This is a genomic window from Flavobacterium salmonis, from assembly GCF_903819435.1.
GTDB lineage: Bacteria > Bacteroidota > Bacteroidia > Flavobacteriales > Flavobacteriaceae > Flavobacterium > Flavobacterium chungangense.
In genome coordinates this window covers 1-57,671 of sequence record NZ_CAIJDP010000057.1, presented here as the reverse complement: position 1 = coordinate 57,671, position 57,671 = coordinate 1, and the positions used below count along the sequence as shown (strand labels likewise).

46 protein-coding genes and 2 riboswitches are annotated in these 57,671 nt (G+C 34.2%); of the genes, 34 read left to right on the top strand and 12 right to left on the bottom strand.

Annotated elements, in window-relative coordinates; all coding sequences use genetic code 11:
* The first annotated feature begins 124 nt into the window (after positions 1-124).
* The 11 genes from FLACHUCJ7_RS02830 to FLACHUCJ7_RS02785 all read left to right on the top strand — a co-directional run bounded on the left by FLACHUCJ7_RS02830 (position 125) and on the right by FLACHUCJ7_RS02785 (position 10,710).
* A complete protein-coding gene (locus tag FLACHUCJ7_RS02830; RefSeq protein WP_180907848.1) occupies positions 125-289 on the top strand; it encodes a hypothetical protein in 165 nt (54 codons plus the stop codon).
* Between the two features lie 44 nt (positions 290-333).
* On the top strand, positions 334-1,641 hold the full coding sequence (locus FLACHUCJ7_RS02825) for an O-acetylhomoserine aminocarboxypropyltransferase/cysteine synthase family protein (RefSeq protein WP_180907847.1): 1,308 nt from the start codon (positions 334-336) through the stop codon (positions 1,639-1,641).
* Between the two features lie 688 nt (positions 1,642-2,329).
* A complete protein-coding gene (locus FLACHUCJ7_RS02820; protein ID WP_180907846.1) occupies positions 2,330-2,530 on the top strand; it encodes a hypothetical protein in 201 nt (66 codons plus the stop codon).
* Positions 2,531-2,717: 187 nt separating this feature from the next.
* Positions 2,718-2,825, top strand: a riboswitch (SAM riboswitch).
* 78 nt (positions 2,826-2,903) lie between these two features.
* Complete coding sequence (locus FLACHUCJ7_RS25265) at positions 2,904-3,866, top strand: alpha/beta fold hydrolase (RefSeq protein WP_230408782.1); 963 nt, start codon at positions 2,904-2,906, stop codon at positions 3,864-3,866.
* Between the two features lie 21 nt (positions 3,867-3,887).
* Positions 3,888-6,302 carry a bifunctional aspartate kinase/homoserine dehydrogenase I gene (gene thrA / locus FLACHUCJ7_RS02815; protein ID WP_230408781.1) on the top strand — a complete coding sequence of 805 codons (2,415 nt, stop codon included), beginning with the start codon at positions 3,888-3,890 and terminating at the stop codon, positions 6,300-6,302.
* 55 nt (positions 6,303-6,357) lie between these two features.
* A complete protein-coding gene (locus FLACHUCJ7_RS02810) occupies positions 6,358-7,110 on the top strand; it encodes a hypothetical protein (protein WP_180907845.1) in 753 nt (250 codons plus the stop codon).
* A gap of 12 nt (positions 7,111-7,122) precedes the next feature.
* Positions 7,123-7,563, top strand: coding sequence for an OsmC family protein (locus FLACHUCJ7_RS02805; protein WP_180907844.1), 441 nt, complete (start codon positions 7,123-7,125; stop codon positions 7,561-7,563).
* A 116-nt stretch (positions 7,564-7,679) separates the two neighbouring features.
* Positions 7,680-8,852, top strand: coding sequence for a trans-sulfuration enzyme family protein (locus tag FLACHUCJ7_RS02800; protein WP_180907843.1), 1,173 nt, complete (start codon positions 7,680-7,682; stop codon positions 8,850-8,852).
* A 156-nt stretch (positions 8,853-9,008) separates the two neighbouring features.
* A complete protein-coding gene (locus FLACHUCJ7_RS02795) occupies positions 9,009-9,527 on the top strand; it encodes an RDD family protein (protein WP_180907842.1) in 519 nt (172 codons plus the stop codon).
* A gap of 21 nt (positions 9,528-9,548) precedes the next feature.
* Positions 9,549-10,064 (top strand): alpha/beta hydrolase, encoded by a 516-nt coding sequence (locus FLACHUCJ7_RS02790; RefSeq protein WP_180907841.1) that lies wholly within the window; start codon positions 9,549-9,551, stop codon positions 10,062-10,064.
* A gap of 235 nt (positions 10,065-10,299) precedes the next feature.
* On the top strand, positions 10,300-10,710 hold the full coding sequence (locus FLACHUCJ7_RS02785) for an RrF2 family transcriptional regulator (protein WP_031454305.1): 411 nt from the start codon (positions 10,300-10,302) through the stop codon (positions 10,708-10,710).
* A 79-nt stretch (positions 10,711-10,789) separates the two neighbouring features.
* On the opposite strand, the gene FLACHUCJ7_RS02780 is transcribed toward FLACHUCJ7_RS02785, so the two are convergent.
* Positions 10,790-11,572: a sulfite exporter TauE/SafE family protein gene (locus FLACHUCJ7_RS02780; RefSeq protein ID WP_078227135.1), complete on the bottom strand. Its 783-nt coding sequence runs from the start codon at positions 11,570-11,572 to the stop codon at positions 10,790-10,792.
* A gap of 309 nt (positions 11,573-11,881) precedes the next feature.
* Between FLACHUCJ7_RS02780 and FLACHUCJ7_RS02775 the strand changes: the two genes are divergently transcribed.
* From FLACHUCJ7_RS02775 to FLACHUCJ7_RS02690, 19 genes are all read left to right on the top strand, one after another.
* Entirely contained in the window at positions 11,882-12,784 is a 903-nt protein-coding gene (locus tag FLACHUCJ7_RS02775; protein ID WP_078227136.1) for a sulfite exporter TauE/SafE family protein, read from the top strand.
* 27 nt (positions 12,785-12,811) lie between these two features.
* Positions 12,812-13,522 carry a phosphoadenylyl-sulfate reductase gene (locus FLACHUCJ7_RS02770; RefSeq protein ID WP_078227137.1) on the top strand — a complete coding sequence of 237 codons (711 nt, stop codon included), beginning with the start codon at positions 12,812-12,814 and terminating at the stop codon, positions 13,520-13,522.
* Positions 13,523-13,665: 143 nt separating this feature from the next.
* A complete protein-coding gene (cysD, locus tag FLACHUCJ7_RS02765) occupies positions 13,666-14,565 on the top strand; it encodes a sulfate adenylyltransferase subunit CysD (RefSeq protein WP_078227138.1) in 900 nt (299 codons plus the stop codon).
* Positions 14,566-14,706: 141 nt separating this feature from the next.
* Positions 14,707-15,951, top strand: coding sequence for a sulfate adenylyltransferase subunit 1 (locus tag FLACHUCJ7_RS02760; protein WP_078227139.1), 1,245 nt, complete (start codon positions 14,707-14,709; stop codon positions 15,949-15,951).
* A 144-nt stretch (positions 15,952-16,095) separates the two neighbouring features.
* Complete coding sequence (locus tag FLACHUCJ7_RS02755) at positions 16,096-18,186, top strand: HEPN domain-containing protein (RefSeq protein WP_180907840.1); 2,091 nt, start codon at positions 16,096-16,098, stop codon at positions 18,184-18,186.
* Positions 18,179-18,955, top strand: coding sequence for a uroporphyrinogen-III C-methyltransferase (gene cobA, locus FLACHUCJ7_RS02750; RefSeq protein WP_180907839.1), 777 nt, complete (start codon positions 18,179-18,181; stop codon positions 18,953-18,955). The genes FLACHUCJ7_RS02755 and cobA overlap by 8 nt, the downstream gene beginning before the upstream one ends.
* A gap of 104 nt (positions 18,956-19,059) precedes the next feature.
* Positions 19,060-19,641 (top strand): precorrin-2 dehydrogenase/sirohydrochlorin ferrochelatase family protein, encoded by a 582-nt coding sequence (locus tag FLACHUCJ7_RS02745; RefSeq protein ID WP_180907838.1) that lies wholly within the window; start codon positions 19,060-19,062, stop codon positions 19,639-19,641.
* A 196-nt stretch (positions 19,642-19,837) separates the two neighbouring features.
* Complete coding sequence (locus tag FLACHUCJ7_RS02740) at positions 19,838-20,890, top strand: NAD(P)/FAD-dependent oxidoreductase (protein ID WP_078227143.1); 1,053 nt, start codon at positions 19,838-19,840, stop codon at positions 20,888-20,890.
* Positions 20,891-21,118: 228 nt separating this feature from the next.
* Positions 21,119-21,247, top strand: coding sequence for a hypothetical protein (locus tag FLACHUCJ7_RS25525; protein ID WP_262494090.1), 129 nt, complete (start codon positions 21,119-21,121; stop codon positions 21,245-21,247).
* A 214-nt stretch (positions 21,248-21,461) separates the two neighbouring features.
* Positions 21,462-21,575, top strand: a riboswitch (SAM riboswitch).
* A 279-nt stretch (positions 21,576-21,854) separates the two neighbouring features.
* Positions 21,855-22,859, top strand: coding sequence for a homocysteine S-methyltransferase family protein (locus FLACHUCJ7_RS02735; RefSeq protein ID WP_180907837.1), 1,005 nt, complete (start codon positions 21,855-21,857; stop codon positions 22,857-22,859).
* A gap of 5 nt (positions 22,860-22,864) precedes the next feature.
* The gene (locus FLACHUCJ7_RS02730; RefSeq protein ID WP_180907836.1) at positions 22,865-23,302 is read left to right on the top strand and encodes a hypothetical protein; all 438 of its coding nucleotides are present in this window, start codon (positions 22,865-22,867) and stop codon (positions 23,300-23,302) included.
* Positions 23,303-23,463: 161 nt separating this feature from the next.
* On the top strand, positions 23,464-23,907 hold the full coding sequence (locus tag FLACHUCJ7_RS02725; protein WP_180907835.1) for a hypothetical protein: 444 nt from the start codon (positions 23,464-23,466) through the stop codon (positions 23,905-23,907).
* 239 nt (positions 23,908-24,146) lie between these two features.
* The gene (gene metH / locus FLACHUCJ7_RS02720) at positions 24,147-26,822 is read left to right on the top strand and encodes a methionine synthase (protein WP_078227146.1); all 2,676 of its coding nucleotides are present in this window, start codon (positions 24,147-24,149) and stop codon (positions 26,820-26,822) included.
* Between the two features lie 91 nt (positions 26,823-26,913).
* Positions 26,914-27,870, top strand: a complete 957-nt coding sequence (metF, locus tag FLACHUCJ7_RS02715; protein WP_078227147.1) for a methylenetetrahydrofolate reductase [NAD(P)H] — start codon at positions 26,914-26,916, stop codon at positions 27,868-27,870.
* 263 nt (positions 27,871-28,133) lie between these two features.
* Positions 28,134-28,787 (top strand): class I SAM-dependent methyltransferase, encoded by a 654-nt coding sequence (locus tag FLACHUCJ7_RS02710; protein WP_078227148.1) that lies wholly within the window; start codon positions 28,134-28,136, stop codon positions 28,785-28,787.
* A gap of 87 nt (positions 28,788-28,874) precedes the next feature.
* Positions 28,875-30,098, top strand: coding sequence for a dicarboxylate/amino acid:cation symporter (locus FLACHUCJ7_RS02705; protein WP_180907834.1), 1,224 nt, complete (start codon positions 28,875-28,877; stop codon positions 30,096-30,098).
* A gap of 237 nt (positions 30,099-30,335) precedes the next feature.
* A complete protein-coding gene (locus FLACHUCJ7_RS02700; RefSeq protein WP_180907833.1) occupies positions 30,336-33,347 on the top strand; it encodes a T9SS type B sorting domain-containing protein in 3,012 nt (1,003 codons plus the stop codon).
* A gap of 59 nt (positions 33,348-33,406) precedes the next feature.
* Positions 33,407-34,810, top strand: coding sequence for a pyridoxal phosphate-dependent decarboxylase family protein (locus FLACHUCJ7_RS02695; protein ID WP_180907832.1), 1,404 nt, complete (start codon positions 33,407-33,409; stop codon positions 34,808-34,810).
* Between the two features lie 378 nt (positions 34,811-35,188).
* On the top strand, positions 35,189-36,043 hold the full coding sequence (locus FLACHUCJ7_RS02690) for an alpha/beta hydrolase (protein WP_078227152.1): 855 nt from the start codon (positions 35,189-35,191) through the stop codon (positions 36,041-36,043).
* 126 nt (positions 36,044-36,169) lie between these two features.
* Here FLACHUCJ7_RS02690 and FLACHUCJ7_RS02685 read toward each other — a convergent pair whose 3' ends face one another.
* The 10 genes from FLACHUCJ7_RS02685 to FLACHUCJ7_RS02640 form a co-directional block, all read right to left on the bottom strand.
* On the bottom strand, positions 36,170-38,608 hold the full coding sequence (locus FLACHUCJ7_RS02685; protein WP_180907831.1) for a TonB-dependent receptor: 2,439 nt from the start codon (positions 38,606-38,608) through the stop codon (positions 36,170-36,172).
* 285 nt (positions 38,609-38,893) lie between these two features.
* A complete protein-coding gene (locus tag FLACHUCJ7_RS02680; protein ID WP_180907830.1) occupies positions 38,894-39,316 on the bottom strand; it encodes a hypothetical protein in 423 nt (140 codons plus the stop codon).
* 14 nt (positions 39,317-39,330) lie between these two features.
* Positions 39,331-40,101 carry a PoNe immunity protein domain-containing protein gene (locus FLACHUCJ7_RS02675; RefSeq protein WP_180907829.1) on the bottom strand — a complete coding sequence of 257 codons (771 nt, stop codon included), beginning with the start codon at positions 40,099-40,101 and terminating at the stop codon, positions 39,331-39,333.
* Between the two features lie 329 nt (positions 40,102-40,430).
* Positions 40,431-40,961, bottom strand: a complete 531-nt coding sequence (locus FLACHUCJ7_RS02670) for a hypothetical protein (RefSeq protein ID WP_180907828.1) — start codon at positions 40,959-40,961, stop codon at positions 40,431-40,433.
* A gap of 142 nt (positions 40,962-41,103) precedes the next feature.
* A complete protein-coding gene (locus FLACHUCJ7_RS02665; RefSeq protein ID WP_180907827.1) occupies positions 41,104-41,634 on the bottom strand; it encodes a hypothetical protein in 531 nt (176 codons plus the stop codon).
* Positions 41,600-43,243 (bottom strand): hypothetical protein, encoded by a 1,644-nt coding sequence (locus FLACHUCJ7_RS02660; RefSeq protein ID WP_180907826.1) that lies wholly within the window; start codon positions 43,241-43,243, stop codon positions 41,600-41,602. The genes FLACHUCJ7_RS02665 and FLACHUCJ7_RS02660 overlap by 35 nt, the downstream gene beginning before the upstream one ends.
* Before the next feature lie 5 nt (positions 43,244-43,248).
* The gene (locus FLACHUCJ7_RS02655) at positions 43,249-44,787 is read right to left on the bottom strand and encodes a T9SS type A sorting domain-containing protein (protein ID WP_180907825.1); all 1,539 of its coding nucleotides are present in this window, start codon (positions 44,785-44,787) and stop codon (positions 43,249-43,251) included.
* A gap of 60 nt (positions 44,788-44,847) precedes the next feature.
* Positions 44,848-46,125: a hypothetical protein gene (locus FLACHUCJ7_RS02650; protein ID WP_180907824.1), complete on the bottom strand. Its 1,278-nt coding sequence runs from the start codon at positions 46,123-46,125 to the stop codon at positions 44,848-44,850.
* A 71-nt stretch (positions 46,126-46,196) separates the two neighbouring features.
* A complete protein-coding gene (locus tag FLACHUCJ7_RS02645; RefSeq protein ID WP_180907823.1) occupies positions 46,197-47,762 on the bottom strand; it encodes a transglutaminase domain-containing protein in 1,566 nt (521 codons plus the stop codon).
* A 42-nt stretch (positions 47,763-47,804) separates the two neighbouring features.
* Positions 47,805-49,634, bottom strand: coding sequence for an O-antigen ligase family protein (locus FLACHUCJ7_RS02640; RefSeq protein ID WP_180907822.1), 1,830 nt, complete (start codon positions 49,632-49,634; stop codon positions 47,805-47,807).
* 152 nt (positions 49,635-49,786) lie between these two features.
* On the opposite strand from FLACHUCJ7_RS02640, the gene FLACHUCJ7_RS02635 reads away from it, so the two are divergent.
* Positions 49,787-50,914, top strand: a complete 1,128-nt coding sequence (locus FLACHUCJ7_RS02635) for a helix-turn-helix domain-containing protein (RefSeq protein WP_180907821.1) — start codon at positions 49,787-49,789, stop codon at positions 50,912-50,914.
* Between the two features lie 83 nt (positions 50,915-50,997).
* A complete protein-coding gene (locus tag FLACHUCJ7_RS02630; RefSeq protein WP_180907820.1) occupies positions 50,998-51,762 on the top strand; it encodes a hypothetical protein in 765 nt (254 codons plus the stop codon).
* Positions 51,763-51,823: 61 nt separating this feature from the next.
* Here FLACHUCJ7_RS02630 and gldA read toward each other — a convergent pair whose 3' ends face one another.
* The gene (gene gldA / locus FLACHUCJ7_RS02625; RefSeq protein WP_031454327.1) at positions 51,824-52,720 is read right to left on the bottom strand and encodes a gliding motility-associated ABC transporter ATP-binding subunit GldA; all 897 of its coding nucleotides are present in this window, start codon (positions 52,718-52,720) and stop codon (positions 51,824-51,826) included.
* 651 nt (positions 52,721-53,371) lie between these two features.
* Here gldA and FLACHUCJ7_RS02620 point away from each other — a divergent pair.
* Positions 53,372-57,349, top strand: a complete 3,978-nt coding sequence (locus FLACHUCJ7_RS02620; protein WP_180907819.1) for a DUF5977 domain-containing protein — start codon at positions 53,372-53,374, stop codon at positions 57,347-57,349.
* A gap of 112 nt (positions 57,350-57,461) precedes the next feature.
* Positions 57,462-57,671 (top strand): DUF6443 domain-containing protein (locus tag FLACHUCJ7_RS02615; protein ID WP_180907818.1); only part of this gene is annotated, 210 nt, incomplete at its 3' end.

Sequence of the window (57,671 nt, the reverse complement as noted above, 5' to 3'; positions counted from 1 at the left end):
TGTGTATCCCTACTTATTGTTGCCGAAAGTAAAAGATAAAATCTTTGTTATAGTTTCTGACTATAGCCCTTTTGGCAGCCAACCGAAAGGGCTTTTTTTATTTCATTAATTAAAATTAAAAATCATGAAAATCATCTATATAATCTTAAAGTCAATTAACCCGAAAAATGTTTTCGGAGTAAATCAAAAATCAGATTTAAGTTTACAAAAAGGTAAATTATATGCTGATGAAACAAATTCATTGCTCGCAGACATGTATGCTGCCGAAAACGAAAATATTTTCATTTAATAATAAAAAAATAAAAATAGTAATCATCTAAAAACTAAGAAATTATGAGTACACAAAAATTTGCAACAAACGCCTTACACGCAGGACACGACGTAACTAAAAATGGAGGTACGAGAGCCGTACCAATTTATCAGACATCATCCTATGTTTTTAATAATTCAGATCATGCGGCCAATTTATTTAGTCTGGCTGAGTCAGGATTTATTTATACACGATTAAACAATCCTACGAATGACATTCTGGAACAGCGACTTGCGTCACTGGAAGGCGGTATAGCTGCAGTTGTTACGGCATCAGGGGCTTCGGCAATTTCGACAACATTACTGACTTTACTGAAAGCTGGTGACCATATTGTGGCTTCAAACAGTTTGTATGGGGGAACTTATAATCTTTTAAAAGTGACTCTGCCAAGATTAGGAATAACGACCACTTTTGTAGATCCGTCAAAAGCAGAAAACTTTACAAAAGCGGCAAAAGAAAATACAAGGGCTGTTTTTGTGGAATCACTTGGTAATCCAAAATTAGATGTATTGGATTTAAAAGCAATTGGAGCAGAAGCCAAAGCATTACAAGTACCTTTTATAGTAGATAATACAGTGGCAACGCCGTATTTGCTCAAACCAATTGAATTTGGAGCTAATATTGTAATTCATTCCTTGACTAAGTATATTTCAGGAAACGGAACTTCATTGGGTGGTGTTATTATCGATGCCGGTACTTTTGACTGGGCCAACGGAAAATTCCCTGAATTTACAGAACCTTCTGCAGGCTATCACGGTTTGGTTTACCATGAGGCTTTAGGGAATGCAGCTTTTATCGCAAAAGCAAGAATTGAAGGATTACGTGATTTTGGAGCAGCTTTGAGTCCGTTTAATGCGTTTCAAATCATTCAGGGATTGGAAACGTTACCAATCCGAATTAAAAAACACAGTGAAAATGCTCTGGCTTTAGCCCAATGGCTTGAGAAACAAGACCAGGTAGTCTGGGTAAATTATCCGGGATTAAAATCGAATAAATATTATGATTTAGCCCAGCAATATTTACCAGAAGGTCAAAGCGGGATTATTACTTTTGGATTACAGGGAGGTTACGAAGCAGCGAAACAAGTTGTTGATGAAACCAGGCTGTTTTCACTTTTGGCAAATATCGGAGATACAAAATCACTAATTATCCATCCTGCCAGTACAACACATCAGCAACTTACAGATCAGGAGCAACTGGAAACAGGGGTTTCTAAAGATCTGATTCGTCTTTCGGTTGGAATTGAACATATCGAAGATTTAATTGATGATTTGAAAACAGTTTTTGCAACGGTTGCCAAATCGCACAGCGAAGTCTTTGATAAAAATTAAAGTTTTTTTGTTTTTTGTTTGAAAAAATTGCCTCTGGTAATCGGATTGCCGGAGGTAATTTTTTTTTTGAATCAAATTTTTGGTCAAAAAAATCAAAATGAATTCATTAAGATTTGTTCTTTGAAAGACTGATTATGGAGAGCTAACAAAAATCATCAAAATAAAGTAAGTTTAATCTGTATTTCAAACGATGTAATTTTTGTAAGATATTTTTAAAATTAAAATATTGTTTTTTTATTGATTTTGTGCGTTTATATTTGGTAAATAAAAAAAACTTTCGCATATTTGTTAAACCCAAAAACTACTGAAGATATGTTTAATTCCTATAAAATGTTTTGCGCCATTTCGAAAGAAACCGTTGGGGTGTCTATTGCTTAAAAATTGTAAGAACAATATCAATATAGCAAAGCCTCCCAAAATATTTTGAGAGGCTTTTTTAATTTATACGACAAATGATAGAATTTTTTAAAATAACAAATAAATCACAGATGAACAAGTCCCTACAGATGAACAAGATGTTCAATGTCGTATCTATTCGCGTATGCGTCTGTTGATTCCAAAAGTATAGTAAGTTAAAACAACTTAAACCCTTTTGGCATCTGAAACCAAAAGGGTTTTTTGTTTTAAAGAACTTAACAAAAAAGAAAGAAATAATTACATATAAATAAACAAACTAAACACTAATATCATGAGCACTTTGAACTACTTAACAAAAACATTTTCTATATTAAAAAATACCAGGGCTAAAAGAAATAATCCGCCGCCAAAAAATGAATTGATACATCCAAGATTCGGAATTAATGAAACGGATAATAAAAGAGAAAAGAAAAATCCTGACTCTTTATTGTTTTTAATGTATTCTAAAGAAAATGAAACGCTTTTTATCTAAATTAAAAAGTTTTTCAAATAGGTAAGTACCTGCTTAAATTTACTGGGCAATTTCGTTCGGTAATTTTTTGCGTATAATAGTTTTTGTTTGTGATATAGTTAATAAACAAAAGAATCTCTTCAGATAAATTTGTTTGTTTAAGAAAATAGTAGTTAATTTGCACCGTTAAGTTCAGAAACGTATTGAAATGTTATAAAGAAAGGACGAGGGATTAGACCCGATGAATCCTTAGCAACCCTTCGGTAAAGCGAAGAAGGTGCTGCATTCTACCACGCTCAACGTGGAAAGATAACAAAAAGAGTTTTTCTAGTTTCGTTCTAGACTTTCTTTCTAATATTTCCATATACAAATCAAAAAAATAAAAGATTTGAAATTGGAAAGTATACCAAACCCTATCATATTACAAAATTTCACTACCGAAAGTGGTGCCTTATATAATTCATTACCCTTAAGTTTCGCACTTTTTGGTTTGCCATTACACAGTGCCCCAATTGTTTTGGTCAATCATGCTTTAACAGGAAATGCACAGGTTACAGGTGAAAATGGCTGGTGGAATGATTTAATTGGTGAAGGAAAAACAATTGACACTACTAAATATTCCGTTTTAGCATTTAATGTTCCGGGTAACGGAAGCGATTCTTTTAGTGTCGAAAATTATCCGGATTTCATGGCAAGAGATGTTGCCCGGATTTTTTTGAAGGGAATCGAAACTTTGCAAATTGAGGAGTTGTATGCGATTATAGGAGGTTCAGTAGGCGGAGGAATTGCCTGGGAAATGCTGGCATTAGCACCAAACATCACAAAACATTTAATTCCGATTGCAACCGACTGGAAATCCACAGACTGGATGATTGCCAATTGTTTTTTGCAGGAACAAATCCTGAACAATTCATCAAAACCAATTGAAGATGCCAGGATTCACGCCATGTTATGCTATCGTTCTCCGGAATCATTCAAAGAAAAATTTCAGCGCACGATTAATCAGGATCTTTTGATTTTTAATATAGAAAGCTGGCTGGCGCATCATGGCGAGAAGTTGCAAAAACGTTATCAGCTGTCATCCTATAAATTGATGAACCAATTGCTAAAAACCATAGATATTACAAGAAGTAGTGAAGATTTTGAAACGTTGCTTTCTAAAACAAGAGCAGCGATTCACATTATTGCAATCGATTCGGATTTGTTTTTTACACCAAAAGAAAATCTGGAGACTTATAATGAATTAAAAAAGTTCAAAGAAAATGTTTTTTACAGCGAAATAAATTCGGTTCACGGACATGACGCTTTTTTAATCGAGTACAAACAATTAGATAATTTACTTGCTGCTATTTTTTAGCAGAAATAATAAAAAGATACAATGAAAATATTAAAATTTGGTGGTAAATCATTATCAAACGGAGAAGGACTTAACAAGGTAGTCTCTATTATTGCTGAGAAAGTTAATGAGGGCGAAAAAATTGCTGTAGTAGTTTCTGCAAGAGGAAATGCTACAGATGAATTAGAATATATTTTAAAAATTGCTGCTAAAAACGGCGATTACAAACGATTATTAGAGAATTTCAAAACCTATCAGGTTTCAGATTATCCTCAGGTTGATTTGTCTGAAGAGTTTACTATTCTGGATAAACTTTATGAAGGAGTAAGCCTGATTGGTGATTACAGCAATAAAATTAAAGACCAGATTTTGTCTAAAGGTGAATTGCTTTCGGCGAAATTATTAACGGCTATTTTGATTGAAAAAGGAATTCCTGCCAATTTTACAGATTCAAGAGAATTGCTGAAAACGGATTCTAAATTTGGCGATGCACAGCCTTTGGAGCAGCTTTCTAAGAAAAATGTTGTCAATTATTTTAAAGAACACAATGGTTCAACGGTTAATGTTATAACTGGTTTTATTGGTTCAAATAACAATAACGATACCACAACTTTAGGCAGAAACGGCAGTAATTATACCGCTTCTTTAATTGCTAATTATTTGAATGCAGAAGAATTACAAAACTTTACACATGTTGACGGAATTTATACTGCAAATCCGGATTTGGTAGAAGATGCTAAAAAAATCGAATTTTTATCATTCAATGAAGCGAATGAATTGGCTAATTTCGGGGCTACAATTCTACATGCCAAAACAATTATTCCTTTATTGGAAAAAAATATTCCGCTTCGAATTTTAAATACTTTCAATCATGAAAATCGAGGTACTTTAATCACTTCTGATTCCGCTAAGGAAGGAATCAAAACGCTTTCGGTTCTTGAAAATGTTTCTCTTTTGAATCTTGAAGGACGTGGATTACTAGGAAAAGCCGGAGTGGATGCCCGAATTTTTAAAGTAATGGGAGATCACAATATCAGTGTAAGTATTATTTCGCAGGGTTCTTCAGAAAGAGGAATTGGACTTGTGGTTGCTACAGATAAAGCAACTACGGCAATGGTTGAACTGGAGAAAGAATTCGAAAACGACTTTTATTCTAAAGACGTAAACCAAATTACAGTAACAGATAATGTTTCAGTAATTTCGATTATTGGTCAGGATTTGAGTACTTTCCATAAACCATACACAGCACTAATCAAAAATAAAATTGTTCCGATATTATTTAACAACACCGTTACGGGTAAAAACGTGAGTTTGGTAGTTAAAAAATCGGAACTCAATAAAGCCTTAAACGTAATTCACGGAGAGATTTTTGGGGTTTCCAAGAAAATCAATATTGCGATTTTTGGACATGGATTGGTTGGCGGAACACTGATTAACCAAATTTTAGAATCAGCAGATGCTATCGAAAAACGTAAAGATATCAAGTTGAATGTTTTCGCAATTGCGAATTCTAAAAAATTGATTTTAAACAAAAACGGTGTCACATCTGATTGGAAAAATGAAATTCAAAACAGAGGACTTGATTATACGATTCAGGATATTATTGACTATGCAGACAAATACCATCTAGAGAACTTAATTGCAATTGATAACACGGCAAGTGCTGCTTTTGTTGAAAACTATATTAAACTCGCTGAAAGCAGTTTCGATTTGATTTCTTCAAATAAAGTTGCTAATACACTGAGCTATGGTTTTTATAAAGAACTAAGAAAAGTTCTGGCAGAAAATCAAAAGAATTATTTGTACGAAACCAATGTTGGTGCAGGTTTACCATTAATTGATACCATAAAATTATTACACCTTTCAGGCGAAAATATCACTAAAATAAAAGGCGTTTTCTCTGGCACCCTGAGTTATTTGTTCAATAATTTCTCCGCTAAAGATGTTCCGTTTAGTGAAATTTTACAAGAGGCAATTGATAATGGTTATACTGAACCAGACCCGCGTGAGGATTTATGCGGAAATGATGTAGGAAGAAAATTATTGATTTTGGCAAGAGAATTAGATTTACAGAATGAATTTGAAGAAATTTCCATTCAGAATTTAATTCCGGAGCATTTACGTGAAGGAAATGTTTCAGATTTCTTAACCAAACTAAAAGAATTCGACCCGATTTACGATAAAATTAAAGCAGAGCAAAAGCCAAATCATGTGTTACGATACATTGGTGAATTGTCTGGTGATTTGCAAAATGACAAAGGAAATCTGGAAGTAAAATTAGTTTCAGTACCTTCTGATACTGCACTTGGAGGATTAAAAGGTTCAGATTCTTTCTTCGAAATATACACAGAATCTTATGGAGACAGACCAATTGTAATTCAGGGAGCCGGAGCGGGTTCTGCTGTAACTGCGCGAGGAGTTTTTGGAGATATTTTGAGATTATCGGATAAAGGGTAAGAATTTTAGATTGCAGATTTTAGATTTTTGAATTCAGATTTAAAATACATAAAACATGAAAATTCACAAAATACTATTCTTGATTATTATTGTTCTTATACAGGGTTGTAAGAAAAATAATGAACCTAATCCCGCCCAAAGGATTAGAGATTTAGTGGGAAAATTTCCGCAGTTAATTGAGGGTAAAAATGTGAAGGAAAGAGGTTTTAAACATATAAGAACAGTTATTGATGGAGAAACAAAAGTTCAAATTCAACTTTATTCTCAAGGCGAAAGGATAAATAACAGCCATCAAATTATTGTTTTTGTAAATAAAAATAAAAAATCTGTTGCAATTCCACTTTTTAACAATAGACAAAGAGATTATTGGCAATTTGCGAATGACAAATTGATTAGTAATGTAGAGAAAGTAAATACAACTTTTGAGAAGGAATATAATGCTGCGATTTCTATTTTAAGAAAGGAAAATACATTTAAAGATGCTTTAGAAACAGATCTTTTAATAGAATTACTTAGGTCTGTATTGCATACGCAACGGATTAATAATGAAACGTTAGAAATGTGTAAGATAAAATATGCTGTTTCGGATATACCTGTAGAAAATGAGGACTCTGTTAGAGTAAGATTTGAAAAAAATTATGATGAAATAAAAGAGAATGTAAAAAATTATAACATTACTTATTATTGTTATGATACTCATTCTCATAGGATTTATAGCATTAATTATGATGAAAATAAGAAGGTGTATAAATTTAAAATATACCGACACGATTTTGGTGCTGAACCTATTAAGCCTATTTATTTATAAAACAAACAAAAAATGAAAATAACATTAGACAGAGTAAATGAAAATTTCCATTTTCAATTAAAAAATGAACGTGGACATATTGTAAATGTTGATGCACGACCAGAATTTGGAGGAGATGATATGGGGCCAAGTCCTATGGAATTAGTGTTAATGGGAGTGGCAGGCTGCAGCGGAATTGACATGATTTCAATCCTGAAAAAGCAACGCCAGGAAATTACTTCTTTTAAAGCTGAGGTTGAAGGCGAGCGTGTACAGGTAGGAGAAGCTAAACCCTTTAAAGATATTTATGTAGTTTTTTCTTTGGAAGGAAATATTAAAGAAGACAAAGCAGCAAAAGCAGCACAACTATCATTCGAAAAATATTGCTCGGTTTCTAAGACAGTGGAGCCAACAGCAACAATACATTACAAAGTAATTTTGAATGGCGTAGAATTAAATAAATTAGAAAATTAGTCAATTAGAAAATCAGATAATTTTTGATTGGCTATTATAATGAAAGGTATTTTGCGAAACTCTGTGTTCACTTTTGTGAATCTCTGCGAGATAACTTTTTTTAAACAAAAAACAAAATGAACGAACAAGAATTTGGTTTTGAAACACAAGCCATAAGAACACATTTAGAAAAGTCACAATTTCAGGAACATTCAACTCCTTTGTATTTATCATCAAGTTTTGTATTTGAAGATGCAGAGGACATGAGAGCTTCTTTTACTGAAGAAAAAGTACGTAATATTTACTCTCGTTTCAGCAATCCGAACACCACAGAGTTTGTAGATAAGGTCTGTGCTATGGAAGGTGCTGAGGCCGGATATGCCTTTGCAACCGGAATGGCTGCAATTTATTCTACTTTTGCTGCTTTATTGGAATCTGGTGATCATATTGTTTCTGCAGGAAGTGTTTTTGGGTCTACACATGCATTGTTTATGACTTATTTTCCAAAATGGAATATTGAAACAACCTATTTTGATATCAACAAACCGGAAACGATCGAAAGTTTTATTAAGCCAAATACTAAAATTTTATACGCAGAAACACCTACAAATCCTGGTGTAGATGTAATTGATTTAGAGTTATTGGGCCAAATAGCCAAAAAACACAATTTAATTTTAATCATTGATAATTGTTTTGCAACACCATATATTCAGCAGCCTATTAAATACGGAGCACATATAGTAGTGCATTCTGCTACAAAATTAATGGATGGTCAGGGTCGTGTTTTGGGAGGTGTTGCTGTTGGTGATGCTGAATTAATTCGTAAAATATACTTGTTTTCAAGAAATACAGGTCCGGCAATGTCACCATTTAATGCATGGGTTTTATCAAAAAGTTTAGAGACTTTGGTTGTTCGTGTTGACAGACATTGCGAAAATGCTTTGAAAGTTGCTGAATTTTTAGAAAGCCATCCAAATGTAAACAGTGTGAAATATCCTTTCTTAAAATCGCATCCAAAATATGAGATTGCCAAAAAACAAATGCTTTTAGGCGGCAACATTATTGCATTTGAAATTAAAGGCGGAATTGAAGCAGGACGTAAATTTTTGGATAAAATTAAATTGTGTTCACTTTCAGCCAATATCGGAGACGTAAAAACGATTGTAACGCATCCGGCATCAACTACGCATAGTAAACTTTCTGTTGAAGAAAAATTAGCAGTTGGAATTACGGAAGGTTTAGTGCGTGTTTCTGTGGGTTTAGAAACAGTAAAAGATGTAATTGCTGATTTGGAACAGGCACTTTCTTAAAATAATTTTGGATTATACAAAATGACAATTTTTGACTGTAAACTTATACTGTTAAAAATTGTCATTTCCTTTTACTATTTGTTTGAACTAAAAATATATTTTTGTTTTGATTAAATCCATTTTATTAAATAACATATATTATTCAAGCCAATCAACATGAGTGATTCTACCTACATCCTTGATAACAAATTATTGGCTTCTAATGACAGTCGTTTTATAAATAATCTTGTAGATTCATCTCTTACATACGCTTTTTCCTTAGTGTTACAATATTATTTTTTTCCTTTTCTTATAGGTTTTTTTGACTCGTTTGATTTAACTGGTTTTGGAGTTTGGTATTATAATTTAAATGAATGGTACTGGTTGGGTATTAGTTGGACACTGACATTAGGTTATTATGTTTTAACAGAAGGTTTTTTGGGCAGGTCGCTTGGGAAATTTATTACAGGTACAATAGTGATAAATAAGAGTGGCAATAAACCAGGTTTTAGAATAATTTTGATAAGAACTTTAATTAGATTTATTCCTCTAGATATTCTTTCTTTTTTAGGAAATTCTGGAAGAGGTTGTCATGATTCGTTTTCAAATACTTATGTAGTGAAAAAAAAGGCATTAGATGAAAGTATAAAATTACATTATGAATTTGATTTAATTGGAATGCCGGAAATAGAGTAATGAAATTAATTTCTCTAAACTATGAAACCAAAATTACTCATTTTATCAGATTTATTTGGAGGGAAAAATCCCGAATGGGTACAATTATATACCGAAATATTACACTCTAAATTTGATGTCCAATATTATGATGTTCGGGAATTGGCAGATATCAGTTTAGAATGTGTTACCGAATCAGATATCCACAATCAATTTCTAAATGGAGGAATTGAAAAAGCAGTTGAGAATTTATTGAAGCTTGAAAAAGGTGAAATTACTGCTTTAGGTTTTAGCATAGGAGGAGCAATTGCATGGAAAGCTGCTCTAAAAGGTTTAAAAGTTTCTCATTTAATAGCGGTTTCATCAACGAGATTACGTTTTGAAACCCAGATTCCGTGTTGTAAAATAAAATTGTATTTTGGGCAAAAAGATTTAAATCTGCCAAATCCGGAGTGGTTTTCAGCTTTAAAAATTTCCAATCATTTTTTTGAAAATCAAGGCCATTCACTATATTTAGAAAAAGAGAATGCTTTTATTATTTGTAATATTTTTTTGTAATATTTTTAGCCAAAAAGTATATTTTGTTAGCAACTAAAATTAAAAAGGTGTCATAAATTCAATTTAATTGAAGTTCAGGAAGAGGATTGATAAAACTATACTAATTTGGTAGAATTAACTTTTGTCCTATTAGAAATCTCATTCAAAAAGCTTACTTTTGCTCCGAAATAACAGGAAGCTTTATGTTTAATTCATTGATAGCTTCTGAACTAAATTTACAATCTAAAATTTAAAAATGCTTTCAAAGAAAACAAAATACGGAATTAAAGCTTTAACTTATTTGGCCAGACGTGAAAATAATGAGCCTGTACAAATTGCTGAAATTGCCAAAAGCGAACATATTTCGATCAAATTCCTGGAAAGTATTTTATTGCTGCTAAGAAACTCTGGCTTTCTGGGAGCCAAAAAAGGTAAAGGCGGAGGATATTATCTAATCAAAGAACCAAAAGATATCAGTATGGCCAAAGTATACCGTATTTTGGAAGGACCCATTGCTCTATTGCCATGCGCCAGCCATAATTTTTACGAAAAATGCGATGATTGTGATGATGAATCAACCTGTGCCGCGAGACGTTTAATGACAGAAGTTCGTGACAATACACTCAAAATACTGGAAAGTAATTCTCTGGCAGATATTGCATTTTAATAGTACAGAATTAATTATAAAAAAATGACCATTTCATATAATAGTAATGAAATGGTCATTTTTTTATAATTATTTTAGTCTAAAAAATCAATTTATACCCGGCTAAAAAGAGCATTACTGCGATTGCATTTCTAAGAAACTGATCCGGAACTTTTCCGCTTAGCATGCTTCCTACAAAAATTCCCGGAAGAGATCCCAATAATAATTGTCCCAATAATATCAAATCCAGGTTTCCCATAGAGGCATGTCCAACGCCTGCAACTAAAGTTAATGGAACGGCGTGTGCAATTTCGGTTCCCACTAAACGGGGAGTTGGCAATAAAGGATAAAGAAAGAATAAAGTAACGGTTCCCAATGCACCGGCGCCAATAGATGTCAAAGTTACTGTTGCACCTAATAAAACACCAATTCCTATAGTTAGCATATTTTGAGTTGTGCTTTCGCTGTGAAATTTATCTCCGGCGTGTTTCTGAGAAAACTTTAATATCTTTTGTTTAAATATAATGGCTACAGAAGTGAAAAGCAATGCCCATCCTAAACTTTTTTTAATCACCTGATTAACAGTTTCGATATCTGTTTTAATATTATTTAGAATCCATAAAGTCAGTAAGGCTGCCGGAACACTGCCTAAGGTTAACCATCCGGTAATGGACCAGTTTATGTTGCTTTTTTTATTATGCACAAATACACCGCCCATTTTGGTAAAAGCTGCATAAAGCAAATCGGTACCCACGGCCTTTGTTGGCGGAATTCCAAAATATAATAAAATAGGAGTCATTAAAGAACCACCTCCAACACCTGTCAGGCCTACTACAAAACCAACAACTAAACCTGCAATAACTAAACCTATTTGAAAATCCATAAATAAAAGTTTGGCGCAAAAATAGAAACAATTTTACAATTATCCTATGGAAATGGTAGGCTTTAAAAGTGTATATTTGGAACTTGAAATAATTGTAATTGTAAGTATCTTAAAAACAGAGAAGTATGGTTTTAGATTTATTGAATTTATTTATTAATCTTTTAAAATTTCCTTAGAATTTGATTTTAAGAAGTTTAGAAGTTTAAAAAGTTTAAAAATTGTTTTGATATTTAGAAATAAGTAGTAATTTTGCTTATCAATCTACTAACCCGATAGGGTAATAGATTTTAGCAAGGAAACCCAGTAATTATGGAGAAAGAATTGAAAATTAATAGTGTTGATGTTACCTTTTATGCGTCAATAAAAGATAAATTATGGATAGGGATACCTGTTGTTTTATTAATAGGTTTGCTAAGTACGCTGATTTATAACCACCATGCTGAGTTTTCATGGGACGGATTTATTGGAGGATTTAATCAGGAGTTTTTAGTTTTTTTTGCTATTGGTGTTTTTGCACAATTGGTAGACGGTACTTTGGGAATGGGTTATGGAGCGACATCAACTTCATTTCTATTGGCTTACGGAATTCCTCCAGTAGTTAGCAGTACAGGAGTTCACGTAGCTGAGATGTTTACAACGGGAGCATCTGCAATATCGCATCATAAATTTGGAAATATCAATAAAAAACTGGTAAAAAATTTATTGATTCCAGGAGTATTAGGTTCTATTACGGGAGCTTATCTATTATCTGATGTTATTAATGGCGATGTTATTAAACCATTTATTGCGGTTTATATGATCGTTCTGGCACTTATTATTATCAGAAAAGCATTAAAAAAGAGTATTGTAAAAAAGAAAACTAAAAAATTAGGCGTTTTAGCTGTTTTTGGAGGTTTTATGGATTCTGTTGGAGGAGGAGGCTGGGGGCCGATTGTAACTTCAACATTATTAGGACGAGGAAGAAATCCAAGATATACGATTGGTTCTGTAAATGCAGCTGAGTTCGCAATTTCATTCGCAAGTGGTATTACCTTTATGCTTTTTGGAGGAATTCACGGTTGGCAGGTAATCATCGGGTTGATTTTAGGAGGGGTTATTTCTGCTCCATTGGCGGCTTATTTGGTTAATAAAATCAAAAGAAAACCAATGATGGTGGCAGTAGGAATTTTAATTATTTTATTGAGTTTAAAAACATTATCTAAATTATTGTAATAAATATTTAGGAAGGAAAGAAAGAATATGAGTGCGACAATTATACAATCACTGTTAGATAAAACGAAAGATTTTTCAATTGAAGAGACTTTTGCTTTTTTGGCTGAAGAATTTCCGGGAAAAGTAATTTTTTCGACTTCTTTTGGTCAGGAAGATCAGGTGATTACAGATTACATTGCCAAAAGCAATTTGGATATTACCATTTTTACATTAGATACCGGAAGGTTGTTTCAGGAAACGTATGATGTTTTTCATAAAACATTAAAAAAGTATAAGAAACCTATCGAGGTTTTCTTTCCTGAAGCCGCATCAGTTGAAAATTTGCTGAAAGAAAAAGGCCCGAATAGCTTCTACGATTCGGTTGAAAACAGAAAAGAATGCTGTTTTATTCGAAAAGTGGTTCCGTTGCGAAAAGCTTTGGCAGGAAATGCGGTTTGGATTACAGGTTTAAGAGCAGAACAATCCGAGAACAGACAAGATTTGAGTTTGTTTGAATATGATGGAGGTTTTGACATTATCAAATTCAATCCTTTATTAAAATGGACTTTGCAGGAAGTTGAAGATTATTTGAAGGAAAACAATGTACCTCAAAATGCATTACACAAAAAAGGCTTTGTAAGTATCGGTTGTGCCCCTTGTACCAGAGCCATTTTTCCCGGAGAAGATATCAGAGCCGGAAGATGGTATTGGGAGTCCAGTCATAAAGAATGTGGTTTGCATGGTGCGAAAAAAGAGTAGCAGAAAAAACAAGCTAAAAGCAACACGCTGATGGCAGACAATAGAATACAGATTATTAGAATAAAAGCAGAGATTTTTAGATCAGGCGAAAAAAACTTGAAACTAAAGTTTTCACAAATAAAATATCAAATAAAATATCAAAAATGAGTTCAGTGTTAAAAACAAATGCTTTAGAAAGTGAAGCGATATACATCTTTAGAGAAGTTGTTTCTCAGTTTGACAAACCGGTTTTACTTTTTTCAGGTGGAAAAGATTCTATTACATTAGTACGTTTGGCCCAAAAAGCATTTTTTCCTGCTAAGATTCCGTTTCCTTTATTACATGTTGATACGGGACACAATTTTCCTGAAACAATTGCTTTCAGAGATAAATTGGTAGAAGAATTAGGTTTAGAATTGATCGTTCGTAATGTTCAGGATGCTATTGATGAAGGAAAAGTGGTTGAAGAAACTGGAAAATATTCAAGCCGTAACAGCTTACAGACGACAACACTTTTGGATGCCATTGAAGAATTTAAATTTGATGCTTGTATTGGTGGTGCGCGTCGTGATGAAGAAAAAGCAAGAGCAAAAGAACGTATTTTCTCTGTTCGTGATGATTTCGGACAATGGGACGAAAAAAATCAAAGACCTGAGTTATTTGATATTTTGAATGGTAAAATCGAAAATGGACAAAACGTTCGTGTTTTCCCAATTTCAAACTGGACAGAATTAGATGTTTGGAGTTATATTGAAAAAGAACACATCGAAATTCCATCAATCTATTTTTCACATAAAAGAAAAGTTTTCTTAAGGGATGGTTTAATCTGGTCGCATTCTCCTTTTGTATATCAGGAAGAAGATGAGCAAATCGAAGAGCGAATTGTTCGTTTCAGAACCGTTGGAGATATGAGCTGTACAGCAGCTGTTGAATCTTATGCAGCAACTATTGCAGAGGTAGTGGGCGAAATCAGAGAGTCTACCATTTCAGAAAGAGGAGCCAGAATTGACGATAAACGTTCTGAAGCTGCAATGGAGAAAAGAAAACAACAAGGATACTTTTAATAATTATGAGTTATGAATTGTGAATTATGAATGCAATTCTAGACGAAATTTTAAAAGTGAAAATCAAGAAAACAAAAACATACAGATTATTAGTTTCAACAGAAAACCTGAAACTTTAAACCTGAAACAAAATATTACAGAATGGACGTTTTAAAAATAGCAACAGCAGGAAGTGTAGATGACGGAAAAAGTACTTTGATAGGAAGATTATTGTACGATACAAAATCATTGACTACAGATAAAATTGAAGCAATCGAAAAAAGCAGTAAACAAAAAGGATACGATTACCTTGATTTTTCTTTGGCTACTGACGGATTGGTAGCAGAAAGAGAGCAGGGAATCACAATTGACGTTGCTCATATTTATTTTTCGACGGCAAAGAAAAGTTACATTATTGCCGATACTCCGGGTCACGTAGAATATACAAGAAACATGGTTACAGGAGCTTCAACTTCTCAGGTTTCAATCATTTTAATTGATGCCAGAAAAGGGGTTATTGAGCAGACGTATCGTCACTTTTTTATCAATAATTTATTGAGAGTAAAAGAAGTAATCGTTGCCATCAACAAAATGGACTTAGTAGATTATTCAGAAGAAGTGTTCAATAAAATCAAAGCCGATTTTCAGGCATTAAATGCAAAAAGTACTTTCAAAGAACAAAACGTAAGTTATATTCCGTTGAGTGCTTTGACAGGAGATAATGTCGTGGATAAGTTAGGTAAAATGCCTTGGTACGAAGGGCAGACAATTTTGGAGCATTTAGAAGGATTACATTCTTCGGATGTTTTTGAAGCAGGAAAAGCACGTTTTCCAGTTCAGACAGTTATCCGTCCAAAAACAGAAGAATACCATGATTTTAGAGGATATGCCGGTAAATTATACGGAAACTCAATTAAAGTTGGGGATGCGGTAACGGTTTTGCCTTCTTTAACCGAATCAAAAGTGACAAACATTCATTTTTTCGATAAACAATTTGATGAAGCTGTTGCAGGTTCTTCAATTACAATCGAATTAGAAAATGATATTAATGTGACAAGAGGTGATATGATTGTAAAATCGTCAGAACTTCCAAAAATTGAAAAAGATATTGTAACTACAGTGTGTTGGATGGACAGCAAAAAATTAGTTCCGGGAGCTAAATATTTTGTACAGCACAATACGAACAGAGTTTTAGCTAAAATTGAGAGTGTTACCAATACAATTGCGACTGATTATTCAGGAACTACTCCGGCTTCACAATTATCAATTAATGAAATCGGTGAAGTAAGTATCAAATTAAGCAAAGCATTATATTTTGATTCTTATAATGAAAATAAATCAAACGGTGCTTTTATTTTAATTGATGCCGTAACCAACACAACAGCAGGAGTAGGATTTATTAGATAGGAAGCTTTCAGCTATGGGCTTTGAGCCTAGCGCTTTTGGACAATGGTAAAAACCTAGTTTTAGAGTAAATCTAAAAAAGATATAAGTTTATAATACAGATAACAGCCCACAGCTCATAGCCCAAGGCTCAAAGCTTAAAATAAAATGGAAAGTTTTAGAACAGAAATAGAAAATCCGATAGTTCAGAAAGAGATTATCGATTTAGAAAAAAAGATTCATTTATTCCGTGGAGGAAAAATTGATGATGAGCGTTTTCGTAGTCTTCGTTTAGCGCGTGGAATTTACGGTCAGCGTCAGGAAGGTGTACAAATGATTCGTATCAAATTGCCTTACGGTAAAGTAACCAGTGAGCAGTTAGTACGTATTACGAAAGTTTCTGATGAATATTCTACAGGACGTTTGCACATTACAACACGTCAGGATATTCAGATTCACTACGTAAGTCTAGACAGAACGCCTGAACTTTGGGCTAATTTGGCTAAGGACGATATTACATTAAGAGAAGCTTGTGGAAACACAGTTAGAAATATTACAGGAAGTGAATTGGCAGGTGTAGATGTAAACGAACCATTTGATGTGACGCCTTATGCTCATGGAATGTTTCAATACTTATTAAGAAACCCTATTTGTCAGGAAATGGGACGTAAATTCAAAATTTCGTTCTCATCATCTGATGAAGATACTGCTTTGAGTTATTTGCATGATTTAGGATTTATTCCAAAAATTGTAAATGGTGAAAAAGGTTTTAAAGTTGTTTTTGGTGGAGGTTTAGGTTCACAGCCTGCTCACGCTGAATTACTTTCAGAATTTATTCCGGTAAATCAAATCATCCCGACAGCAGAGGGAATCATCCGTATTTTTGACCGATATGGTGAGCGTGCCAAAAGGATGAAAGCCCGTATGAAATTCTTAATCAAAGAAATGGGAAGAGATGTTTTCCTTGATTTAGTTGAAAAAGAGAAAAAAGCAATCGCTTTTGAAACATATGAAATTGACACCACCGCTTTTGAAGGTCCAATTCCGGAACCTTTATTAGCAGTTCCGCAAGTTACAATCGATGATACAGCAGCTTATGAAGCCTGGAAAAAATCGAATGTAATCGCTCAAAAACAGGCAGGTTATTATGCAATCGGAATAAAAGTTTTATTAGGTGATTTTTACACAGATAAAGCGAGATTATTAGCAGATTTGATTAAAAATTACGGAGCCAATGAATTACGTTTTTCATTGCGTCAAAATATTGTGATTCGTCATATAAAAGAAGAGAACTTGCCTTTCTTTTATCAGGAATTAGCCAAATTAGATATGGTAGCTTTAGGTTACAATACTATTGGTGATATCACTGCGTGCCCAGGTACTGATACTTGTAATTTGGGGATTGCGAGCAGTACCGGAATTGCAGAAGAATTAGAAAAAGTAATCAAAGCAGAATATCCGCAATACAGCAATAACAGCGAAATTGAAATCAAAATCAGTGGTTGTATGAATGCCTGCGGACAGCATAATATGTCTGCAATAGGATTTCAGGGAATGTCTATCAACTCAGGAAAACTGGTAGCTCCGGCTTTACAGGTTTTATTAGGAGGCGGACGTTTAGGAAACGGAGAAGGACGTTTTGCTGATAAAGTAATTAAAATTCCAAGCCGTAGAGGACCGGACGCATTAAGAACTATTTTAAATGATTTTGATGCTAATGGAAACGGAGACAAATTCCTTAATTATTATGATGCCAAAGGAGAGAAATATTTCTATGAAATCTTAAAACCTTTTGCAGATGTAACCAATTTAACTGAAGCCGATTTTATTGACTGGGGTAATGCAGACAATTATGTAAAAGCGGTTGGAGTTGGAGAATGTGCCGGTGTTGTGATTGATTTAGTCGCTACTTTATTATTAGAAGCCAAAGATAAACTGACTTTCGCACAGGAATCTTTCGACGAAGGAAAATGGGCTGATGCAATCTATCACGCTTATGCAGGATTTGTTAACGGTGCAAAAGCATTGTTGCTTTCAGAAAACCAAAAAACAAACAACCATGCAGGAATCGTAGATTTATTTGATACTGTTTTTGTTGAAAGTGCTAAAATTGGATTGCCAACAACGTTCAAAGAATTGGTTTATCAAATCAATAAAAATGAGCCGACTGAAGCATTCGCAAAACAATATATTGAAGAAGGAATTGCATTTTTTGCGATAATAGAAAAATACAGAGCACAGGAATTAGCAAATGCATAATACTATAAAGCCAAAAGTAACTTTAGTTGGTGCAGGTCCCGGCGATCCGGAATTGCTTACACTGAAAGGTGCAAAAGCACTGGCTGAAGCGAATGTGGTTTTGTATGATGCCTTGGCAAATGATGAAATTTTAGGCCACGCTCCTAAAAATGCGATCAGAATTTTTGTTGGAAAAAGAATTGGAGATCATGTTTATTCGCAGGATCAGATCAATCAGTTGATTGTGGATAATGCGCTGACGTATGGAAATGTAGTTCGGTTAAAAGGTGGTGATCCATTTGTTTTCGGAAGAGGAAGCGAAGAAATAGAATTTGCAGAAAGTTTCGGAATCGAGACAGCTGTAATTCCTGGAATTTCATCAGTAGTAGCAGTCCCTGCAAGTAAGGGAATTTCGATTACAAAGAGAGGCGTTTCAGAAAGTTTCTGGGCGATTACAGGTACAACTTCGGATAGAAGATTGTCTTCTGATGTGGCTTTAGCAGCACAATCATCAGCAACAGTTGTGATTTTGATGGGAATGCACAAATTACCTCAAATTGTTGAATTGTTTCAGCAGGAAAAGAAAGGCGATTTGCCCGTAGCGATTATTCAAAACGGAACAACAGCAGAAGAAAAAGTGGGTGTAGGAACTGTAGATTCAATTATTGAAATTGTAAAACAACGAAATTTGAGCTCACCCGCAATTATTGTTTTGGGAGAAGTTGTTAAAGAAAGTCACAAGCTAAAAGGATTTTACGAAGAATTTTTGTCAAAAGAAATCTCGAGATAAGTTCCGTAGGAACGAAACATATTGTAGCGTCGGGTTTTAACCCGATGATAAAATAAAAATTGTAACGTCAGATTTTAGTATTTTCGGCGAAACAAAAAATTAAAATGGAACAAAACGAATTATATCCGATATTCTTAAAACTTCACAATCTGAATGTACTGATTGTGGGAGGAGGTAATGTTGGATTGGAAAAGCTTTCTTTTTTATTAAAGTCGAGTCCAAATGCCAACGTTGAGGTGGTTGCGCCCGACTTTCATTTAGAAATAAAAGTATTAGCTGAAAATCATCCTTCAATTAAATTGACGGAAGCAAAGTTCAAAAAGAAAATGCTCAAAAAGCGACACATGGTAATCGCCTGCACGGATGATTTAGCGGTGAATAAAAGGGTTTACGATTTGTCCAGAAAGCGTTATCTGATTTGCAATATTGCAGATACACCTGATTTATGTGATTATTATCTTGGTGGAATCGTAACAAAAGGAAATGTAAAAATTGCGATTTCGACCAACGGAAAATCACCAACAACAGCCAAAAGGCTAAGAGAATTTTTTGAAGAAGTAATTCCGGAAGATATCAATTCAATGGTCGAAAACCTAAACGAATACAGAAAAACGCTAAAGGGCGATTTTGAAGATAAAGTAAAGAAGATGAATGAAATAACGGCTTCTTTGAGAAATAAAGAATAACAAAAAAGTTCCGGAGGAACAACCGATTTTGTAGTGTCGTTTTTTTAACCAGATGTAAACGAATGAACGAAATTACCGGTTCGTTAAAAATAAAGAGTAAAAAGTTTCGCAAGGAAATGAATGATAAAAATCATTGAAATTAGAATAAATTATTCGTTTCTTTGTATTATTAAGAATGATTATAAACAACACCATAATGATTAAAACAGATATACTTATAATTGGAGCAGGACCAACAGGTTTATTTGCCGTTTTCGAGGCAGGATTATTAAAATTAAAATGCCATATCTTAGATGCTTTGCCTCAGCCGGGCGGACAACTTTCTGAATTGTACCCTAAAAAGCCAATTTATGACATTCCTGGTTTTCCGGAAGTGTTAGCGGGAGATTTAGTAGACGGATTAATGGAACAGATTAAACAATTTGAACCTGGTTTTACTTTAGGTGAGCGTGCAGAAACTATCGAAAAACAAGAAGACGGAAGTTTTATCGTAACGTCAAACAAAGGAAAAAAATTCCACGCACCGGTTATCGCAATTGCCGGAGGTTTGGGAAGTTTCGAACCCAGAAAACCTCTTATTGAAGATATCGAGTTTTATGAAGATAAAGGTGTAAAATACTTCATCAAAAATCCGGAGAAATTCAGAGATAAAAGAGTGGTTATTGCAGGAGGAGGAGATTCAGCATTAGACTGGAGTATCTTTTTAGCAAATGTAGCTTCAGAAGTAACTTTGATTCACCGTAGAAACGAATTTAGAGGAGCTTTAGATTCTGTAGAAAAAGTACAGGAATTAAAATCAGCAGGAAAAATCAAATTGATCACACCAGCTGAGGTAATCGGAATTAACGGTGCTGAGCACGTAGAATCTTTGGATATTGAGGAAAACGGAGCACACCGTAAAATCGAAACGGATTTCTTTATTCCACTTTTCGGATTAACGCCAAAATTAGGACCAATTGGAGACTGGGGACTTGAAATCGAGAAAAATGCGATTAAAGTAAACAACGCATTAGATTACCAAACCAACATTCCTGGAATCTTTGCCATTGGAGATATCAATACTTACCCTGGGAAATTAAAATTAATCCTTTGTGGTTTCCACGAAGCAACTTTAATGTGCCAGGCTGCATACGGAATTATCAACCCAGGTAAAAAATATGTATTGAAATATACAACAGTTTCTGGTGTTGACGGTTTTGACGGAACTCGTAAAGAAGCTCCAAAAGCGGTTGTGAAAGCAATAGTGTAGTCTGAGTTTCTAAGTTGCTGAGCAACTAAGGTTTTGACATTTTATATTGTAAAGCTCAAACTTTTTAAGTTTGGGCTTTTTTATTGATGTTAATTTAAACTTAGTCTGTAAAAAGTGAGGTAAATTTGCAGTATTAATTTTTTTCAGAAAGAGAAATTTTGATTTTAGCATTTTGAATTACCAATATAAAATACTAACTTTAAGAAAGTATTAAACAAATTATCTATTATGAACAATGATGAACAACTACTAGAAGAAAATTCCAAAGTCGGCAGTGAAATGAAAATGACAGATAATGAATTAACAGATCATCAGGAAGTCATGGATACATTTCTAAAATGGGACAGAAGTTTTTAAATGACCCCATTCTGATCACCTTAATAAGCCCGTAACGCTGGGTTTATAGACTAAGATTTTAAAATCGAAAGCTCAAACTGATACATAGTTTGAGCTTTTTTATTTTAGAAAATTTAAGCATAAAGCCTCAGAACCTTAGTGTTTTAGAATCTTAAAAAAAACTTGCAAGTCGAAAGGCTATTTTGTACCTTTGCGCCGTTCCTAATTTTATTGAAAGTTATCACGAAAGGCCGAGGGAAAGACCCAATGAAACCTTAGCAACCCTTTGCCATAAAGAAGGTGCTACATTCTACTTAATACAACAAAATGTATTCAAGATAGATAACGCAAAATACATTACGTATTTCTCAAAAAACTTTTCCTGACAACTTACAATATTTCGAGCGAATCATTGACGCATTTTTGCAGTCAAAATTCCCGCTTTCGCCTATATTTCTCCGCTTCACTGCGAGGATAACGGCTCAAGCGTAGTTTACTGAACTCCTGTGAAAATAGAAAATAGGTGAAGTAATCGGGGCTAATGAGCCGGCAATAGTGAACTTTTGAAATTAATAATGATTAAAAAACTTAGCATCTTAGAACCTTAGTAGCTAAAAGATAAAAAAATATGTCGATTACAATTCAGGAAGCAATCAAAAAAAATATCCTAATCCTTGACGGAGCAATGGGAACCATGTTACAACGCTACAACTTCTCAGAAGAAGATTTTCGTGGCGAGCGTTTCAAAGATTTTCTGCATCCGTTAAAAGGAAACAACGATTTATTATCCCTCACACAGCCACAGGCAATTCGTGACGTACACGCTGCATATTATGAAGCGGGAGCAGATATTGTAGAAACCAACACATTCTCCGGAACGACAATCGGTATGGCCGATTATTTCATGGAAGATCTGGTTTACGAACTTAACTACGAATCGGCTAAAATTGCGAGACAAGTAGCCGATGAGTTTACCGCTAAAAATCCGGATAAACCACGTTTTGTAGCAGGTTCAATAGGGCCGACAAACCGTACGGCAAGTATGTCACCAGACGTGAACGATCCGGGTTACAGAGCGGTAACTTTTGACGATTTACGAATCGCCTACAAACAACAAGTTGAGGCTTTAATGGACGGCGGATGCGATTTACTGTTGGTAGAAACCATTTTCGATACGTTAAATGCCAAAGCAGCACTTTTCGCCATCGAAGAAGTAAAAGACGAGCGTAATATCGATATTCCAATCATGGTTTCAGGAACGATTACAGATGCTTCAGGAAGAACGCTTTCCGGGCAAACGGTTGAAGCGTTTTTGATTTCAGTATCACATATTCCGTTATTGAGCGTTGGTTTCAATTGCGCATTAGGCGCCGATTTGTTGAAACCGTATTTAAAAACATTAGCGCATAACACAAGCTTTAATGTTTCGGCGCATCCAAATGCAGGATTGCCAAATGCGTTTGGACAATACGATGAAACGCCAGAGCAGACTCAGGCTTTCATTAAAGAATATTTAGAGGATAATTTAATCAATATCATTGGAGGCTGCTGTGGAACAACTCCGGATCATATTCGATTAATGGCTGAAGTTGCGAAGGATTATAAACCGCGTGTAGCGCCAACATTTGCTTAGCAAATATGATAGAATGGAACGATGCGAAAGGAAATTATTTAGGAGCAGCAGGTTTTATAATAGCAATAATTATAATAATTTTTTTTAGTCGTAAGGATGACAGTAAATCTGAAGAGAACATAAAATCATTCAAAGGTGAAGCTATAGGGCTTGCAACGAGATTTAAGTACGGGCGTAAGGTTACTTATTTACAATATTACTTTTATTTAGATAAGAAAATCATATCAAAGATTTCAGTCGATAAGTATGATCCTACACTTTTAAATAAGTTTTACAAAGTGAAGTATGATTTAAATAAACCTGAAGAAAATGATCTTGTTTTAGAAGCAGAATTGCAACCTGACTCGATTACATTAGTCAAAGCTGGGTTTGCTAAAAAAAAATACTATTTCTATGATGCTGGTGTAACATGTAAATACATCCAAAAGTCAAAATGGAAGTAAGTTTGATAGTAACGAAATATTTGTAGTAACGAAGTTATTCCGTTGAAGATAAATGATCTGGAAATAGAGTTACGGAGGATTGGCACATATTACATAAAGAATTATTTACTGGGAAAAGGATTAAAGTCACGTGCTGCAGATTTTGGATAGAAAAAATAAAATTGATAAAAGAAGAAGTTGGGTTACAAAGCAAAAATGATCAGTGGAAAATGATTATTGCCATTATTATTGTTGGTTTGCTACTTTATTTAATAGGTAACAATCAATACGATGATTATTCAAAATCTTTTAAAGGAGAGACAATAGGATTATTAACCAGGTTAAAAAGTAACGACGAACACGGGTATACTTTGCAATATTATTTTTATACTGATAAAAAAATTAGATCAGTAGTTTTTGTTAAAAAATATGATAACGAGGATTTTAATAAGTTTTTTAAAGTGAAATACGATTTAAATAATCCTCAAGAAAACAATATTGTTTTAGAAGAAGAATTAGAACCTGATTCAATTTCACTAGTTAAAGCAGGATTTACTAAAACGAAATATTATATATACGATGCAGGTGTAACTTGTAAATATATAGAAAAATCAAAATGGAAATGATTTCAGTGGAAAATATAAATTCTATTATGAAATCAGGTTTACGTGAGGGATAGAAGTGGAAAGCCCACAGACCGATGTAGTGAATAACGAAATTGGTCGAGGACTTGCAACGGATAGCCCGGTCCTTGGGACACGCCCAAAATAAGATTATAAAAAATAGAGGTCTTAAAACCTCAAAATATAAGAATTAAAAAACTCAGAATCTAAGCAACTTAGAATCTTAGTAACTTAAAAAGAAAATGGCAGAAAAAAGAAGAGACCTTGTCTTAGCAGGATTAGAACCGTTGATTATTACGCCCGAAAGTGTATTTGTAAACATTGGGGAGCGTACGAATGTAACAGGTTCAAGAAAATTCCTTCGCTTAATCAAGGAAGAAAAATATGACGAGGCGCTTGATATTGCAAGACAGCAGGTAGAAGGAGGAGCACAAATCATCGATATTAATATGGATGAAGGAATGTTGGACGGTGTAAATGCCATGACCAAATTCCTAAACTTAATTGCTGCAGAACCGGATATTTCGAGGGTTCCTATTATGATCGACAGTTCGAAATGGGAAATTATCGAAGCGGGTCTTAAAGTAGTACAAGGAAAAAGCGTTGTCAACTCGATTTCGTTAAAAGAAGGAGAAGAAAACTTTATTCACCACGCCAAATTAATCAAACGATATGGTGCGGCGGCCATTATTATGGCTTTTGACGAAGTGGGTCAGGCAGATAATTACGATCGCCGTGTGGAGATTTGCCAGCGTTCGTATGATATTTTGGTCAATAAAGTAGGCTTTCCTCCGCAGGATATTATTTTCGATTTGAATATTTTCCCGGTTGCAACAGGAATGGAAGAACACCGCCTGAATGCAATTGACTTTTTTAGAGGAACAAAATGGGTTCGTGAGAACTTGCCACATGCACATATCAGCGGTGGTGTGAGTAACGTTTCGTTTTCTTTTAGAGGAAATGATACGGTTCGTGAAGCGATGCACTCGGTGTTTTTATACCATGCAATTAAGGACGGAATGACGATGGGAATCGTGAATCCGGAGATGCTGACAATTTACGATGATATTCCGAAAGACTTATTAGAACACGTTGAAGACGTAATATTAAACAGACGTGACGACGCTACAGAGCGACTTTTGGATTTTGCAGAAAATGTAAAAGGCGAAGTAAAAAGCGATGAAAAAGCCGTTCAGGAATGGCGTTTTGGAACTGTTCAGGAACGTATCACACATTCGTTGGTAAAAGGAATTGACGCTTTTATCGAAGAAGATGTAGAAGAAGCACGTTTGGCAGCAACAAAACCAATTGAAGTTATCGAAATCAATTTGATGACAGGAATGAACGTGGTTGGAGATTTGTTCGGAAGCGGAAAAATGTTCTTGCCTCAGGTTGTAAAATCGGCTCGTGTAATGAAAAAAGCGGTGGCGTATTTATTGCCGTTTATTGAAGCCAGCAAACAAGCCGGAGACAAATCCGGAAACGGAAAAATCCTGATGGCAACCGTAAAAGGTGACGTTCATGATATTGGAAAAAACATCGTTTCGGTAGTTTTGGCTTGTAACAATTATGAGATTGTAGATTTAGGTGTAATGGTTCCTCCGGAGAAAATCATTGCAGCGGCGATCGAACATGAAGTTGACATTATTGGACTAAGCGGACTCATTACGCCTTCGCTTGATGAAATGGTATATCTGGCTAAAGAATTAGACAAACAAAACATTAAAATCCCGATTATGATTGGGGGAGCAACAACTTCACGCGCGCATACAGCCGTGAAAATTGCACCTCAATACAGAGAAACGGTAATTCACGTAAACGATGCATCGAGAGCCGTAACCGTTGCCGGAAATCTGTTAGATCATAATAGAAAAATATATGCAGCGGATATTCGTGCTGAATACGATGCTTTTAGAGAAACGTTCTTAAATCGTTCGAGAGATAAAAATTTCCTGACGATTGAAGAAGCCCGTAAAAATAAATTGCAATTGGATTGGTCTGAATATACTCCGACCAAACCTAAAAAAATAGGCGCACAAATCGTCGAAGTAGAATTGGATGTTTTGGTTCCGTATATCGACTGGACACCGTTTTTTCAAACGTGGGAATTGCATGGGAAATATCCGGCGATTCTAACGGATGAGGTTGTTGGTGAACAAGCCACTTCTGTTTTTGCAGATGCTCAGGCAATGCTGAAAGTGATTTTAGAAGAGAAAAAACTAAAAGCAAAAGGCATTTACGGAATTTTTCCTGCCAATCAGGTTGACGACGACGATATCGAATTGCGTGATGAAAACGGAAAGGTCTTAGAGAAATTTTTGACGCTTCGAGTACAGTCACAAAAAACGAAAGGTGCACCAAACATCGCTTTAGCCGATTTTATTCTGCCAAAAGAAAGCGGTATTGATGATTACATGGGAGCTTTTTGCGTTACTACTGGTTTTGGGGTAGACGAATGGGCGGCAGAATACGAAAAGAATTTAGACGATTATAATTCGATTATGGTGAAAGCACTTGCGGATCGTTTTGCAGAAGCTTTCGCCGAATATCTTCACGAGAGAGTACGTAAAGATTTCTGGGGTTATGATTCAGATGAAGCTTTAACTAATGAAGAATTGATTAAAGAAAATTATAAAGGAATCCGTCCTGCTCCGGGTTATCCAGCTTGCCCGGATCACTTAGAGAAACCAACGATCTGGAAACTTCTGGATGTTGAAAAACAGATTGGAGTAACCTTAACAGAAAGTATGGCAATGTGGCCGGCTTCGTCAGTTTCAGGATATTACTTCGGAAATCCGAAAAGTAAATATTTCGGACTCGGAAAAATAAAAGAAGATCAGGTTACAGATTACGCCAAACGCCGAAATGTTCCGCTCGATTACGCAATGAAATGGTTAAACCCTAATATAGCAGACTAACAAAAGTTATTTTAGTTTCATGTTTAAAGTTTCAAGTTGCTGTAGAGAACTTGAAACCTGAAACTTGAAACTTTGAAACAAAAAACAAAGAATGAAAGTAACAGAACATATAGAAAACGCCAAAGGAAAAACATTATTCTCATTTGAAATTATTCCGCCTCAAAAAGGCAAAAGCATTCAGGAATTATACGACAATATCGATCCGTTAATGGAGTTTAAACCACCTTTTATTGATGTAACGACTTCGCGCGAAGAGTTTATCTATATCGACAAAGGCAACGGACTTTTAGATAAAAAACTGACTCGTATGCGTCCGGGAACGCTTGGAATCTGTGCTTCTATAAAACACAAATATAATGTGGATACTGTGCCGCACCTGCTTTGCGGAGGCTTTACACAGGAAGAAACCGAATATATGTTGGTTGATTGTCAATATTTGGGAATCAATAACGTCATGGCGCTTCGTGGTGACGCAATGAAACACGAGCAGTCTTTCGTTCCTAAAGACGGCGGTAATCACTATGCTGTCGATTTGGTTCGACAAATCAACGATTTGAACTGTGGTAAATACCTTCATGAAGTGATGGATATAGACAACAGAGCCGATTTTTGTATTGGAGTTGCCGGTTATCCGGAGAAACATCTTGAGTCGCCTTCTTTGCAGTCTGATTTAAAAAGATTAAAAGAAAAAGTCGATGCCGGTGCAGATTATGTTGTTACTCAAATGTTTTTTGATAATGCTAAATATTTCAACTTTGTAGAAAAAGCAAGAGAAATGGGCATCACAATTCCTATTATTCCCGGAATTAAGCCAATTGCTGTTCAAAGACATTTACAAGTTCTGCCACAAATTTTCCGTATCGATTTACCGGAAGATTTGATTGATGCTGTTGACAAATGCAAAAATAACGCTGAAATCAAACAGGTAGGAATCGAATGGGCGATTCAGCAGTCTTTAGAATTAAAAGCAGCCGGAGTTCCGTTTTTGCATTATTATTCAATGGGTAAATCTGAGAATATTCGCCAGATCGCGAGTCAGGTTTTTTAAACTCATTCTAAGTCTTTGCGAGGAACGAAGCAATCTCATGCTTTATATCTTTGAAGTTCTTACTAGTTTGGTTGCTTCGTTTCTCGAAATGATTCCAAATTTTGCGAAAGAGCTGGAATTTAGAATTTTTAGATTTAATTTTAGCAGCTAATCCAGCTGTCCACTGTATCTTTTGTGGCGAACCCCGCCACAAAAGGATGCCGTTCCCATCTGGGCTGGGGCATTAGGAGTTTTAATTTCAATTTGTATTAAATTTGAACATTATGAAAAATGAAGAATTACAGGAAATTGCCTCTCAATTAAAACATCCAACAGAAGAAAAGGGAATTGAAATGGGTAATATGATGAACGAAACGAACATCAATATGACGCGTCATTCAATTCAAAATCTTAATATATCAAACGAAAATAGAATTCTTGAACTAGGCCACGGAAATGCCGGGCATGTTGAGTTTTTGTTTGAACAAGCTGAAAAATTAAAGTATTACGGACTCGAAATGTCTGAGTTAATGTTTCAGGAAGCGCGCCAGATCAACCGAAATTTTGTTTCCCAAAAACAAGCTTTCTTTTCGGTTTATGATGGAAATACAATACCATTTGAAGATGGGTTATTCGATAAAATATTTACGGTAAATACTATTTATTTTTGGCATAAACCAGAAGAGTTACTTTTAGAAATTTACAGGGTTTTAAAACAGAATGGAAATTTCTGTTTGACATTTGCAGAGGAAAGTTTTATGAAAACACTCCCGTTTACACAATTTGAATTTGAGCTTTACAGTACTGAAAAAGCACTAAAACTAATTGAAAAAACGTCTTTTAAAATTGTTTATACCGAAAGTCAGACAGAAAAAATAAAAAGCAAAACTGGCGAACTGGTCGACAGGGCTTTTACGACAATTGTTCTGGAAAAATAAGATTAGAAATGAGTATTAATTTTAGTACTCTTTTTTTATTTAATTTTAAATCGACTCTTTTTTCGCGAATTAAAATACTTTTAAATAATGGAAGTTAAAAAAATCAATTTTCTACAAAGTTACAGCAGTATCCTTTTGCTTCTTGGCGGGATTATAGTCGGAAGTATTTTTGGGTTAGTATTTGGAGAAAGAGTTGAGGTAATAAAACCACTTGGAGATATTTTTCTGAATTTACTTTTTACAGCGATTATTCCACTTATCTTTTTTACAATTGGTTCTTCGATTGCTAATTTGGAACAAACGGAGAAGTTAGGAAAACTGTTTGTAATTATGATATTGGTTTTTCTTTCAACCCTTCTTATTTCTGCAATTGTAATGATTTTTGCGGTTTATCTTTTCCCGATTCATCAGGATATAGCAATTACTAAAGTTCCTTTTGAAAATATAGAATCAGGATCTGTAGGTGATCAGATCGCAAAATTGGTTACAGTAAATGATTTTTCAGAATTGTTGTCTCGAAAAAGCATGCTGGCACTGATTATATTTTCGTTTTTAATTGGTTTTGCAACATTGCAGTCAGGTGAAAAAGGAAACGCATTCAAGAGTTTTCTGAATTCCGGAAACGAGGTTATGAAACAGCTTTTGAATAGTATCATGAAATTTGCACCAATCGGTTTAGGAGCTTATTTTGCTTATCAGGTTGGTATCTTTGGACCTCAGTTGTTTGGCGTTTATGCTAAGCCTATGGCTGTTTATTATGCCGCCTGCGTATTTTATTTCTTCATGTTTTTCAGTTTATATGCCATAATTGCTGGAGGAAAAAGAGCTTTTAAAGTTTTTTGGAGCAATAATATCACCCCTTGTTTAACCGCGATAGGAACTTGCAGCAGTATCGCAACTATTCCTGCAAATTTAGAAGCTGCCCAAAAAATGGGAATTCCGGAGCATGTCCGAAATCTGGTAATTCCGCTTGGAGCACCTTTACACAAAGACGGTTCAAGTATGTCATCGATTCTTAAAATCACTTTTTTGTTTGCCATGTTTGGAAAGGATTTTACAGAACCTTCAACAATTCTTCTGGCATTGGGAATCACCATAATTGTTTCGATTGTCGAAGGCGGAATTCCGAACGGAGGTTATATAGGTGAAGTTCTCGCTATTACGGTTTATGGTTTTCCAATGGAACAAGCTTTGCCTGTTGCCATGATTTTAGGAACATTGGTCGATCCAATAGCTACTTTATTGAATGCTAATGGCGATGTCATTTCTTCAATGCTTGTTTCGAAATTTTCAGATAAGACAAAATGGTAACAATAATTGTGTTAGTTATTCATTTTTAATGATATAGCGAGGATTTTGTTACAGATTTAAGTTGGGAATAAAACGTTAATAGGTAGGAGTTTAGGATTCATCGTCCATTTCTGCAGATTGGTCTAAAAGTTTAACAATTGATTTTTTTATAAAGTAGTTTTACTGAGATAAAATAACTTTATTTTGAATCGGATCAACTTTTATTTAGCATTCAGTATACTTTTTTTTGTATCAAAATTGCAGGCTCAGTTATGTACCGGGAGTTTGGGTGATCCTGTGGTTAAATTAGATTTTGGTTCAGGCACATCAACACATGGCACAGCTTTGGGAACCGGAATTACAAGTTACAACTGGACTACAGCAGATTTTCCAAACGATGGTTCTTATACAGTAGAAAGCAGGACGAACACAGCAGGTACCTGGTGGACAACAACAGATCATACAGGAGGAGGTTATATGATGGTGGTAAATGCAAGTATATCTACAACCGATTATTTTTATAAAAATACGGTTTCCGGTTTGTGTGCAGGTACTACTTATGAATTTGCTGCCTGGATCATGAATCTTTTGAGAACTCAGGACAATAGTCCGCCTAATATTACTTTTACAATTGAAGATACGGGAGGGACAATTCTAGGGACCTACAGTACTGGAGATATTGGTTTGTCCAGTAGTGCTACATGGAAACAATACGGATTCTTTTTTACCACACCTTCGGGAGTTTCTACGGTTGTTATTCGAATGCGAAATAATAAGGCAGGTGCTGCTCCGGGTAATGATATTGCTCTGGATGATATTACTTTCAGAGCCTGTGGGCCAACGGTTACTTCGGCAATTGTAAATGAGTCGGTAACTAATCTGGAAGTTTGTGAAGGGGAATCAAGGTCAATTACACTTAGTGGGTCTGTTTCGTCTTCAGCCTATACAACAGCTGGTTATCAATGGCAAAATAGTGTTGATGGAGGAATAACATGGACTGATGTTTCGGGAGCAAATGCAGCTACCTATACTTTTGTTTCAGGTGCTGTTGGCACTTATAAATACCGTTTGGCAACAGCTGACAGTTCCAATATTAGTTCTACGAATTGTCGTGTCTTTTCCAACGAAATAACAATAAATGTAAAATCCGGTCCTATAAAAGCCACAATAGAAACCACTCAGCCCAATTGTGATTTGCCTTCGGGAACTATTACAGTAACAACTCCGACAGGCCTTTTGTACAGTGTAGACGGGGTGAATTATCAGTCATCTATGGTTTTTTCCGGTTTGGCAGGTGGTGATTATAATGTTACGACCAAAAGTTCCAGCTGCGTTTCGGCTCCGGTTTCAGTTCATATTAATTTAGTAGCAGTTTCTAGTGAGACGCCAACAATAGATATTGTTCAACCTGTAATTTGTACAAATCCATACGGTACAATTACAGTTACCAGCCCGTATGCTGAGTATAGTTTTGACAACGGTTTATCCTGGCAGGCAAGTAATGTAAAAACTGGATTTGTTCCGGGTGATTATTGGGTCAAAACACGAAATAGTACATTGTGCGAAACCACACCAATTAAAGTAACAATTAGCATCCCGCCGGGATACCCGCCAACTCCAACAGTAAATATTACGCAGCCAGATTGTTTTACGACTACAGGAACCATTACGGTTACAGATAGTGCGGCGTCTTATAGCTTTGATGGAGGCCAAAATTGGATATCGGGTAACACTAAAACGAATTTGGTTCCGGATATTTATCAGGTTGTGATAAAAAATGCAATTGGCTGTGTTTCCCTTGTTCCAAATTCAGTTGAAATCAAAGCTTTTGTAAATAACGAACCACTTCCTGTTGCAACACCACAAACTTTTTGTATACAGCAAAATGCTGTTATTGATGATATTGCCATTTCTGGCACAAATGTAAAATGGTACGATGCAGCTGTAAATGGAAATTTGCTTACCAATACAACAGCTCTGCAAAACAAAACCTACTATGCGTCGCAAACTTTAACGGGTTGCGAAAGTTTACGTATTCCGGTAGTAATAAACATTCAGTATACATCAGCACCAACAGGGGATGCGGCACAAAATTTTTGCACAACGCAAAAGGCAACTATTGCTAATCTTGTTGTTGCGGGAACAACTATCGTTTGGTATAACAACGTAAATGGGGGAAATGTTTTGCCAATCACAACAACTCTACTAAATGGAATAACATACTATGCTACGCAAACTGTAAATGGTTGTGAAAGTGTAAACAGATTAGCCGTTTCAGCATCTGTAGTATCTCCAAGTTTACCAGTAAATGACAGTACAGATTTTATTTGTGATGAAGGAAACGATGGTTCGGAAACAATAGACTTAACTCCTTACAATTCAAAAATAACGACTTGCAGTTCCTGTATTTTTACCTATTTTACATCATTGTCGGGTGCAGAAAACCAGATAATAGCAGATCAGATTGCTACACCGGAGAATTACAGTTTGGCTTTAGGAACTTCAATAATTTATGTGAGAATTGATTCTAGTGATAAATGTTATCAGGTTGTTCAGCTGAATTTAGGATTAGTGGTCGCACCTGTTATCGCCATTTCAGATACTGTTACGTTATGTCAAAATAAAAATGTTTCTATAGATGCAGGCTCCGGTTTTGATAGTTATTTATGGTCTACGGGGGAGGTTTCACAATCGATAACGGTTTCTGATGCCGGATCTTATTCGGTTTCCGTAACTCAAAATCATGGAAATACGATTTGCTCTTCAACCAAAAACTTTGAGGTTAAATTATCCAATAGCGCCACAATTTTAAATATAGGCACTAAGGATTGGACAGATGAGGAGAATATAATCATGGTAGAACTTGCAGACAGCAGTTTAGGAGATTATGAATATTCAGTTGATGGAATTACTTATCAGGACAGCAATACTTTGTCGGGGTTACAAACGGGCGATTATGTTGTATATGTGCGGGATAAAAACGGATGCGGAACTGTAAATCAGGAAGTTTTTCTGCTAAATTATCCTAAGTTTTTCACGCCAAATGGAGACGGCTATAATGATACATGGAAAATAAAATTCTCAGAAACGGAGCCTACAATAAATACCAAAATTTTTGACAGATACGGTAAATTCATTAAAGAACTAAACGCAGCATCAGCCTGGGATGGGACTTTTAATGCTCATGAATTGCCTTCAACAGATTACTGGTTTGTGGTAACAAGAGCAAACGGCAAAGTTTATAAAGGGCATTTTGCAATGAAAAGATAAATTTTTTCTTATAAATGCAATTGTTTAAATTCGGGCAAAATTATTTTAATTCAAAAAAAATGAATTCAGCCTTACAACAAGATTTAAACGATTTTGAAAATATACTCGAAAAAGCAAAACAACAGGCAATAGGTTTTTTAAATGACCTTGAAAATATCCCAACTTCCAAAAAAGAAACAATTGATACCAACCGTGAATTAAACCAGTCAGGTTTGGGATCGTTGGCAGTTTTAGAAGAATTTAATAATAGACTGGCACCCCTAATGGTGGCTTCTCCAGGGCCAAGATACTGGGGTTTTGTAACAGGTGGCTCAACCCCGGCTTCGATTGCCGGAGACTGGCTGGCTTCAGTTTACGATCAGAATACACAGGCAGTTACAGCGCAGGGAGGAAATTCGGCTTTAATAGAATTTGAAACAATCCATTTACTTTTACAGTTATTAAAACTTCCAAAATCTTTTTTGGGAGGATTTGTGACTGGTGCGACCATGTCAAATTTTACCTGTCTTGGAGTTGCCAGACAATGGTTTGGTAAACAATTGGGGAAAGATTTTGCTAAAAATGGAATTTCAGAGGCTATAAAGATCTTCTCTGCCACTCCACATTCTTCTTCTATAAAAACATTGTCGATGCTAGGAATTGGAAGCCAGAATTACACTACAATAAAAACAACATCGGGAAATCGTGAAGCAATTGATATTGAAGATTTAGAAAAAAACATCAAAAAGTTAGATGGAAAGCCTTTCATCTTAATTTCAAGTGCCGGAACCGTTAATACAGCTGATTTTGACGATTTTGAAGCCATTTCAAAACTCAGAGAACAATATAATTTCTGGTGGCATATTGATGCTGCTTTTGGAGGTTTTGCAGCAGTTTCAGAGAAATACAAACATTTTGTAAAAGGCTGGGAGGAAGCAGACAGTATTACGATTGATTGTCATAAATGGCTGAATGTTCCTTACGAGAATGCTTTTTATTTGATAAAAGAGCAGCATACCTCTTTACAAATTGAAACTTTTCAGAATTCAAATGCACCTTATTTAGGAAATCCCCTCGAGAACTTTAATTATCTCAATGTACTGCCGGAAAATTCAAGACGTTTAAGAGCTCTGCCTGTTTGGTTTTCTTTGCTGGCTTATGGTAAAGAAGGTTTTCAGGATATAATTGAAAACAGTATTGCTCTGGCTTTGCATTTTGGAAATATGCTTATCGAGGATAAAGTTTTTGAACTTTTGGCACCCATCCGTCTCAATAATGTCTGTTTTACTTTAAAAGGAAACCACAATCAGGAAAAAGTATCTGAGTTCCTGATACAGCTAAACAATACAGGAAAAGTATTTATGACACCAACAGTATATCAAAACCGAAAAGGAATAAGGGCATCATTTGTCAATTGGCGAACAACTGAAAATGATATTCGTATTGTGATTGATGAAATGAAAGAAGTTTTTTCGAAAATTTAAAATCCTAAATCTTACTTAATTTATTGGCAATGTTTGCATCATAGCAACGTTTCAGTTTTTTTAAAGACTAATTTTAAAAGAAAGAACCTGCTTAAAGCAGATTCTTTCTTATTCAAAAAAAATAAAAAACAAAAAGGTAACTATGATTTAAATTGTATGAATAAATCAGCAATTTTGTGAAATTCAATGCAAAGATAATATTATTTATAACAAGTCTAAATAAGTATAATTGATATTTTCTAAAAAATTTGTTTGAATTGATTATTAGGTAATTACATAAGACAATTTATTGTAAATTAAATTTTTCAATAAAGCATGTTAGTTTATATAAAAATGAATTCCTATTTATTGTTTAATATTTAGCTTTAATTTAAAAAAATGGTACTTAATGTAAAAAGACATATCGGGTTATATTTCCTAATCTTTTCTAATGTAATTTTTTCACAACAAACAGGTCGTAAAATTTCACTTTGGGAAAATGGTGCTCCCGGTTTTGAAAATCGTAAAGATGAACCGGAACAGGCTCAGGACTGGTGGGTTAGAAATATTCATAATCCATCAATAACAGCGTATTTTCCGGAGAAGCCAAATGGGATGGCGGTACTTATTTGTCCCGGAGGAGGTCATGAAAATCTGGTTTTTAATTCGGAAGGAAAAGATGCAGCAGTTTATTTCAATAGCATCGGAGTGACGGCTTTTGTTTTAAAATATCGTTTAGCCAGAACAAAAGATTCCCCGTACCAATTAGAAACTCATGTTAAGCAGGACGCCGAAAGAGCTATGAGACTAATAAGAAGCAAAGCAGCTGAATTTAAAATTGATGCTAACCGAATTGGCGCCATGGGATTTTCAGCAGGTGGAGAAGTTGTTGCCCTGATTGCTTATAATTCTAATAATGTTTTGAAAAATACGTCTGATACAATAGATAAATTAGACGCACAGCCCAATTTTCAAATATTAGTATATCCCGGGCCTTTATTCATTCCAAAAGAGATTAAGGCTGATGTACCTCCGGCTTTTTTAGTAGCAGCAAATGATGATTTATGTTGCTCCGCACCGATAGTTGAACTGCTTAATGGATATCGAAAAGCAAATGTTTCGGTAGAAATGCATTTGTATGCCAAAGGCGGACATGCTTTTAATATGGGGAAAAGAGCTAAAACAAATTCGCTGAAAACCTGGTCACAGCGATTGACCGACTGGTTTGAGGATACTAATTATTTTTTGAAATAAGAATTTTAAATTTGATTTGTAAGTTATACTTCAATCATCATCAGGTAGACAATAAAACAATTAGCCCGGATGTTACTCCGGGCTAATTGTTTAAATACATTAATATTTTTGTTGCTATATTAAAATTTAAAATGAATACCCAAGTGTTAAGAGCCAATTTGATGGTGCCCCGGGAAACAATCGAATGTAGTCATACCCGCCAACCCAATAGGTCTTATTGGTTATATTATTGGCATTCAACTGAATTTTAAACTTATTGATACTATAATACAAAGCAGCATTAAATAAGGTATAGCCTGGAATTGTCTGTGTTATGGTTTGACTTAAATTACGGGTCGTTACAAAATTAGATCCCATTGCGATTCCAAAATCTTTAAGTGCACCATCTGTAAAATTGTAACGCGTCCAGATATTACCCTGCTGAACGGGTGTGTTAGGCTTTTGCCTTCCAATTTCGGTTGCTTCCGGACTTTCTGTTATATACGCTTCATTATAAGAATAGGCAGCTGAAATACTCCAGTTTCTTGTAATACTTCCGTTTACATCAATCTCAATACCTTTAGATTCTTCTTCTCCAATAGCCCGCATTAATTCCGGATTTGTAGTGTCATTCGCAGGATACAAAGTGTTTTTCTGCTGAATTTTAAATAAGGCTACCGTTACGAAAAGTCTTTCTTTGAACCACGAAGATTTTCCTCCAAATTCAATCATATTACTTTCTAACGGGTCAAAAGGGCCTCCTGCGTTTGGATTTGATAAAGAGGAAGCCAATTGGGGATTATATCCTTTTACATAAGTTCCGTAAAGATTAATGTTTGGATTAAGCGTATAGGTTAAACCAAAACGCGGTAAAAAAGAATGTTGCTTTACTTTTTTCTCAGTATCTTTTTTATAATTCTCTTTATCGGTATATTCATCATAACGAACTCCAATTAAAGCCTGAAAAGCCCCAAATTTTACATGATCCTGAAAATATACGCCATACAATGAGTAATAGGTAGGATCAAATGGACGAGCTGTATAAAAATATTTGCTCATATCCTTTAATTGCTGTGATCCTGATGGATTCGTAAGGTCAAAATGTGCAACGTTTGGTACCGGATTTCCTTTAGAATCTAATAAATAAGCGCTTTTGTCATTAGGTTTATAGGTTGCGATAAATCCTGTGTTGGCAGCATTTCGATATCCGGATGCCTGCAATTGAGAACCGCCGGGAGGAACATTCTCCTGTGCATAATCGTAACCGGCAATCAGGTTGTGATCGAAAATTCCGGTTTTAGCCTGATACTTTAAAAAAGCAGAAAGATTATCGATATAACGTTTACGCTTACGTTGAAAAACCTGCATTTCGATTGCTGTTGAAATTGTGGTTCCATCTCCAGCAGAAGCATATTTATTAGCACCGCGATGTTCCAGCAGATCTTCGCTGTAGCCTGTACGTATATAGGAAGCTGAAAAAGATAAACGATCCGTAAATTGGTGATTTAATGAAGTTGTTACGATGTAGGTTTCCTCGTTTAAATAATCGTTTGTAGAATTTAAAGAGTTGGAAATCTTTGTCGAGTACAAATTATTTTCATAGGTAGACTGACCACGATCCAGGATGCTTTTTGAAGAGGTATAAATCAAATCAAAATTGACACTTGTTTTATCATTTGGTAGAAAAGACAATGATGGAGCCAGCACGATATTTTTATCAAATTGTAAATCTCTAAAGGAATTGGCGTTCTCATACCCCAGATTCAGACGATACAAAAGAGATTTGTCTTCAGTAAGCGGACCAGTAAAATCGGCCAGAGCCCTCAATGTATTAAAACTGCCTGTAGAAAAACTCACGCTGTTGGCCGTTTGGTCTAAAGGTTTTTTTGTAACACGGTTTAAAACTCCTCCAGGGGATGCATTTCCAAACAGAGCTGAAGATGGGCCTTTTAAAACTTCAACACGTTCTAAATAATTGGCAAGCGGCTGTTTCCAAAAACCTGTTGAGGTTCGCATTCCGTTTAATAACTGGGTATTACTTCCTCCATTGATGCGAAATCCTCTAATGGAGATATCATCATAAAAAGTAAACTGGCTTACCCCGCTGAAGTTTTTTACAACTTCGCCTACGCGAATGGCACCTTGATCTGCGATTAACTCTTTTGTGGCATAAGAAACTGCCTGAGGTAAATCTTTTAAGGCAATTTCTGTTTTGGCTCCAATAAAAGATTTGGTATTTTTATAGGACTTCTCTTTTCGTCCTGTAATTTCTACTGCCTGGAGCGTATTGATGTTTTTTTGTAAAATTATAGAAACTTCTGCATTTTCATGCAGTTCGATTGTTTTTTCGAAAGCAGAGAATCCCATTGCCGAAAAAGAAACAGTATAAGATCCCGGTACAAGGTTCGTGATTTCAAAATTTCCGTTATCATCAGAAATAGCATTTTTTTTTAAACTTTTAATCGAAATAGAAGCATACGAAACAGCTTCATCATTTTCGGAAATTATCTTTCCTGTAATTTTAGCATTTTGTGCCTGACCTATATTGAAAAAGGCTAACAATACTATTAAATAAGTAAACTTCATGGCGGTTATTTAAATTTTAGACCGCAAAAGTATAGTAATTTAGACTAAATAAAAATAAAAAGATTTATGAAATGCAATTCTCTTAAGTTCTAATATTATTTTTATCAAATATATTATAAATTAAAAAACAGAAGTGACCTTGTTTAAAGATACTCCTGTTTTTAGTTAATCGTGATTATAAACGCTACCTTTTTTTCTATTAATTTAAGCAGATACTCACTCGTTGTAAACGATTACTAGTTTGCGCTTGGTATTTCCTAAATTATTATGGTAGCTTTAGCCATTTTAGGCTTTCTCTATCAGCTTTTTAATTTGAACATTTATCATTTTACCAAAAGTTCGGCTTATTTGATATAATTGTTCTTTTACTACCGGCTTTGGTTTAAAAATAAATTGTCCTGTGTCATTTACAGGAGAAACGATATCGTTAGCCTGAACAATCTCATCTAATTCTGCGGGAGTATAATTATTCATTAATACAGATTTTACACCGAGAAAATAAGGACTATAATCTATTTTGGTTTTTATCTGACTCCATTGAGCAGCAGTTACACCGTTACTTTGATTAGCCAATTTGTCTATATAATTGTTTACATAGCCTTTTATTTCATTTTCTATTTTTATTTTTTGCATGAATTGATCGTATTTGTCTTGTGCAAAGAATGTTGTGGTGACTAATAATAATGTCACTAATACTATTGTTTTCATTTTATATTTTTCTATTAATTATTGAAATGAACTAAATCCTTTGGATAATATTGATTGTTGGCAAAACTGCTATCATCTAAAGACAAAATCTTAACTACGGCAGCAGCCTCAAAGCTCCAATAACCGCTATATATATTTGCTTTGCTTTTGTGGCTGTTGTAAGAATTCATGTCTTTATGATAATAGTCTTTTTCCAAGAATTGATTTACTAGCTTTGAAGACACGTCTTTATTAGATTCTTTTGCAGCTTTATCTAGTTTATTGTACACTGGTACAACAACAGATTTTTCAGGATTATAATGCTCAATTCTCTTTTGTTCAAAATCGGGAAAACGTGATTTTATGAAGAACTCATATAAATCATTGTTAATTTTATCTCGATCAATAATATTAATCAGGACTTTAAAATTTGTTTCAGGAATATCTAATAAGTATGCTAATGATAAATATTGCAATATTTCTTGATAAATATGAAGATAATATTGGTCTAAATATTCATTCTTTTTAGGATTGTAAAATTTACCGTTATTATTTACCATACATTCATTCAATAATTGAATACCATTACAAAGATCATTTTTCATTTCTTCGAAAGATCTTATTCCCAAAGAATATTTAGCTCCTATAATTTGCAAGTAGGAATAAGTCATTGCTTTTTTTACAGATTGTATTCTATCTTCTTTAATTTCACCAATTTTTAATTTATTAATTCTTTTCTCTATAGACTGATATTCGTTATTAATAAATGATTCAAAGTAATCTTTATCTTTCAGTTTGTCTCTCATGTTGTTTATTCTTAAATGTTAAGGTGTCCATACACTTCCGATATTTCCCGCAGAATCAACCAATTTATACACAACATTTCCATTTGGGCCATGTGTGGCTAAAACGCTAGTGTATCCTGCATCTATAATATCATTGGCTAAATCATGATCTCCAATAGCATCTCCTAGTTCTGTTCCTCTTTCAATCCAGTCTTTCGACTTGCTCCATACTCTTTATAAAAGTTAAATGAGCTAAAATTGGATATGTTAGCAGAGACTTTTTGCAAACTTGTCACTTACATAAAATTAAAAAACTGCGCAAAGTTTGACTTTACGCAGTTTAGGATTAATTATTTTATCGTATCCGTCACAATGAATGCACCCTTATCTCTTTCTCTTTCTTTTGCATAGATAGTAATAAGCGAATCCCGCTCCCTTATACTTTTAGGACTAACTCTAAAAGGACCTATTACACGGTACAAAGAATAAGAGTCGTTATTCTTGTCTTTTAAGACAATTGAATCGCGGGAATAATTTGCAATTTTCATTATAAATCCTCCCATATTAATTGTACTGTCATTAATAAAATTCCATTTGTTGTAGATTCCATATTTATCAGGGACTGTATCTCTGGGTATGATATTTCGAATCTCATTATAATCTATATTGTACTTTTCACAAACTCCTGTTTTCGAAAAACTATATGAATTATGATAAACTGGTCGTTTATCTTCAGGTACAGATATGTTCCAATACTGAATGCTATCATTGGTAAGTATTTTGGTAATTTCTTTTTGTTTATTGTTACAGGATAATAAGCAGTAAAATAAAAATAGTATTAGAGTCTTAATCTGTTTTATTTTTAAACTTTTGATATTCATGTGTTTATTTTTTGTTCCATACTCGTTATAAAAGTTAAATGAGCTAAAATTGGATATGTTAGCAGAGACTTTTTGCAAACTTGTCACTTACATAAAATTAAAAACACTGCGCAAAGTATAACTTTGCGCAGTGTGAGATTAATTATTTTATGGTATCAGTCACAATGAAAGCACCTTTATCTCTTTCTCTTTCTTTTGCATAGATAGTAATAAGCGAATCCCGCTCCCTTATACTTTTAGGACTAACTCTAAAAGGACCTATTACACGATATAGAGAATAAGCAGTATTATTCTTGCCTTTTAAAACAATTGAATCTTGGGAATAATTTACAATTTTCATTATAAATCCTCCCATATTAATGGTACTGTCATTTATAAAACTCCATTTGTTGTAAATTCCATGTCTATCAGGAACTGTATCTCTGGGTATAATATTCCGAACCTCATTAATATCAATATTATACCTTTCATGAATTCCTGTTTTTGAAAAACTATACGAATTATAGTAAATAGGTCGTTTGTCCTCAGGTTCAGATATGTTCCAATATTGAATACTGTCGTTGGTAAGTATTTTGGTAATTTCTTTTTGCTTATTATTACAGGATAATAAGCAAAAAAACAGTAATAGTATTACCGTCTTAATCTGCTGTGCTTTTAAGTTCTTTATATTCATAATGATTGTCTTTTATTTGTCCATTTATACTTGTTGTAAACCTTAAACTAGCTACACTTGCATTTGAAAAAAGAATATTGTAAATTTTCACTCCGCCTGTATTTTCATCATTGTATTTTTGCATCGCAGCTACTATTCCGTCATTGTTCATTCCTACCTCATGTACCCTGGAAGAATTGAAAATTCTAATCATGTATTGGTTAGCATTATTAATTTTATGCCAATCAGAAGTGTTTTTGAAATCAGGATCAGAAGCTTGTAATAAATAAATAGTGGCATGATCTTTAAATTTATAATTATCATCGCCTGTTTTCGGGTCTAGCCAATGTAGTACTTCATGCTTTATAATTGATTTAAAATCATTTACATTGTCAAATCTCCCTTCTGAAAATGCAGTAGCCCTTACGGTTAAAACTCCATTGCCATACCAGGCAACATCATCTCCACCATCTTTACCTTTTGTGTTTATCATTTGTACTACCCCGGTGTAGCCATATAATTCTGCATAATATGTAGCCATCTTACCAAAAGCACGTAGCGTACCTTCTGTTCTTAATAAACGGGAGGGTGAGTGTAAAACATTTTTAACCTCAATTTGTAACAAGTTCCCGTCATTAATAGAAGATCGTAAAGGTCTTCCGTTGACATTAAAAATATTATTTTTATTAGCTACAAACTTAAATTTAGGAAGAACATTATCGATTGGTGCTGCTGCTATATTGGTAGTCTCAAATGTTTCTGCAGCACAAAGTAAAGAATAATTAGTACATATATCTATCGATGGATTATTATAATCCTCTATGAATTGAGCTATGTTACCATTTGGATAAGATACTATATATGTTTTTAGCATATCTAAACCAGTTCCAGGATGATTCTTGACAAACTGAAAAATGAGTTCATGATGCAATGAATTACTATTATTCATAATAACTTTAGTATCATTTACTTCCTCAATAGGAAGTTGTCCATAGGATGCCCCAATTTCATAAGGAGTACCTACATTATACCAAATTATAACGTCTCCTAAAGTACCTGAATAGCCAGTATTTGGAGGAGGAGTATACACTGGCGAATTTGAACTGCCTAAAAAATCTGAATAGCTTGTTTGTACCCAGCTTGGCAGAAGATCAAAGTAATTATAGTTTTCAGAACTTGCCACATCATTGTTATCAGTTTCTGCACTGCAAGACCAACAATCGCCATTAGGGTTAATGGGTATTGACATAGAATATACGCTACCCCAATCAATAAATCCCCATGCAGAATTACTTGAGGTTTCACCTGTGTTTTGGGAAGAAGTTTCAGTGGTATCAAGATCGTTAAATCCTCCCCAGGTAAAAGTTATAGTTCCATCATTAGCGGTTTCAAAACCAACAAAGCCATCGCGTTCACCTCCTCCTTCACCGGGTCCGTTAACGGATATTATAAATCCTGTATTAGAATCTGTCTCATAAGAGCTTACTTCACGATCAAACAACTCAGACAAAAACTCATGCATTCCTTCTTCGTCAAAATGTGCATCTCCGTCGGAGGTTTGTGCAAAGCTATTTTGTCCTATCAGCAAACATAAGAACGTAAATGCTAAAATATAATATTTATTTTTCATCGCCCTTATTTTTTAATTAAAATAGTTGTTTTTACTTCTGTGCCATAAGTCAGTCTCAATATATAGTAGCCTGCAGGTGCGTTTAGCGCAAGGGTTCTGGTTTGTGTTCCCTGCTCCAGGTTTTTCCATTGCTGGCTATATAACTCCCTGCCAGTACTGTAGTAAATACTCACACCTACATCTGCAGGTTTTGCCAGGTCGAAACTCAAATTAAAATCTGTTACTACCGGATTTGGATGTATGACCACAGAAGAAATGATTTCCTGAACGTCATTTGTTTTGATTTGTTTTTTCTCTAAAATCAGGTACATCGGTTTTTCGTTTTCACGCTCTTTGATGTTGTAAAGCTGTAGGTTACCTACCATAAATAACGATTCATCGGTTTGCAATAATTGTAGTTTAGCATCCTTAAATTCATAGCTATTAAGACTGCCTTTGTAAAAATGCTCCGTGCGGTCTATTTTAGAATCTTTAAATACAATAGCATCGTCTTGTATTTGGGCATTAAAAATAACCGTGTCGCCATCAATTTCTTTCCATTCACCATTAAGTTCTTTGCCTGTCTGCTTTAGGTCGATTTGCAATGCCGTTTTGCTTATAATATTTTGGCCGCTAAAGTCGTAACGCAATACATAACCTGTATAACTCTCGGAAATTTCGGTTGTAATAGGAGCTTGTTTTACTTTTTTAAAAGTTTCGGGAGCTTCGGTTTCGGTAATGGTTATGATTTCACCAACAGGTGCTGAAATGGTTTTTAGCTGATTAGGATTATAATTTTCGGCCTCCGGATCGTCCAGTTCCATTCGGGATGGTTTTACGCCCATTGCTGCTGATTTGCTGAGGTAGAATTTGGCTTTTTCTAAATCAATAGCTACTCCATAACCATTGCGGTAACAGAGTCCCAACATGTACATCCCCCAGGGATTGTGTTTTTGTACTGCCACTTCAAAGTGTTGTATGGCGAGGCTGTAGTCTTGTGTGCAGCCAAAACCTTTGTAGTACAAATAGCCTTGCAGATAACTGCAGTGCGAATTTCCTTTTTCAGCACCCTGCTTAAAAATACTCATGGCCAGCGGATAATCCTGAGGTACTCCGTTTCCTCTCATGACCATTCTACCCCATGCGGTGTAGGCTGAACTATACCCTGCCGTGGCTGCTTTTTCAAAATATTGTATTGCTTTTACGGGATCTGTTGGGGTACTTACACCTTCGTGGTATAATATTCCCAGATTGTACCAGGCCTTAGTATAACCTGCTTGTGCTGCTTTTTCGAGCCATTTTAATCCTTCCTGCTCGTTTACAGCTACGCCGGAGCCCTTAGTGTAAATAAGTCCCAGCGCATTCATGGCTACTGGATTGCCTTGTGATGCTAGCTCAGTATAACTGGCTACCGCTTTTTCCGGGTTATAGTTTTTGCTTCCTTTTACGAGCTGTAGCCTTGCCGTTGCTAATGTTTTGCTAATGTCCGGGGATTCCTGCGAATGTCCCAGCATGCTGCTTAGGAGCAGCAATAGACATACTCCTTTTTTGGTAATTTTCTTCATTGGTTGTATTTAGGTTGATTGTTATTATTTTTGAGTTGAATTAAAATTGTATTAACAGATTTACCATGCCAAAGCATTTTTTGCATTTTCACTTTTAGCTTTGCTTCGGCTTAGAGCATCTAATTGTACTAAGATTTCAGGTTTTTTTTGCTCAACATCACGCACAAGAAAACGAGTTTCAGAAGTTTTCCAGTTTTTGTTTTTTTCTAATGCGATCAATAATTTCAGATGGTAATTTGCGAGTTCAGGCATTAGTTTTTGCTGGTCTGCATTTTTAGTCAATCCTTCTGATTCTAATGCTGCCCAGCTTTGATTGGCTTTTTTAATTGCTTCATTTTTGTTTTTGAGATTAAGCCATTTGTTCATTTGCTCTGAGGTTACAATTTTGGCTATGTTCTCAAATTCTGACGGTAATGGTTTGGGAGTTGTAAAGTTTCCTTTTAAATCATTTTCTTTATTTTCAATTATGATTTTTTCAAATGTCAGGTATTTTACGAGCAGGGTATCTATTTGTTTCTGGCTCAGGTTCAGTTCTTTTTCAAATTGAATCAGTGAGGCATATTTGTTATTAGCATGTTTTTGGTCTGAAAGGATTTTTGAACGGATCAAAAGTGGCGGTTCCATCATTGTCGCTTTAAGACTCAGGAAATCCTGTTTCTTTTTTTCATACAATTCTGCTTTTTTATCCAGAAAGCCATTTTTAGCAAAATGAAAATCCACGAGCTGCTTAAATTCTTCTTGCTCCTTACCCGGAGTATTTATTTTTAATTTTAATATTCCCTGCCAATCTGTTCTGGCATCTGCAATCGACTGGTCTTTGTAGGTAGATTTTACTACATCAACATATTGTTGTTTATTTAATATTTTAGATAGTTTACGATTGTAAAATTGGATTGTTTCTTTTGTTGATTTTTGAGGGGTAGTGCTGACAGAATCATTAAGCTGGCGTATTTTATTGATTTGTTCCGGCTGCAATTTTAAATGCGGAGCGAGGATTAAAGCCGCCAAAAACCGATTGTCTTTGTCCATTTCGTAATTATACTGTTCCATTTCTTCTACAGACAATATATTCTTTAGGAATGTTTTGTCAATAGAGTTGTAATATGCTTTTAATGATTCTGCAGGAGCGCCAACAGCTAAACCTGCATTAACAATACTATCAGTCTTCATAAATTTTTGCGCCATTTTAATTTGCTTATCTTCGCTCAAATTGACTTTAGAGATTACATCGTCTATTTTATAAACAATATGTGCAGGATAACGTTTACTAACATTTGGGCTAACCTGTGCCTGACCCAGGATCGGCAGGAACAGCAGGCTTAAGAGTAATTTTGTCATTGGTATTTTTTTTTAGTTATTTAAAATTGATATTGTAATTGATATTGTAATTGATATTGTAATTGATTCTTTTAAAACCAAAAGCGTTCGCCATTCTCTTGTATAATAAAAGGGCGTTCCAGTCCTCTGGAATCACTGGCAAGAAAGAGGAACAAAGCATTTTTAGGGGCTTTCTCAAACTTCATTTCGGTTACAGGGCTGGTTACTGTTTGCTTTCCTAATGTTTTCCAGCTGTTGTCCCAATACAGGAGCTGGTAGGTTATCCCCAATTTAAATTTTAAGTATTTTTCTTTTTCGGCTATTAGTACTTCGCTGGTTTGTGTAAGGTCGGGCTGTAATACTTTTGTGGTTGTATTACCAATAACAACAGGAGCGCCTGCGGGTGTTAATTTACCATTGCTGTAATATTGCGGAATAATGACTGTTTGTTTGCAGAGTTTTGTAAAAACGGTTTCATTTTTTTCTGTTTTTCCCCACCAGAAAGCTCTCCATGCCAATCCGTTAAACGTGGTTGCATATACAATTTTAGGAGGGTTTTCTTTTGGATATAGAGGGCATTTTACGGTAGTAGTCTCCCAGAAATCATTGGTTACATCAATGTAATTTTGCTGTTGCAGGGAGCCTTTCGGTATATTGCTTATATCTTCGATACTGGCTAATGTTTCAGGATTTTTAGAATACGTCAGTCGGATTACTTTAGCAGGTTCTCTTGCCAAGTTCTGGCGAAAATCCTTTGTCCCATAATCGCAATTAAGCATTTGTCTATTTTCATCAAAAAAAGTATTGGTATAATGGCCTTCGGTTGCCGTTGCCCAAAACGGAATAATGTTAACTGCCGCAGGAATACCTTGTGAGCGCATAGTAAATACACTCATACTGGCAATATCGGAGCAGGGACCTTGTTTACGAAAAAGCAATTGAAGACTCCCGAGTCTTGGCAAAGGCTCGGTACGTTTTTCTTTCCAGTTATTGACAAACCAACTGTCATAATTATCTTTAACATATGGCAAGGTAGCTTGCAAGCCCTTGGCAGAAATTTGCTCATTTATCCACTTAAATTTGTCCGTGTAGGCAGGACGCCAATCTTGTATAGGTTCTACGCTTACTCTATACGGCAAAATATATTCGCAAAAATCATCAAATGAAGTTGTTTTTATTGCGGATGATCTCCATGCCTTAAAAGCATTTTCTAAATTTTGAATTAAATAATCCCCTTTTATGGTTTCAATATCTTTATAAAGAACAGGCTTGGCTTTTAGTCCTGGATTTTGCTTTTTTATGCTTTCAAATGCGATTTTTGATTGTTCAAAATCAGTATAATCCAATTCGTTGTAGGCAATCTTATTATTCGCACTATCTTCCCAATAATAATCTGATGAAGAATGAATATCCATATTGGCAATCAAAAACTGCATGGCTTTTATTTTCAGGGGATCACCGGTTTTATTGCTGTATTCCAATGCTTTTTCTAATTCGGATCTATTGTTTCCTGCTTTTTTTAAAGCGGTTTCAACCGGAGGAGCATATTGTGCCTGAGCTAGAATAGGAATTAGAAAGAATAGGGTTTTGAAGAGTCGCCAGGACCATATAAGCGGACTTTGATCTTCATGTTTTTTAGCAGATTTTTGATTATGCATAGTGTTAAATTTGGTTTTGTTGTTAGTTTAGTTTACTTGCTTCTATTGCTTTTCCAAATTTTTTAGTAAAGTCCGGCACATGTTTTTGTATTGATTGACTTTTTCAGATGGTATTTTTGGTTTTAACAAGACGATGTAATTTGCTAAAGCAATTGCTTTGGCGGTTTCTTTATTTTTTAAATAAGCTTTTAACAGTCTCATTTTGTACGAGAATTTTGCCGGATATAAAGCAGTTAGTATTTCGTATTGCATAATGGCTTGTGGATATTGTTTTAATTTTTCAAGACAAATTCCGGTTCCATTATAAATATCCGGTAATGAACTTAAGGATTGCGCTTTCTTAAAGCAGCTTAAAGCCTCGCTGTAGCTATGATTTTGAAAATAAACTGTGCCATAGTTTTTCCAGTAATTGGGATTTTCTTTTAGATAAGGTTCTAAAGCAGGCATGATTTGTAAAACCTGTTGGTAATCTGCATTTTTGATTAGAAGTGTCGTTTTTTTGTTTAAGCCGTCTGCTCTGGCCATGCCAAGAATAAGGTATGCTGAATATAGACTCGCAGCAAGCATCCCTGTTTTAGAAAGAATAGATAAAGTTCTTCTGTTTTGAAGAAATGATGGTTTTAGAAACGGTGTGTTTTTAAGGGTACTGCAAATAATAGCAGTATAGATAATAGCCAAACACATTACCGGTACAATCTGAATGGTAGAATTAACCATTGACATTGCAATAAAAGATACAGTTGAGGCATACGCTAAATTGAAATAGCTGTTTTGAGGATGAAAAGGTGTTTCAGTCTTTAAAATAGTTTGATTTACTTTTTTTTGCTTTAGGGCAAAAAGAATTGAACCAAAAAATAACGAAATTAATAACACGCCTGTAATACCGCCTTCAACAGCATTTTGAAGCAGTTCGTTATGCGGCATGATAACTGGACCTGCATTGATTAATTCTTCAGGAGAGGCTTTTCCGATTTTAATGTAATTGGCCTGATGCAAATTATATTCCTTTTCAAAAAAACCATAGCCATATCCCGTTAATGGTTTCTCGGGTATCATTTGAGCAGATAATTTCCAGATCAATTTTCTGCCATCAGCCGAAGCTTTTTTTGCATTATATAACTGTGAACTTAACGGAATAACAATCATTAAACCCAAAACGAATAATGCTTTTGCAGTGATATTATTTTTTTTGTTTTTTATCCAGTTTATAAATTGATATTCTAAAGTATAAAAAATGATTACAGATAATATTGTACCAATAAAAGCTGCCCGGCATTTGAGTAATAGTAGTGCGATTAATAAAGATGAAAATCCACACAGGACTGCTTTTTGGTATTTTTCCTTAAACAAATACAGGAAAATTGGTACAGTGAGAGATAAAAAAATGGCAGTTACATTCGGGTTATTCCAGCTGCCTGTAACAGCGATTAGTTTGTTTTCGCCTTTGCATACTCCCAAAAATTGTAAAATGCAATACAGAGATTCTATGGTAGAAATTCCTGCAATCCCGAGGAAGAATTGTTTGAATTTAAAATTGGGAATACTAAAAAGAGCGGTCGCACTAAGTAGTAAAAAATAAAGGACAATGGAGTAAATTGTAAAAACCAAAGTTGCTCTTTGTGCCGAATAATTAAACAAAACATATAGGCACCATAACCCAAATAAAAAAACGGGGAGTTTGAAGTAGGATTTTTTATTTAAGGGTAAGACAAAAATGGAAATAATGGTAAAGAGCGAAACTGTTATGCAAAATCCATAGTAGGCAAGAGCTGTCGAATTGTAAAAATACGTTGAATTAAGAAGTGTGGCTACAATGATTGCAAGAAGCAAAATGGTTAGAATCTGGTTTGCGGAATAAGAAATATATTTCAATTTTTTAACATTAAAAATAATTATGGCGTAAAAATATGGTTAAAATAATGAATTAGTAATACCTGAATTTGATGATATTTGTGTTTTTTACATTTATTAATTTTAAGTTTTAAAAATGTTATATTTAGTAGCGTTTAAAATAACCTTTTGATATGATGAACTTTCCAACTCTGATGGGTATTACCTCTGGATCAGCTTTTCTGCTTGGTTTTATACTTTTTTTAAATAATCGAAAAGTAAACGTCAAAGCCAATAAATACCTCGGATTATTTGTTGTTACCCTGGGGTTTACCATGTTGGAAATTCCGTTGTTTTATCAAAAATTTCATTTGCAGCATCCTTATCTTTTCGAAATGATAGGGTTGTCAAGATTTTTGACTGCTCCGTTGCTTTATATCAGTATTCTCTATTTTACGTCTATACATAAAAAATTTGAAAAGAAAATTTTATGGCACTTTTTACCTTTCGCCATTTTTACGATATTCAGGTTTCCCTTTTTTATCACAGGAAAAAACATCGAATTCAGTTATGAAACCGGCAGTATAGTATTTTTTGTTCTGCGAATTGCATTGCCCCTTCAGGCTGTTATTTATTGGTGTTTGTCTTTTGGCAGATTGCAGAAACACCTTAAACATCTGCAGCAGATTTCATCTTCAACAGAGAAAACAGATCTTATCTGGTTGAAATATTTTTTACTGATTTTGGTGTTAATAATATTGGTTTGGTTCAATCTCGTATTTTTTAACTTAGAGTACCTCATTCAATTTACACCTTTCATTTATCTTTTGAGTGTCTTTTTTTTAGCCTATTTTTCTTTGCAGCAAAAAGAGATTTTCGATTTTAGCAAACCCGAATTAAATGAATTATCATCTGTTCAGTTATATAAAAAAGACAGTCCAAAAAGAGTGTCTGGCAACAGATTAACTGAATTAGATGAAAAATTAAGAATGCTTACAGAATCAGAAAAAATATATTTGGAAAATGATTTAAGTCTGCCCGTTTTGGCAAAAAGATTAGGAGCTAGCTGCAATGAAACCTCTTTTGTAATCAATGAATTGTATCAGGATAATTTCTACAATTATATAAATAAATATAGAATTGAAGAGGCAAAAAAAATGCTATTGTCTGATAAATATACTCAATTGAATGTTTTGGGAATTGCTTATGAATCCGGTTTTAATTCTAAAACAACATTTAATACCACTTTTAAAAAACATACCGGAATGTCTCCAACAGAGTTTGTAAAATCAAATACGAATCTGATAAAAAAAGAAGCTTAATTACGTTCGAAAGGGTACATCGGAACATTTACTAGCTGAGTAATATTCAAATTTGCAGCATAGTAACTCAAATACCGATAACCATGTTAGAACATTCATCTTTAGAAATTCAAAATTCAATCTGGAAAAAATTTTTCACCACTTTAATTCTTGGACTCGAATTTTCCGCTTTATTGTTACTGCTCGGCAATGGGGGCAATATTCCCTGGTTTCCGCCTGTTTTGGTTTTTTCTTTAATTGGAATTTCATTGTTCGGTGTGTTGTTTTTTCCGCTGATCTGGCATTTATTAGAAAAAAAACAAAAAATCAATTCAACAAAACTATATGGCATTTTGTACAGCGGCATTCGATATTGCATCGCTTTTACTATTGCTGCTTTTGGCTGGAAGAAATTTTACGGGCTTCAGTTTATTGTTCCGGCAGAAATTGCAAATATGCCTATGAACCGACAGACAGGCGAGTGGCTAACCTGGTTTTATTTTGGGTATTCACATACTTTCGGAATCATAATAGCAATGATACAAATAGCGGGAGGATATTTATTGTTGTTTAGAAAGACCTTATTAATTGGAGCCATAATTTTGTTTTCTCTGCTTTTAAATCTGACCTTAATTAATATTTTTTACCATATGAATGCCGGTGCTTTATTACAATCGATATTGCTCACAATTGGTGTTTTATTTTTGATTGCCTTAGACTATAAAAAGCTTTTAGCGTTTTTTCTAAAGACAAAATCTAATTTACCTACATTAAACTTCAAAAATGAAATTTCGAAAAACATACTTCGGGTTTCCGCTATTATATTATCATTATTATTTACGATTTATCTCAAATCATTGGTTAAATAAAAAAAGAAACTCGTTTTAAATATTTTAAAACGAGTTTCTTTTTTATCTGAAATAGAAAGTATTATTTAGTGATTTCTCTAAATACAGCTTCCAGATTTTTATTTTTCTGATTCAATTGTAAAGTCTTCAATCCATTATCGTGCGCAAAATCAAAAACAGCCGGACGCATGTCTTTATCAGCTAAAAAAGTTAATTCCCATAAGCAATCATGTATGTTTTTAAATGATTTCAAATGTGGAATTGTAGCAATGACCTGTTCTTCAATTTTATAATCAAATTCAACTTCGATCACCTGCTCTTTGTCTGCTGAAATTAAATTGTCGAGTTTTTTATCCGCTACAATTTTTCCTTTGTCAATAATAATTACACGATCACAAATAGCTTCGACTTCCTGCATGATGTGAGTAGATAAAAATACGGTTTTATCTTTACCAACATTTTTGATCACATTTCGAATTTCAATCAATTGATTAGGATCCAGACCTGTAGTCGGCTCATCTAAAATCAAAACATCAGGATTGTGTAATAAGGCATTGGCAAGTCCTACACGCTGGCGGTATCCTTTAGATAACTGACTGATTTTTTTATGGCTTTCGGGTGTTAGTCCTGTAAGTTGAATTACCTCTTCAATTCTGGATTTGTCAACTTTATAAACATCAGCATTAAAAGCTAAATATTCGCGAATATATAAATCCAGATACAACGGATTGTGTTCTGGTAAATAGCCAATAGAGCGCTGTACTTCTTTGGCATTTGTCACGACATCATGACTATTTACAATAGCTGAGCCACTATCGGCAAGTAAATAAGTAGTCAAAATTTTCATCAAAGTAGATTTTCCGGCACCGTTTGGCCCCAAAAATCCTACGATCTCTCCTTTTTCAATTTTAAAAGAAATTTCATTTAAAGCTTTTTGCTCTCCGTAACTTTTTGATATGTTGTTTACTTCTATCGACATGACTTTTTATTTACTGCAAAAGTAAACAGAAATAGTATTGTTTGCTACATTTTGTTTTATCAAAGAAAAATAGTTACAATTGGTTTTATGACATAATTGTGAGATATCTTTATTTTTAAAGTTAGACTAAACATTATAAAATCTATTTATTCTTTTCTTTATTTAAAAAAATCAGTTTTGGTAATTATAAGCTACATCTATAATCACTAAATAACTACATATTATATCTTTAAAAACAATTATTTTGGATTTTCAACTTGGAGGACACTCATTTCAATTTAAAGATCAGTTCTGTTTAATTATTCGGGATCTATTTCTATGTAAATATATATCAGTAACCAAAAAAATATCTGTTGCAGTTCTAATAAATAATTTTTAAAATTGCACTTTAAAAATTATTTAACAATATAATTCTATATAAAATTTACAAGAAGAATATATTTTATTCCAAACTCATATTAATAATCAGATGATACTTTTATAGAGTTGGAATAAACTAATTACAGGATTGTATTTGACAAAAAACAATGTATTTGAAAGTTTTAATCAAACTATAACTTTGTTTTGAATTTAAGCAAATTATAAACATTAACAACAAACTAAAGTTTTAAATAAATAAATCTACAGAGTTATCTGTTATACCAAATTACAATGAAAAATATTACAACATTCTTATTAGTTTTTGTTTCAACTTTATTGTTTTCGCAAACAGATGAAATACAGAAAATCATTCCTTTATCCCCAAATGCTGCTGCTTTTGTAAAATATGGTGAAATTCCGGTAAGTAATTTTACAGGAACGGCTAATGTGTCAGTTCCAATTTATACTATAAAAACAAAAGAGTTCACTCTTCCTTTAGAATTAAGTTATCATACGGGAGGAAATAAAGTTGAAGAGGTGGCTTCATGGGTTGGTTTAGGGTGGTCATTGTCTAATATACCTATGATTTCCAGATCGGTGCGCGGTATTGCAGATGAAATTAGTGGGGGATATATGTCAAAATATATGGGATATACTGCAGAGAATCTTATTCTGCATTTATCTGAAAATGATATAAAAAAAATTAATTTTAAAGATGCATTGCGATCTGGAACAGCCGATTCTGAACCAGATGTATTCTTTTTTAATATTAATGGCAAAAGTGGAAAATTTGTCTTTGACCAAAATACTGGAAAATTTGTAACATTAGAAGAATCTCAAATAAAAATTAGCTATAATAACAATAATGGTTTTTTTACAATTATTACAGAAGATGGATATGAATATCTTTTTTCAGAAAAAGAAATAGCATATTCTAACAATGAAGAAAATACAACAGGATGGTATGTTTCTAGCATTTCTTCTCCAAACAAAAATGAAAACTTAATTTTTGAGTATAATTTAGAACAACAAACTTTAAAAACATTAGCCCCAAAAACCAAACTTCTTTATTTAAGTGGAACAATGGAAGATACAAATCTTTTAACAAATGGGTCTGTAACAGTGATTAATACAGTACATTCCCAACTTTTAAAAAAGATTACATTTGATGGAGGATTTATAGAGCTCAATTCAGATAACTCTGAACGGTTAGATTTACAGGGGGGGCATAGTTTGAAAAATATAAAAATTAAAAATATAAATGAGAATTTAATTTTTAATTATGATTTTGAGTATAAATATATAACTCAGGGAGCTTGTTATGGTAATGAAACTTACACTAACAAATGGATGTTATTAGAGAATTTAAAAAGCACTGCTTCTTCTATGCAGCCAATATCTTATTTTTTTTATTATGATGAAAGTTCCATTCCACCTTGTCGAAATAGCCCTGCTCAAGATTATTGGGGATATTATAATGGTGCAACTGATAATGAAAATTTAATACCTACTGTGGTTTCTCCCAACTCAAGCAATCCAATAAAAGGAGCAAATAGATCTGTTAATCCTGGAAGATCACAATTTGCTATTTTAAAAAAAATAGTTTATCCAACCGGAGGATATACTGAATTTGATTTTGAAAATAATGACAGCTTCTCAAATGAGTTACCAACTTCAAATGTAACTGATGAATCTGCAACAATAGACGGAAGCACTACCGTTGGACTTGAATACTATTATGAAACTTCATTTACAATAAATAATCCTCCAGATATGCTTTTAAATGGTAATAATCCAAAAGGAGGATCATTTGCACAATTTGCTATGGGATGTGGTGGCTGTGGGATAAAGAATGGAATTGCTAATGCAAATGTTAATTTTAGTTTAACAAGAGAGGCAACAGCAAGTTCTCCTTCTGAGACTTTTTATATTTCAAGAATTTTCAATGGTTATTTACAAAATGGAAATTATAACTTGGTTGCCAGTATAAATTTAACATCTGAAGAAGGTGCTAATTTGAAAGATTTTTTTGTTTCTGTTGTGTGGAAAAAAAGGATACCTAATTCAAATCGCAATAGGTACGTTGGTGGTTTACGGGTTAGAGAAATAAGAAATTACTCAGTTAATAGTGATATACCTATAGTTAAAAAATATAAATATAAACAAGATTATAATTCTGATTTGAGTTCTGGTAAAGTATTCAATGAGCCTTCTTTTGTTTTTGAAGATGATATTGTTTTGGGAACAGGTGATTGTTCTAACGGAACATGTGCTGGTGTATATCGAAGATTAAAGTCATACAGCAATATTCAACAAGTAACCTTTTCAGGATCAAGTATTGGTTACGAAACAGTTATTGAAGAATCAAATGATCCGAAACAAACCGGAGTTGCAATATATAAATATACTCATTCTGTAGATGTTGTAGATAATAGATTTCCTTATCCTTCTCCAACAAGTATGGAGTTATACAGAGGGCAGCCAAAAGAAATTTCATTTTTCAACAAAAACGACCAAGGTGAATTAATTTTAGTAAAAAAGCAAGAATTTGAATATAATGCTGAATTGAATAATTCGCAAAGAAGTATCTTTAAAAACATAAGTGCTTTTAAGCTGGGTCAATTTGGTTATTATTTTTTAGATGTCGATCTTGCTTCTGTAAAATTTGACAATACGCATGCTTTAGCTACATATGAAATTGCTACTGGTCTTAACCTATTATCCAGTGAAAAAACCACCTTGTATTCAGACAATGGGAACTTGATTACTCTGAAAACTTATAATTATAATAGCCCAATTCATTTTTTATTAACAAATGAAACTTTCGGGTCATCAACATCTGCTTCATTATTAACAAAATATTTCTATCCACAGGATTCCGAAATGATGTTAAAACCAAATATAAACAATTTAGTAGCAAAAAATATTATAAATAAACCGCTGGTTACACAAACATTTAACGATAATTCAAAACTCTCAGAGCAAGAAACTAAATTTGGACTCTTTGGTAATTTACTATTACCCCAGTTTATCTATTCAGGAAAAAATTTAACTACTGATAAAAAAATCACTTACGATAAATACGATAATAAAGGAAACATACTTCAGTACACTCCGGAGGCAGGTACAACAGTTTCAATAATCTGGGGATACAATAAAACGCAACCGATAGCTAAAATTGAAAATGCCACAAATTCAGAAATAGCCTTAGCTTTAGGAGTGACTGATCTCAATAACATTAACGAATATAACTTGACTGCAATAAACAATCTTAGAGTAGTACTTCCTAATACCATGGTAACAACCTACACACATATTCCATTAATAGGAGTAAGTACTATTACAGATGTAAAAGGAATATCAACTTATTATGAATATGATGTTTTTGGCCGATTATCACTTGTTAAGGATCAGAATCTAAATATTCTACAAAGATACTGTTACAGCTATAAAGGGCAAATGGTAAATTGTGACTCTGACAATCCTTATGTGTTTGTATATAAGAGTGTTGCTATGAGTAATTCATTTACAAAAAATAATTGTACTTCAGGAACAGTTGGTTCCAGTGTCGTTTACAGCCAAAATGTAGGTGCTGTCACTTCTACAGTTTCCCAAGCTGATGCAGATGCAAAAGGGCTTGCCAGGTTTGAAGCCGATGGACAGGCAAATGCCAATACAAACGGAACCTGTACAACTCCACTACCTGCTGCACCTACAGGATTAACATTTACCATTGCTACGGCTACGTCGCTAAATTTTTCGTGGACACCCGTTTTAGGAGCTACGAGCTATAAAATATACAAAAACGGATCAGATACCGGGATAACCTCTTCGACTAATACAGGCTCACTATCTGGATTAACACCCTCAACAGCTTACAGCATTCAGGTGCTGGCTGTTAATGCTTCAGGCAATAGCGCTTTAAGTACTGCTGTATCAATGACTACAGCTGCAACACCTGTATCTAATAGCTGCACTTTGAATTTCGAGAGAGAATCAGGGACCAGCTATATGTACAAAAATGGTTCGAGGTATTTAACCAGATCGACATCGGGTACCTCTAGCGGGACATTGGCAGCAGGAGATACTTTTTATGTAACAGTTAGCGCATCAAGCACTTATTATAAGGGTATAGTTATTTCAAGTTCAGTCAGGGGATCATTATATAATACACTTATTCGAACTGGCAGTTCTGTAACTTCTCCAACCTTTACAAAAACAGGTTCAGAAGTAATAACCATAGATTGTATCACTACTACAATGCCTTAAGAATATATTAACAGAATAGAAACTTATTGATTATCAAATCAAAGCACCATCAGTAATTTGATAAAGAGGCTTTATTAAACATTAATAATACATGAAAAAAAATATACTACTATTGATTCTGTTGTCGTATGCAGGCTTGGGTCTTAATGCCCAAAACCTGAGCGATGATAATTTTATATATACCGCAGTACCCAAAAAAGCGGTAAAGGCTGCTGAGTTCAATACCCTGACAAAAGATCAGGTAACACAGAATATCACCTATTTTGATGGACTGGGACGACCTGTGCAGACCATCGCGATCCATCAGGGAGCAAACGGCGAG

Excerpts from the sequence above, each read along its gene's own strand:
- FLACHUCJ7_RS02780 (WP_078227135.1), bottom strand. The coding sequence starts at position 11,572 with ATGGATTTTCAAATAGGTTTAGTTATTGCAGGTTTAGTTGTTGGTTTT.
- FLACHUCJ7_RS02735 (WP_180907837.1), top strand. The coding sequence starts at position 21,855 with ATGTCGATTACAATTCAGGAAGCAATCAAAAAAAATATCCTAATCCTT.
- FLACHUCJ7_RS02665 (WP_180907827.1), bottom strand. The coding sequence starts at position 41,634 with ATGAATATAAAGAACTTAAAAGCACAGCAGATTAAGACGGTAATACTA.
- FLACHUCJ7_RS02710 (WP_078227148.1), top strand. The coding sequence starts at position 28,134 with ATGAAAAATGAAGAATTACAGGAAATTGCCTCTCAATTAAAACATCCA.
- FLACHUCJ7_RS02820 (WP_180907846.1), top strand. The coding sequence starts at position 2,330 with ATGAGCACTTTGAACTACTTAACAAAAACATTTTCTATATTAAAAAAT.
- FLACHUCJ7_RS02620 (WP_180907819.1), top strand. The coding sequence starts at position 53,372 with ATGAAAAATATTACAACATTCTTATTAGTTTTTGTTTCAACTTTATTG.
- FLACHUCJ7_RS02775 (WP_078227136.1), top strand. The coding sequence starts at position 11,882 with ATGGAGAAAGAATTGAAAATTAATAGTGTTGATGTTACCTTTTATGCG.
- FLACHUCJ7_RS02655 (WP_180907825.1), bottom strand. The coding sequence starts at position 44,787 with ATGAAGAAAATTACCAAAAAAGGAGTATGTCTATTGCTGCTCCTAAGC.
- FLACHUCJ7_RS02635 (WP_180907821.1), top strand. The coding sequence starts at position 49,787 with ATGATGAACTTTCCAACTCTGATGGGTATTACCTCTGGATCAGCTTTT.
- FLACHUCJ7_RS02785 (WP_031454305.1), top strand. The coding sequence starts at position 10,300 with ATGCTTTCAAAGAAAACAAAATACGGAATTAAAGCTTTAACTTATTTG.
- FLACHUCJ7_RS02830 (WP_180907848.1), top strand. The coding sequence starts at position 125 with ATGAAAATCATCTATATAATCTTAAAGTCAATTAACCCGAAAAATGTT.
- FLACHUCJ7_RS02685 (WP_180907831.1), bottom strand. The coding sequence starts at position 38,608 with ATGAAGTTTACTTATTTAATAGTATTGTTAGCCTTTTTCAATATAGGT.
- FLACHUCJ7_RS02660 (WP_180907826.1), bottom strand. The coding sequence starts at position 43,243 with ATGAAAAATAAATATTATATTTTAGCATTTACGTTCTTATGTTTGCTG.
- FLACHUCJ7_RS02755 (WP_180907840.1), top strand. The coding sequence starts at position 16,096 with ATGGAAAGTTTTAGAACAGAAATAGAAAATCCGATAGTTCAGAAAGAG.
- FLACHUCJ7_RS02810 (WP_180907845.1), top strand. The coding sequence starts at position 6,358 with ATGAAAATTCACAAAATACTATTCTTGATTATTATTGTTCTTATACAG.
- FLACHUCJ7_RS02650 (WP_180907824.1), bottom strand. The coding sequence starts at position 46,125 with ATGACAAAATTACTCTTAAGCCTGCTGTTCCTGCCGATCCTGGGTCAG.
- FLACHUCJ7_RS02690 (WP_078227152.1), top strand. The coding sequence starts at position 35,189 with ATGGTACTTAATGTAAAAAGACATATCGGGTTATATTTCCTAATCTTT.
- FLACHUCJ7_RS02645 (WP_180907823.1), bottom strand. The coding sequence starts at position 47,762 with ATGCATAATCAAAAATCTGCTAAAAAACATGAAGATCAAAGTCCGCTT.
- FLACHUCJ7_RS25525 (WP_262494090.1), top strand. The coding sequence starts at position 21,119 with ATGAACAATGATGAACAACTACTAGAAGAAAATTCCAAAGTCGGCAGT.
- FLACHUCJ7_RS02705 (WP_180907834.1), top strand. The coding sequence starts at position 28,875 with ATGGAAGTTAAAAAAATCAATTTTCTACAAAGTTACAGCAGTATCCTT.
- FLACHUCJ7_RS02675 (WP_180907829.1), bottom strand. The coding sequence starts at position 40,101 with ATGAGAGACAAACTGAAAGATAAAGATTACTTTGAATCATTTATTAAT.
- FLACHUCJ7_RS02680 (WP_180907830.1), bottom strand. The coding sequence starts at position 39,316 with ATGAAAACAATAGTATTAGTGACATTATTATTAGTCACCACAACATTC.
- gldA (WP_031454327.1), bottom strand. The coding sequence starts at position 52,720 with ATGTCGATAGAAGTAAACAACATATCAAAAAGTTACGGAGAGCAAAAA.
- metF (WP_078227147.1), top strand. The coding sequence starts at position 26,914 with ATGAAAGTAACAGAACATATAGAAAACGCCAAAGGAAAAACATTATTC.
- FLACHUCJ7_RS02770 (WP_078227137.1), top strand. The coding sequence starts at position 12,812 with ATGAGTGCGACAATTATACAATCACTGTTAGATAAAACGAAAGATTTT.
- cobA (WP_180907839.1), top strand. The coding sequence starts at position 18,179 with ATGCATAATACTATAAAGCCAAAAGTAACTTTAGTTGGTGCAGGTCCC.
- FLACHUCJ7_RS02745 (WP_180907838.1), top strand. The coding sequence starts at position 19,060 with ATGGAACAAAACGAATTATATCCGATATTCTTAAAACTTCACAATCTG.
- FLACHUCJ7_RS02670 (WP_180907828.1), bottom strand. The coding sequence starts at position 40,961 with ATGAATATCAAAAGTTTAAAAATAAAACAGATTAAGACTCTAATACTA.
- FLACHUCJ7_RS02630 (WP_180907820.1), top strand. The coding sequence starts at position 50,998 with ATGTTAGAACATTCATCTTTAGAAATTCAAAATTCAATCTGGAAAAAA.
- metH (WP_078227146.1), top strand. The coding sequence starts at position 24,147 with ATGGCAGAAAAAAGAAGAGACCTTGTCTTAGCAGGATTAGAACCGTTG.
- FLACHUCJ7_RS02790 (WP_180907841.1), top strand. The coding sequence starts at position 9,549 with ATGAAACCAAAATTACTCATTTTATCAGATTTATTTGGAGGGAAAAAT.
- FLACHUCJ7_RS02760 (WP_078227139.1), top strand. The coding sequence starts at position 14,707 with ATGGACGTTTTAAAAATAGCAACAGCAGGAAGTGTAGATGACGGAAAA.
- thrA (WP_230408781.1), top strand. The coding sequence starts at position 3,888 with ATGAAAATATTAAAATTTGGTGGTAAATCATTATCAAACGGAGAAGGA.
- FLACHUCJ7_RS02805 (WP_180907844.1), top strand. The coding sequence starts at position 7,123 with ATGAAAATAACATTAGACAGAGTAAATGAAAATTTCCATTTTCAATTA.
- FLACHUCJ7_RS02800 (WP_180907843.1), top strand. The coding sequence starts at position 7,680 with ATGAACGAACAAGAATTTGGTTTTGAAACACAAGCCATAAGAACACAT.
- FLACHUCJ7_RS02740 (WP_078227143.1), top strand. The coding sequence starts at position 19,838 with ATGATTAAAACAGATATACTTATAATTGGAGCAGGACCAACAGGTTTA.
- FLACHUCJ7_RS02730 (WP_180907836.1), top strand. The coding sequence starts at position 22,865 with ATGATAGAATGGAACGATGCGAAAGGAAATTATTTAGGAGCAGCAGGT.
- FLACHUCJ7_RS02695 (WP_180907832.1), top strand. The coding sequence starts at position 33,407 with ATGAATTCAGCCTTACAACAAGATTTAAACGATTTTGAAAATATACTC.
- FLACHUCJ7_RS02795 (WP_180907842.1), top strand. The coding sequence starts at position 9,009 with ATGAGTGATTCTACCTACATCCTTGATAACAAATTATTGGCTTCTAAT.
- FLACHUCJ7_RS02825 (WP_180907847.1), top strand. The coding sequence starts at position 334 with ATGAGTACACAAAAATTTGCAACAAACGCCTTACACGCAGGACACGAC.
- cysD (WP_078227138.1), top strand. The coding sequence starts at position 13,666 with ATGAGTTCAGTGTTAAAAACAAATGCTTTAGAAAGTGAAGCGATATAC.